Genomic DNA, 56,269 nt, shown 5'->3' on the forward strand with positions numbered 1-56,269 from the left:
TGACAGGTATATGAATCACTTCATAAACCTGACTTACTTTAGTGTGAGACTCTTGATACTTTCGCTATCTGATCCGAGGATCAGCTCGCGGCCATCAAGCGCCCACACTTATCGGCTGTTAATTTTTAAAGAGCATTTCTGCGAGAAACTTCGTGTTTCTCAGCAGCGCCGCGTTTTCAGCAGCAGAGAAGCGAGATTATGAACCGTGTTTCTCAGTTCGTCAACAACTTTTTTAACTGCTTCGTTGCGACGGCTGGGTTCAACTCCGTGTGCGCCGGGGCTCTACAACCCGCCCTCAACCGCACCGCTTCCCTTCTTCTCCCGCGCTGCGTTTCCGTTAGCGCGAAAGAGGCGTGATTCTAAGCACCCCACCCCGTCTCCGCAACCCCCTTTGTGAAAATATTTTGAAAAAGCCCCCGTGCGCTGCCGCGCACGGGGGCTTGGAGCTCGATGGACTACGCGCCGCCGGCGATCCTGAAGCAGCCGGCGGGCCGTCGCGCTATATATATGGCGATGTCACTTGCTACCGACCATGGCCTGCAGCCGCTCCACCGGCACCGCCTCGGCCATCGCCGTGTAGCCGGCGTCGCTCGGGTGAATGCCGTCGCCGCTGTCGTACCGGCGCTGCAGCACACTCGGGCGCGCGGGATCGCGCAGCACCGCGTCGAAGTCGACCACGCCGTCGAACCCGCCGCCGCTCCGGATCCACCGGTTCACCTCGAGCCGGATCGACTCGCGCCCGGCCGGCAACGCCGCCGGCGTGAGCGTCGCACCGAAGACCTTCACCCCTTGGCGGTGCGCCGCCTCGATCAATCGCCGATAGCCGTCGATCAACGATGCGGCCGTGACCTGCGTATGCGGGCTGTCGCAGTCGAGCCCCGCACGCGGCGGCATCGCGGCAAAGTTGATGTCGTTGATGCCGATCAGCACGATCGCCGCCTTCACCCCCGAGCGCGACAGCGCATCGCGCTCGAACCGCGACGCCAGCGACGTGCCGTAGCACGCCGAATCGCTGAGCAGCCGGTTGCCGCTGATCCCGAGATTCACCACGCCGACCGAATCCGAACCTGTCGCGCTCAGCCGGCGCGCGAGCGCATCCGGCCAGCGATGGTTGCGATTCAGGCTGGAGCGCAGCCCGTCGGTGATCGAATCGCCGATCGCCGCGACACTCGCCCGCGCGACACCGGTCTCGATGGCCAATTCGGTCACCCACGCATACTGGGTAAAGCGCGTGCGGAACGCATCTGCGCCCGGGTCGTTCACGTGATCACCCGGCGCCGACACGTAATTGAGCTGGTTCGACACACGGTGCCACACCGTCATTCGCTGGTTCGCGCCCATCCTCAGGCTGACCGCATACGGCCGCCCGGCCGTCACGTCGATCGCCACCGGGTCGCTTTCGAGCTCCTGACCCGGCGCGAGCGTCACCGACGCCTTGCCGCCGAAACGCACGGCAGCGCTCGTCCCGCCGGCAAGCGCCGCGCCGTCGCCCGCGCGCGCCAAGCCGGCCGCCTCGATCACCAGCGGCGCGCGACCGTATGCATTGCTGACACGAATCCGCGCGGCATGTCCCGATACTGTCGGGTAGACGATCTGCCGGACGGTCCGTCCGGCCACGTCGGGCGCGCGATAGAGCGGCGGCGGCGCAGCCAGATCGGGAATCGGCTGCAACGCCGTCGCCCATGCGGCGACCCACCCGGCCGGCGAGGCCGAGGCCGCGACCGCGACCGCGACCGGCGACAGGAACACGGACGCGCCCAGCACGGTCGCGACGAAACTGCTTCGAAATGACATCGGCGAAATCCTCATCGGAAAGCGGGCATTGTGCCGTAGAAGGCGCTCCTCTCACGCGCCGGACCGCATTCCGCCCCGGGCGATCGCACCCCGACGCCCCTCGTTTACCCGAGTCTCGCTGCAAATCCGCAAGAAATTTATTAACCGACCGGTCGGTTGGTTTATACTTCGCACACATTCAACCGGACGAGAACCTCCGCCATGTACACGCAATCCCTCGACATCCCCGGCAACGTCGCGCCGCTCGACGCCGCAGCCGAGTCGCCCGAGCAAGCGCGGTTCGACGCGGTCATGGCCGCGGACGGCAAGATCGAACCGCAGGACTGGATGCCCGACGCCTATCGCAAGACGCTGGTCCGCCAGATCTCGCAGCACGCGCACTCGGAAGTCGTCGGCATGCTGCCGGAAGGCAACTGGATCTCGCGCGCGCCGAGCCTGAAGCGCAAGGCGATCCTGCTCGCGAAGGTCCAGGACGAAGCCGGCCACGGCCTCTATCTATATAGCGCAGCCGAAACGCTCGGCGTCTCGCGCGATTCGCTGATCGACGCCCTGCACGCCGGCAAGGCGAAATACTCGAGCATCTTCAATTACCCGACGCCGACCTGGGCCGACGTCGGTGTGATCGGCTGGCTCGTCGACGGCGCCGCGATCATGAACCAGATCCCGCTGTGCCGCTGCACGTACGGGCCGTATGCGCGCGCGATGATCCGCGTGTGCAAGGAAGAGTCGTTCCACCAGCGCCAGGGTTTCGACGCGCTGCTGTCGATGATGAAGGGCACCGACGCGCAACGCGCGATGGTCCAGCAGGCGGTGAACCGCTGGTGGTGGCCGGTGCTGATGATGTTCGGCCCGAGCGACGCCGATTCGGTCCACAGCAGCCAGTCCGCGAAATGGGGCATCAAGCGGATCTCGAACGACGACCTGCGGCAGAAATTCGTCGATGCGACGGTCGACCAGGCGAAGGTGCTCGGCGTGACGCTGCCCGACCCGGACCTGAAATGGAACGAAGCACGCGGCCACCACGACTACGGCACGATCGACTGGGATGAATTCTGGCGCGTTGTCAACGGCGACGGCCCGTGCAACAAGGAACGCCTCGCGACCCGCGTGAAGGCCCACGACGACGGCGCATGGGTACGCGAGGCTGCACTCGCACACGAAGCGAAGCGCCGCGCCCGTGCCGAACAGCACGCCGCCTGAGCGGCAACCATCGAATACAGGATTCAGGAGAGAGTGATGAACAAGGAATGGCCGATCTGGGAAGTGTTCGTGCGCAGCAAGCAGGGCCTCGACCACAAGCATTGCGGCAGCCTGCACGCGGCCGACTCGTCGATGGCGCTGCGCATGGCGCGCGACGTCTATACGCGCCGCCAGGAAGGCGTGAGCATCTGGGTGGTGCCGTCGTCGGCGATCACCGCGTCGGATCCGGCCGAAAAGGCCGAGCTGTTCGAACCGGCGGGCGACAAGATCTACCGTCACCCGACGTTCTATACGCTGCCCGACGAAGTCAACCACATGTAACGCCGCGCCATGACGATCACGCCCGAACACCTCTCCTACGTGCTGCGCCTTGCGGACAACGCGCTGATCCTCGGTCAGCGCAACGCCGAATGGTGCGGCCACGGCCCCGTCCTCGAGGAAGACATCGCGCTCACCAACATGAGCCTCGACCTCATCGGCCAGGCACGCATGCTGTACACGCACGCAGCCGAACTCGAGCGCCAGCTCAACGGCGCGACGAAGACGGAAGACGATTACGCCTACTTCCGCACCGAGCGCGAGTTCGCGAACTTCACGCTCGCCGAGCTGCCGCACTACGGCCCGATCGCCGGCACCGCACACGCCGACAAGGACTACGCGGTGACGATCGTGCGCAACTTCCTCTACGCGACGCTGATGCTGCACGTGTGGACCGCGCTCGAAACGTCGACGGACGCACAACTCGCAGCGATCGCCGCGAAATCGGTGAAGGAAACCCGCTATCACGTGCAACATGCGCGCGAATGGCTGGTGCGCCTCGGCGACGGCACCGACGAATCGCACCGCCGCGCGCAGGCCGCGCTCGACTACCTGATTCCGTACACGCGCGAATTCTTCGCGGCCGACACGATCGACGACGCGGTCGCCGCACCGGGCATCGGCCCGGCACCGGCCGCGCTCGAAGCCGCATGGCGCGCGGACGTGGACGATGCGCTCGCGGAGGCGACGCTCACCCTGCCGGCACCCGTTCAGCACATAACGACCGGCAAGCAGGGCGAGCACTCGGAGCACATGGGCTACCTGCTCGCGGAAATGCAGAGCCTCGCGCGCCAGCATCCCGGCGCAACCTGGTAACCGGCCGACCCAACGGAGCCCGACGATGTCCGTCCCGACCGCCGCCCCCGCCGATGCCGCGCCCGCCGCGCACCGCAACGATCCGTTGCTTGCGCGCGCGTGGGACGTTCTCGAAGCGGTACCCGATCCAGAAATCCCGGTCGTGTCGATCCGCGAGCTCGGCATCCTGCGCGACGTGCGTCGCGCGGACGACGGCCTGCTCGAAGTCGTGATCACGCCGACCTACTCCGGCTGCCCGGCCATGTCGCAGATCGCCGAGGACATCGCCGCAGCGATGCAGGCCGCCGACCTGCCGCCGCACCGGATCGAGACGGTGCTCGCCCCCGCGTGGACGACCGACTGGATCACACAGGAAGCGCGCGACAAGCTGCGTGCGTACGGCATCGCGCCGCCCGTCGGCCAGTGCGGCAGCGCCGCGCCACGGGAAAACGTCGTGCGCTTCGTGCCGCGGCCCGTCGCGGCGCCCGTTTGCCCGCGCTGCGGCTCGGCCCGCACCGAGCGTCTCGCGCAATTCGCATCCACGGCCTGCAAGGCGCTGTATCGCTGCGTCGACTGCCGCGAACCCTTCGACTACTTCAAACCCTACTGAATATGGCGACCCCGCAATTTCATCCGCTGCGTATCCGCGACGTGCGGCCCGAGACCGTCGACGCCGTTACCGTCTCCTTCGACGTGCCACCCGAGCTGCGCGACGCGTACCGCTTCACGCAGGGCCAGTTCGTCACGCTGAAGACCCATATCGACGGCGAGGAAACGCGCCGGTCGTACTCGATCTGCGTCGGCACGACCGACTACGACCGCGACGGCGAGCTGCGCATCGGCATCAAGCGCGTGCGCGGCGGCCGCTTCTCGAATTTCGCGTTCGACACGCTGAAGCCCGGCCACACGATCGACGTGATGACGCCGGACGGTCGTTTCTTCACACACCTGAACGCCGATCACGGCAAGCAGTACGTCGCGTTTTCCGGCGGGTCGGGCATCACGCCGGTGCTCGCGATCGTGAAGACGACCCTCGAACTCGAACCGCGCAGCACGTTCACGCTGATCTACGGCAACCGCAGCGTCGACGCGATCATGTTCGCCGAAGAACTCGAGGACCTGAAGAACCGCTACATGAACCGCTTCGTCCTGTATCACGTGCTGTCGGACGACCAGCAGGACGTCGAGCTGTTCAACGGGGTGCTCGACCAGGCGAAATGCGCGGAATTCCTCGCCACGCTGACGCCGGCCGACGCAATCGACGAAGCGTTCATCTGCGGCCCGGCGCCGATGATGGATGCGGCCGAAGCCGCGCTGAAGGCCGCCGGCGTGCCGCCGGCGAAGGTGCACGTCGAGCGCTTCGGCACGCCGCTGCCGCAGGCCGGCGCACCGGTCGTCGAGATTACCGAGCAGACGCCGGCCGCCGACCTCGAAATCGTGCTGGACGGCAAGAAGCGCAAGCTGCGCCTGCCGTACGAAGGCGTGAGCCTGCTCGACGTCGGCCTGCGCGCGGGCCTCGCGCTGCCGTACGCGTGCAAGGGCGGCGTGTGCTGCACGTGTCGCGCAAAGGTGATCGAGGGCGAAGTCCGGATGGAGAAGAACTACACACTCGAGGAACAGGAAGTAAAGGACGGCTTCGTGCTCACGTGCCAGTGCCACCCGATCAGCGACAAGGTCGTCGTGAGCTTCGACGAGCGTTGAGCGGCGTCGGATCGGCACGCCGGTCCGGTTTCTCGTCGTCACACATCTCGCTTACACTAGGGGCCGCCGGCCGGCTGGACGTCGCAACGTCCGCCCGTCGGCGGTTTTCTTTTGTTGATGACAGGCCGATGAGTACCATTCACGTGATTCAGGGCGGCACCGCCGCCGCGTCGCTGCGCGAGGCGCTCGCGCAAGCCGGACGCGACGAACGCGTCGTCGGATTGCTCGACGATCTCGCAGTCGGGCCGCTGAAAGACGCCGACGAGACGCCCGACACGCGCGCCGCCTTCTGGCAGCGCGTGCTCGGCGATCAGATTCCCGACTGGAACGCGGAAATCGAGGGCGAGTTCGCACGGCTCGACCAGCTCGCGATGGACACCGGCCAGGTGGTCGTCTGGCATGCGCCGAGCGTCGGCGACAAGCTGCTGCTGCGTCGCGTCGCCTATCATCTGCGCAACGTGCCGCAGCGCCTGAACGAGGTGCGGCTGTCGGCCGCCGACCTCGACGCGCCGCAGCGCGCGGCGCTGACCCGCACCGACCAGGCATGTTCGACCGGGATGTTCTCGCCGGCGGCGCTCGCCCGCAAACGGCCGGTGGCCGCGCCGATCTCGGTGCTGCGCATCGGCCGCCTCGCACTCGAATGGCAGGAAGCGAAACACCTGAATGCCGAGTTGCGCTACTGGGTCAGCAATACGATCAAGAGCGGCCAGTACGCGGACCTCGACGCGCTGATCGTCGCGCGCGCCGAAACCAGCTGGCTGCCCGCGCGACGCGTCGTCGGCGGCATCATGGCCGGCGCCGACCGCGGCGGGCTGTTCGTCAGCGACTCGATCGCCTGGTGGCGCTGCCGCGAACTCGCGGCATCCGGCCGGCTCGAGCTGCAGGACGACACGCCGGCCGCCCTCTCTTCCACGCAGATGCGCGCAGCTGCCGCGCCTCACTAACGCCACCTCTTTCGCATTCGACCATGGCCCGTACCCGAGCGCCCGACCACGAATCCCAGCGCGAGCAGATCCTCGATCTCGCCGCCGAAAAGTTCGCGCAGACGAGCTACCCGAGCACGTCGATGTCCGATCTCGCGACCGCGAGCGGCACGTCGAAGGCACGTCTCTATCACTATTACGAAAGCAAGGAAGCGATCCTGTTCGACCTGCTCGACCGCTACACGAAGCGGTTGATGCTGATCATCGCCGAGGTCGAAGGCGCGAGCCAGCGGCGCGGTCTCGGCGAGCGCGACGCGTTCGCCGAACTGGTGCGTGCGTTCCTCGCCGAGTACGAGACGTCGCACAGCCGCCACGTCGCGCTGCTCAACGACGTGAAGTATCTCGAGGATGCGCAGCGCGAAATCGTGCTCGACCGCCAGCGCGACATCGTCGCGGCATTCGCGCGCCAGCTCGCACGCGCGTATCCCGACCAGATCTCGAAGGAAAACCAGACATCGGTCACGATGATGGTGTTCGGGATGATCAACTGGACGTTCACGTGGCTCAAGCCGGGCGGCCGCCTCGGCTACCGCGACTTCGCCGAACAGGTGATCGACCTGATGGAGCACGGGCTGTCGCCCCGCGCGTGATTGCCGCGAAGCAGCATGCGTTGCGCGGCGGGCACACTGCGACAGGCCGTCGCGCATTTCATGTGATGAATTTTAAATCAGTTATAAATCAAATAGATAGAGAATTAACTAAGCGGATTTAGAATTCATCCTCGGCACAAAGAACGTCAAATACGGGTTTTCCCCAATCCTCTCAGGTAAAATGCTGCTGCATCGCACAAGTCGCTTGTGCAGCTACACACTGAGGAACCCACGATGACCACGCAATTCAACCGCCGTGCCGAGGCTGTCGGCGACGCCGGTACTGCGCCGGTTCTCGTCAGGGAACTGGCTTCCAAAGACCGTGAGCGAATGCTCACTCACTTTCTCTCGCTCGACGAAGAGGACCGCCTGCTGCGCTTCGGCCAGATGGTGCCCGACCACGTGATCGAGAACTATGTCCGTACGATCGACTTCGGCCGCGACACCGTGTTCGGCGTGTTCGACCATACGCTCGAACTGATTGGCGTTGGCCACCTGGCGTACCTGCCCGCCGACGGCGACAAGCGTACGGCCGAGTTTGGCGTATCGGTGCTCGAAAGCGCCCGCGGCCGCGGTGTCGGCTCGAAGCTGTTCGAGCGCGCGGCGATCCGCAGCCGCAACACCCGCGTGACGATGCTGTACATGCATTGCCTGTCGCGCAACGCGACGATGATGCATATCGCGAAGAAGTCCGGGATGCGGATCGAGTACGCATACGGCGAAGCCGATGCGTACCTGTCGCTGCCGCCGGCCGACCACTCGACGATCCTCGCCGAGATGCTGCAGGAACAGGCCGCGGTGTTCGACTATGCGTTGAAGCGCCAGGCGCACCGCACGTCGAAGTTCATCGAATCGCTGATGCCCGCCGCGCTGACAGCGTAACGTCGGCCGACCGGGCCGCCCCGCGGGCGTCCGGCCCTCCTTCTCCTTTCCGGCGCAGCGCGCTAGCGCACCGATCTGATCGGCAACGCCGTCGTCTCCTTGAAGCATTCGAGCGAGAAGCTCGTCTTCACGTCGATCACCGACGGATGGTGCAGCAAGTGCTCCTGCACGAAGCGGGAGAAATGTGCCATGTCCTCGACCTGCACGCGCAGCAGATAATCCATGTCGCCCGTCATCGCATGGCATGCGACCACTTCCGGCCAAGCCTGCACGGCCGCGCGGAACAATTCCGCATGGGTCGCGCCCGCGCGCGCGGACGTCTCGTCGGCACGGACCGGCGCGAGGCCGCCGCGCTTCTCGAGCCGCACGCTCACATAGGCGAGCAGATCGAGCCCGAGCTTCTGCGGATCGAGCAGCGCGACGTAGCCGGTGATCACGCCAATCTCCTCGAGCCGCCGGATCCGCCGCAGGCACGGGCTCGGCGACAGGTTCACGCGCTCGGCGATCTCCTGGTTCGACAGGCGGCCGTTCTCCTGAAGAATCGCGAGAATTCGCCGGTCGATGGCATCCAATTCGGCTTGCGCCATTTTCTGCCCTCCAATGATTACTTTGAGACTGGAAATTGCGTCATCGTAGGCACGGACAATCAAGTTCGCAAGTTTACGCTCCCCCCTGCCCGCTACACTCTGTCGCATGGACCGATGCGTTGCACGCACCGCGGCACGCGTCACCTTCGACTTGAAACCGGCCGGCCCCCACCTCGTTTCGGCCGATCGCACAGCACACAGGAGACATGGCATGCAGATCCCCAACTGGGACAATCCCGTCGGCACCGACGGTTTCGAATTCATCGAATACACGGCCCCGGATCCGAAAGCGCTCGGACAACTGTTCGAACGGATGGGTTTCACCGCGATCGCACGCCATCGCCACAAGGACGTGACGGTCTACCGTCAGGGCGATATCAACTTCATCATCAACGCCGAACCCGATTCGTTCGCACAACGCTTCGCGCGCCTGCACGGCCCGTCGATCTGCGCGATCGCGTTCCGCGTGCAGGATGCGGCGAAGGCCTACAAGCACGCGCTCGAACTCGGCGCGTGGGGCTTCGACAACAAGACGGGGCCGATGGAGCTGAACATCCCGGCGATCAAGGGCATCGGCGATTCGCTGATCTATTTCGTCGACCGCTGGCGCGGCAAGAATGGCGCGCAGCCGGGTGCGATCGGCGACATCAGCATTTATGACGTGGACTTCGAGCCGATTCCCGGCGCGAACCCGAACCCGGTGGGCCACGGCCTCACCTACATCGACCACCTGACGCACAACGTGCATCGTGGCCGCATGCAGGAATGGGCCGAGTTCTACGAACGCCTGTTCAACTTCCGCGAAGTGCGCTACTTCGACATCGAAGGCAAGGTGACGGGCGTGAAGTCGAAGGCGATGACGTCGCCGTGCGGCAAGATCCGAATCCCGATCAACGAGGAAGGCTCGGACACGGCCGGCCAGATCCAGGAATACCTCGACGCGTATCACGGCGAAGGCATCCAGCACATCGCGCTCGGCACGAACGACATCTACGGTGCGGTCGACGGGCTGCGCGGCAAGGAAGTGAAGCTGCTCGACACGATCGACACGTATTACGAGCTGGTCGACCGCCGCGTGCCGAACCACGGCGAATCGCTCGACGAACTGAAGAAGCGCAAGATCCTGATCGACGGCGCCCGCGACGACCTGCTGCTGCAGATCTTCACCGAGAACCAGATCGGCCCGATCTTCTTCGAGATCATCCAGCGCAAGGGCAACCAGGGCTTCGGCGAAGGCAACTTCAAGGCGCTGTTCGAATCGATCGAGCTCGACCAGATCCGCCGCGGCGTGGTCCAGGACAAGGCCTGACGCAGACGGCCGCGTGGCGCCCAGCAGCCCGGGCGACCGCGAACATCGGCGGCACAACGAAAAAGGGCGGGAATCTTGCGATTCCCGCCCTTTTGTCGTTTCGCTCGTTCCGGCGCGGCCCGGCGGCCGCGCGAGCGGATCAACGCACGTTCGCCTTCAGCGCGACGGCACGCTCGGCCGCCGGCTGTGCATCGGCGTCCTGCGCCGGCGCGATCTGACGCATCTGCGCGCCGGCTGCCGCCAGTGCGCTCGCGCCTCGCGCGTGCACCGGGCCGGTCATCGCGAAAAACGCCGCGGACACGATCAGGAAACTCTGGATATGACGTGTGTTCATTGCACCTCCTTTAAGACTGCCGGCGCCTCCCCGGTTGCGTCGAAACGGGCCGACGCGGCCGGGCACCTCCGGCAGGCCGACAAGATTAACGGCATTTGTACGAAGATGGGACCGGCTTTACAGGCTTTTACATGATGTAACTCAGCGTCCAGCGCGATTTCAGTGATGCGCCGCGGCGCGCCGGCCGGTGAGCGACGGGTTTATCCCAGTGCTACCATCGCTTAAAACCGGCCAATATGCCGGCCACTGCCGACACGTCCACAAGACGTCGAAGCAACTGAAGCTTTGGTGATCCCAAACTGGGTGGAGGAGACAGTTCAATGAATGCCCCGCTAGACGCAGGCCAACGCGCGTCGCTTGAAGCCGCGCTGAAGTCCGTCACGCTTGACGACAAATACACGCTCGAACGCGGCCGCGCGTACATGAGCGGCATCCAGGCGCTCGTCCGCCTGCCGATGCTCCAGCAGGAACGCGACCGCGCCGCCGGCCTCAACACGGCCGGCTTCATCTCCGGTTATCGCGGCTCGCCGCTCGGCGGCCTCGACCTCTCGCTGTGGAAAGCCAAGCAGCACCTCGCGGCCCACCAGATCGTCTTCCAGCCCGGTCTCAACGAAGATCTCGCCGCCACCGCCGTGTGGGGCTCGCAGCAGGTGAACCTGTACCCCGGCGCGAAGCACGACGGCGTGTTCGGCATGTGGTACGGCAAGGGCCCGGGCGTCGACCGTACCGGCGACGTCTTCAAGCACGCGAACTCGGCCGGCTCGTCGCCGCACGGCGGCGTGCTCGTGCTCGCCGGCGACGACCACGCGGCGAAATCGTCGACGCTCGCGCACCAGTCCGAACACATCTTCAAGGCGTGCGGGCTGCCGGTGCTGTTCCCGTCCAACGTGCAGGAATATCTCGACTTCGGCCTGCACGGCTGGGCGATGAGCCGCTATTCGGGCCTGTGGGTCGCGCTCAAGTGCGTGACGGACGTGGTCGAATCGTCTGCGTCGGTCGACATCGACCCGCATCGCACCGAGATCGTGCTGCCGACGGACTTCATTCTGCCGGAAGGCGGCCTGAACATCCGCTGGCCCGACCCGCCGCTCGTGCAGGAAGCACGGCTGCTCGACTACAAGTGGTACGCGGCGCTCGCCTACGTGCGCGCGAACAAGCTCGACCGGATCGAGATCGACTCGCCGAATGCGCGCTTCGGGATCATGACGGGAGGCAAGGCGTACCTCGACGTGCGCCAGGCGCTGACCGACCTCGGCCTCGACGACGAAACCTGCGCGCGGATCGGCATCCGCCTGTACAAGGTCGGCTGCGTGTGGCCGCTCGAAGCGCAGGGCGCGCAGGCGTTCGCGCGCGGCCTCGACGAAATCCTCGTCGTCGAGGAAAAGCGCCAGATCCTCGAATACGCGATCAAGGAAGAGCTGTACAACTGGCCCGATGCGCAGCGCCCGCGCGTATTCGGCAAGTTCGACGAGAAGGACGGTGCAGGCGGCGAATGGTCGGTGCCGATGGGCAACTGGCTGCTGCCCGCGCACTATGAACTGTCGCCCGCGATCATCGCGAAGGCGATCGCGACGCGCCTCGAAAAGTTCGAGCTGCCGTCGGACGTGCGCGCGCGCATCGCCGCGCGACTCGCGGTGATCAACGCGAAGGAAATGGCGCTCGCGAAGCCGCATGTGCAGACCGAGCGCAAGCCGTGGTTCTGCTCGGGCTGCCCGCACAACACGTCGACCACCGTGCCGGAAGGCTCGCGCGCGATCGCCGGGATCGGCTGCCACTACATGACGGTATGGATGGACCGCAGCACGAGCACCTTCAGCCAGATGGGCGGCGAAGGCGTGCCGTGGATCGGCCAGGCGCCGTTCACGGACGAGAAGCACGTGTTCGCGAACCTCGGCGACGGCACCTATTTCCACTCGGGCCTGCTGGCGGTGCGCGCGGCGATTTCGTCGAAGGCGAACATCACCTACAAGATCCTCTACAACGACGCCGTCGCGATGACGGGCGGCCAGCCGGTCGACGGCGTGCTGACGGTGCCGCAGATCACACACCAGCTCGCGTCCGAAGGTGCGAAGAAGATCGTGATCGTCACCGACGAGCCCGAAAAGTACGACAGCCAGAAGGCACTGCTTGCGCCGGGCGTGACGATCCATCACCGCGACCAGCTCGACGACGTGCAGCGCGAGCTGCGCGAGATCGCCGGCACGACGATTCTGATCTACGACCAGACCTGCGCGACCGAGAAGCGTCGTCGCCGCAAACGCGGCACGTATCCGGATCCGGCCAAACGCGTCGTGATCAACGACGCGGTGTGCGAGGGTTGCGGCGACTGCTCGGTGAAATCGAACTGCCTGTCGGTCGAGCCGCTCGAAACCGAATTCGGCACGAAGCGCCAGATCAACCAGTCGAGCTGCAACAAGGACTTCTCGTGCGTGAAGGGCTTCTGCCCGAGCTTCGTGACGGTCGAAGGCGGCCAGTTGAAGAAGCCGAAGGCCGTGTCGGTCGACGGCGGTGCGCTGCCGCCGATTCCCGAGCCGACGCTGCCGGAAATCGACCGCGCATACGGCGTGCTCGTCACGGGCGTCGGCGGCACGGGCGTCGTCACGATCGGCGCGCTGCTCGGCATGGCCGCGCACCTGGAGAACAAGGGCGTGACCGTGCTCGACGTCACGGGCCTCGCGCAGAAGGGCGGCGCCGTGATGAGCCACGTGCAGATCTCGCACACGCCGACCGACATCCATGCGACGCGGATCGCGATGGGCGAAGCCGACCTCGTGATCGGCTGCGACGCGATCGTCACGGCCGGCGACGAATGCACGTCGCGGATGCGGCACGACACGACGCGCGTGGTCGTCAACAGCGCGCAGACGCCCACGGCCGAGTTCATCAAGAACCCGAACTGGGCGTTCCCGGGCCTGTCCGCCGAGAATGACATCCGCGCGGCGGCAGGCGTTGCCGTCGACTTCATCGATGCAAACCGCTTCGCGGTCGCACTGCTCGGCGATGCGATCTACACGAATCCGTTCGTGCTCGGCTACGCGTGGCAGAAGGGCTGGCTGCCGCTTACGCTCGCGTCGCTCGAACGCGCGATCGAGCTGAACGCGGTGTCGGTCGAGAAGAACCGCGCGGCGTTCGACTGGGGCCGGCGCGCCGCACACGACCTCGCCAGCGTGCAGCAGGCAGCGGCGGGCGACGCACGCCCCGCGCAGGGTGCGACGGTAATCGCGCTGCACACGAAGAAGGCGGTGGATGCCCTGATCGCGAAGCGTGTGGATTTCCTCACCGCGTATCAGAACGCCGCGTACGCAGCGCGCTATGCGGCCTTCGTCGACAAGGTGCGAGCGGCCGAACGCGCAATGGCGGACGGCGACGCCGTGCAGGAACCGCTGACCGAAGCGGTCGCGCGCAACCTGTTCAAGCTGATGGCGTACAAGGACGAATACGAGGTCGCGCGGCTGCAGTCCGATCCCGCATTCCTCGCGCGTCTGTCGTCGCAATTCGAAGGCGACTGGAAGCTGAAATTCCACCTCGCGCCGCCGCTGTTCGCAAAGAAGGACGCACACGGCCATCTCGTGAAGAAGGCGTACGGCCCGTGGATGCTATCGGCGTTCCGGTTGCTCGCGAAGGCGAAGTTCCTGCGCGGCACGGGGCTCGATCCGTTCGGCCGCACCGAGGAGCGCCGCACCGAGCGCGCGCTGATCGACGAGTACGAAGCGCTGATCGGCGAAGTGTCGGCCAAGCTGAACGCGGCCAACCGCCCGCTCGCGCTCGAGCTCGCGGCGCTGCCGGACGGCATTCGCGGCTACGGCCATGTGAAGGAGAACAACCTGCGCGCGGTGCGCCAGAAGTGGAGCACGCTGCTCGCGCAGTGGCGTTCGCCGACGGGCGGCCAGTCGCACCAGCAGGTCGCGTAACGGCGCGCGGCGGGCGTTCGCGGTCCGGACGCCCGCCCCCGCTCTGCCGGCGGTTCAAAAAAAACGCCACGGAACGCAGGTTCCGTGGCGTTTTTCATTGCGCCGCGCATGAAGCGCGGCACACGCGGGCGCGAACTTACTTCGTGTTCGCGTTCGCGGCGGCGACTGCCGTCATGTTGATGATCCGGCGCACGGTCGCGGCGGGCGTCAGGATGTGGACCGGCTTCGCCGCGCCGAGCAGGAACGGGCCGACCGTCACGCCTTCGCCGCCGACCATCTTCAGCAGGTTGTACGCGATGTTCGCCGCTTCGACGTTCGGCATGATCAGCAGGTTCGCTTCGCCCGACAGCGTCGTGCCCGGGAACGCGGCCTTGCGGACCGCTTCCGACAGCGCTGCGTCGCCGTGCATTTCGCCATCGACCTCGAGGTTCGGCGCACGCTCGCTGATCAGCTTGCGGGCTTCGGCCATGCGGCGCGACGACGCCGACGGCGCGCTGCCGAAGTTCGAGTTCGACAGCAGCGCGGCCTTCGGCGCGATGCCGAAGCGCTCGATCTCGGCGGCCGCCTGGATCGTCATGTCGGCGAGCTGTTCCGCGCTCGGCAGTTCGTTCACGTACGTGTCGCACAGGAACAGGTTGCGGCCCGGCAGCATCAGCAGGTTCATCGCCGCGTAGTGCTCGGCGCCCTTCGCACGGCCCAGCACCTGCTCGATGAACTTCAGGTGCGTGTGGTACGTGTCGATCATCCCGCAGATCATGCCGTCGGCATCGCCCAGGTGCACGAGCATCGCGCCGATCAGCGTGTTGAACTTGCGCAGCGCGGCCTTCGCGACTTCCGGCGTGACGCCGTCACGCGCGCCGATCTCGTGGTACGCCTGCCAGTAGCGGTGGTAGCGCGTGTCGTCTTCCGGATTCACGATCTCGAAATCGACGCCGGCCTTCAGCTTCGAGCCGATTTTCACGAGGCGCATCTCGACGACCGACGGGCGGCCGACGATGATCGGCTTCGCGATCTTTTCCTGCAGCACGAACTGCGCGGCGCGCAGCACGCGCTCGTCCTCGCCCTCGGCGAACACGATGCGCGCCTGCTTCTTCTTCGCGGTCGCGAACACCGGACGCATCACCATGCCGGTGCGGTAGACGGTCGCGCCGAGCTGCTCGCGGTAGGCGTCCATGTCCTGGATCGGACGCGTGGCGACGCCCGAATCCATCGCGGCTTGCGCGACGGCCGGTGCGATCTTGATGATCAGGCGCGGGTCGAATGGCTTCGGGATCAGGTATTCCGGCCCGAACTCGAGCGAATGGCCTTCATACGCCTTCGCGACTTCCTCGCTCTGGTCGGTTTCCTCGGCCAGCTCGGCGATCGCGCGCACGCACGCGAGCTTCATTTCTTCCGTGATCGTCGTCGCGCCGACGTCGAGCGCGCCGCGGAAGATGAACGGGAAGCACAGCACGTTGTTGACCTGGTTCGGGTAGTCCGAACGGCCGGTCGCGACGATCGCGTCCGGCCGCACGGCCTTCGCGTCTTCCGGGCGGATTTCCGGTTCCGGGTTCGCGAGCGCCAGGATCAGCGGGCGCTCGCCCATCGTCTTGACCATGTCCTGCTTCAGCACGCCCGCGCTCGAGCAGCCGAGGAACACGTCCGCGCCGACGATCGCGTCGGCGAGCGTGCGCGCGTCGGTGGTCGCCGCATAGCGCTGCTTCGACGGATCGAGGTTGCCGCGCCCTTCGTAGATCACGCCCTTCGAATCGGCGACGAGGATGTTCGACTTCGTCAGGCCGAGGTTCACCAGCAGGTCCAGGCACGCGATCGCTGCCGCGCCGGCGCCCGAGCACACGAGCTTCACTTCCGACAGCTTCTTGCCGACGACCTTCAGGCCGTTCAGGATCGCGGCCGACGCGATGATCGCGGTGCCGTGCTGGTCATCGTGGAAAACGGGGATCTTCATGCGCTCGCGCAGCTTCTGCTCGATGTAGAAGCATTCCGGCGCCTTGATGTCCTCGAGGTTGATGCCGCCGAGCGTCGGCTCGAGCATCGCGATCGCCTCGACGAGCTTGTCGGGGTCGGACTCCGACAGTTCGATGTCGAACACGTCGATGCCCGCGAATTTCTTGAACAGGCAGCCCTTGCCTTCCATCACCGGCTTCGCGGCGAGCGGGCCGATGTTGCCGAGGCCGAGCACAGCCGTGCCGTTCGTGATCACGCCGACGAGGTTGCCGCGCGACGTGTACTTCTGTGCGTCGAGCGGATCGGCGTGGATCGCCTCGCACGCAGCCGCGACGCCCGGCGAATACGCGAGCGACAGATCGAGCTGGTTCGACAGCGGCTTGGTCGGGGTGACCGAAATCTTGCCGGGTTTCGGGTTCAGGTGATAAGCGAGAGCGGCCTGCTTCAGTTGTTCGTCCATGATTGACCTGCGAGAGACATGCGAAATTTTGACGGTTCAGTACACAGCACCTTCAGCCGTGTCTGCTTGAATCGAGGGGATGGTCGACTGCGAGACGGCACGCGACGCGCCGGGTCGGCACGCCATCGAACCTTGGCGGGTAGTGGCAAGAAGAAAGTACAAAGTCCTGAACGATTTCTAAGGGTCGCCTAGTGTACACCCCCTAAATGACGTCCGTTGGTGCGGCGCCGCATCCTCGGTATCAACATCGAGCCGTTCGCGCCCCGTTTGTTTCGCCGGTGGCGAGCCGCGCGCCGAACCTGCGCGAATTCCGCCGAAAACCGGCCTGAATCGGGTAAAATAGCCGGCTACGCGCGCAGCGATGCGATTGGCCCGCCGATCGCACCCCGGCCCCTCGGGCAGGTTCCCCTTGCTGCGCCACCGGGCCCGCGCCCGCTCTTCGCTCATCACCCAAGGAATGCCCATGACAGGCTACGATCGTCAGTCGATCTCGGATACGACCGCCAAAATCCTGCTCGAAGTGCAGGCGGTGCACTTCAACGCCGAAAAACCGTTCATCTTCACGTCCGGCTGGGCAAGCCCCGTCTACATCGACTGCCGCAAGCTGATCTCGTATCCGCGCGTGCGCCGTGCGCTGATGGAAATGGCGGAAACGACGATCATGCGCGACGTCGGCTTCGAGCAGATCGACTCGGTGGCGGGCGGCGAGACGGCCGGCATCCCGTTCGCGGCATGGCTCGCGGACCGCATGATGGTGCCGATGCAGTACGTGCGCAAAAAGCCGAAGGGTTTCGGCCGCAACGCGCAGATCGAGGGTCATCTGGAAGAAGGCTCGCGCGTGCTGCTGGTGGAAGACCTGACGACCGACAGCCGCAGCAAGATCAACTTCGTCAACGCGCTGCGCACCGCGGGCGCGACGGTGAACCACTGCTTCGTGCTGTTCCACTACAACATCTTCAAGGAAAGCGTGTCGGTCCTGAAGGACATCGACGTCGACCTGCACGCGCTGGCGACGTGGTGGGACGTGCTGCGCGTCGCGAAGGCGTCGGGCTACTTCGAGACCAAGACGCTCGACGAAGTCGAGAAGTTCCTGCACGCGCCGGCCGAGTGGTCGGCCGCGCACGGCGGTGCAACGGCCCCGAAGGAATGACGCCGCGCCGGCACGCAGGCCGGCACCCTGGCTGAAAGAGCCGCTCGCCCGATCGCGAGCGGCTTTTTTTCGTCGGTCGATCCGCATCAGGGTCGGTCCGAATCGCGGGCCACGGCATGCATCGCTCATCGAACCCTAATGCTAGACTTGATCCATCGCCGCCATCAGCTGCACGGCCAACGCACAACGCCAACAACGCCGGGAGCATCGGCCCGGCCCACGTGACGGGAGAAGCGCCATATGCGTGTGGATCGCCGGATCACTTCGCCTGCGTCCCCGGGTCGTCCGTCTCCGTTCATCGCCGCCCTTCTCGGCGCCGCCGCTTGCGCGGCGTTCGCCGCCCTGCCCGCGCGGGCTGAAGGCCCGTTCACCGTGTCGAGCAACGAGCTGACGCCCGGCGGGCGCGTCGGCGCCGCGAACGTGTTCGACCGCGGCGACTGCAAGGGCGAAAACCGGTCGCCGCAGCTGAGCTGGCGCAATCCACCGCCCGGCACGCGCAGCTACGCGATCACGATCTTCGATCCCGATGCACCGGGGCACGGCTGGTGGCACTGGGCCGTCGCCGGCATCCCGGCGAGCGTCACGAGCCTGCCGGCCGATGCGAGCGCGTCGGGCTTCCTGCGGCGCATCGGCGCGAGCGAGGCACGCAACGACTTCGGGATCGACGGCTACGGCGGACCCTGCCCGCCGCCCGGCAAGCCGCACCGCTACGTGATCACCGTCTATGCGCTGAAAGGTACGGACCTGCGCGTCGCGCAAGGGCGCCCCGCCCCGATGTTCGAGCACGAGATCGGCACGCTGACGATCGGCACCGCGCAACTCACGGTCAACTACGGGCAGTAACGAGCGTCGGGCGCCGGGCATCGCGCGCCGCCGCACGGCGGTTGCCTGCCGCGAAATGACGTACTCCGCGCCCGCGCGCTTTCCCGTCATTTCGGCTTGCTAGACTCGTCGTCACCGGTCGCGGCGCCACGCCGCATCCGTCGCGTCGCCCGCCGGCGACGCGTGACGCGGCGCGCCGCTGCGGCCGCCGTTTCCGTTCCTTTCCGGAGAACGCTTCATGTCGAACATCGTCATCGTCTATCACAGCGGCTATGGTCACACGCAGAAACTGGCCGAGGCCGTGCACGCGGGCGCGCAGGACGCCGGCGCGACCGTACGCCTGCTCGCCGTCGGCGACGTCGACGACGCGGGCTGGGCCGCGCTCGACGCCGCGGACGCGATCGTCTTCGGCGCGCCGACCTACATGGGCGGACCATCGGCGCAGTTCAAGCAATTCGCCGATGCAACGTCGAAAGCGTGGTTCACGCAGAAATGGAAGGACAAGATCGCCGCAGGCTTCACGAACTCCGCGACGATGAACGGCGACAAGTTCTCGACAATTCAATATTTCGTCACGCTGTCGATGCAGCATGGGATGGTGTGGGTCGGCACGAGCCTGATGCCGGCCAACTCGAAGGCGGCCACGCGCAACGACATCAACTACCTGGGTGGCTCGACGGGCCTGCTCGCGCAGTCGCCGGCGGATGCGACGCCCGACGAAGGCCCGCTGCCGGGCGACCTCGAGACCGGAAAGGCATTCGGCCGGCGCGTTGCCGAAGCGACCGCCCGTTGGGTCGCCGGCCGCGGCTGAACACGCCCGAACGCCCGCGCCAGCGAGCGCCAAAGGGACATAAGACGGCCCGCGGGCCGTTTTTTTCGCCCCGTGCGGTGCAGGCCCGCCGGATGACGTCTTAAAATGGCGGTTTCAGGGCGCCGCGGCTCCCGTTTCATTCAGTGAGAGCGAAATGAGCACCAAAGTTTTTGTCGACGGCCAGGAAGGTACGACCGGCCTCAAGATCTTCGAATACCTGTCGGCGCGCAACGACATCGAGATCCTGCGCATCGATGAAGCGAAGCGCAAGGATGTCGATGAGCGCCGCCGCCTGATCAACGCGTCGGACGTCACGTTCCTGTGCCTGCCGGACGTCGCGTCGCGCGAATCGGCATCGCTGGTCGAGAACCCGAACACGACGCTGATCGATGCGAGCACCGCGTTCCGCACGAACGACGACTGGGCGTACGGCCTGCCGGAACTGACCCGCGCACAGCGCGAGAAGATTCGCACGTCGAAGCGCATCGCCGTGCCGGGCTGCCACGCATCGGCCTTCGTGCTCGCGATGCGTCCGCTCGTCGACGCGGGCATCGTCGCGCCGACCTTCGCCGCGCACAGCTACTCGATCACCGGCTACAGCGGCGGCGGCAAGTCGATGATCGCCGAATACGAAAACGCGGCGCCGGGCGGCAAGCTCGCGAGCCCGCGTCCGTATGCGCTCGCACTCGCACACAAGCACCTGCCGGAAATGGCCGCACACACGGGCCTCGCGCACGCGCCGATCTTCACGCCGATCGTCGGGCCGTTCCTGAAGGGCCTCGCCGTGACGACCTACTTCTCGCCTGAACAGCTCGCGAAACGCGCGACGCCGCAGGACGTGCAGCGCGTGTTCGCCGAATACTACGCGGACGAACCGTTCGTGCGTGTCGCGCCGTTCAACGCGGATGCGAATCTCGACAGCGGCTTCTTCGACGTGCAGGCGAACAACGACACGAACCGTGTCGACCTGTTCGTGTTCGGCAACGAAGAGCGGTTCGTCACGGTCGCGCGCCTCGATAACCTGGGCAAGGGTGCATCGGGCGCCGCGATCCAGTGCATGAACCTCAACATCGGTGCCGCCGAGGATACGGGCCTCAAGCGCTGATCCCGCTTGCACGCGATGCAAAGCCGGCCGCTGGCCGGCTTTTTATTTATCCGCATCAGGCAATATATAAAATCCGGATAACGCATTTACAAATATTTACAAGCTTTCCGTTGCGCGATTAGCCGTTAATTAATTTCGCCCTTTTTTCTCCAGTCAATCCCGAATAGGGATAAACCGGATACCGCCGCTTTAAACACTACCGTTATACGCGGGAGGGCCGCGAGAGCCGAACGCGCGTGGCATCCGCCCCACTTCAGCAGCACTCTACCACCCTCCGTCCGTTTTAATTCTTACTGAAAGCCCCAATCCGCAAGGATTCATGACTCGCCTTTTGTTTCAATCGCCTTTTTTAGACGAGTTCATCAATTGACAGCAAAAATCCGGGCAGCGACATTAGCTCGCACAATTAAACGACTGGAGACAGCGGCATGTCGCACGCCTTATCGAAGGGGGTGGCAACGGCCTTTGCCATCGCACCTTTCCTGATTGCCTGTGGTGGTGGAGACGGCGGCTCGCCCGCGCCGATCGACGCCCCCCAATGTTCCGGATCGAGCTGCGGCACGCAAGGGCCGCCGCCGTCGCAGCCCGTCAACGGCGCGCTGTGCCCGGCCGATGCCGACATCGTGAAGAGCACGTACCTCGGCGGCGCCGGTAGCGGCGAGATCGTCAGCGTCAACATCGACGCGGTCGCGATGACGTACACGCTCAAGTGGCTCGAATCGCCGATTCCGCTCGTGACCGGCACGGTCACGCCGAGCCGCGCTGGCACCACGATCACCGGCAAGGTCGCCCACCCGCCGACCGGCACGCTGCCGACCGCGGAACAGACGCGCTGCGCCTTCGTCCTCACGCCGGGTTCGGGCACGGCACCGAACGGCTCGACCTATTCGACGGCCGCCGACTTCAACCAGGCGAACCCGCCGATGCTGCTGGTCGGCATGGGTGTCGCGGGCGGCGGCATCCCCGGCGCGACGGTGCAGTACGACGGGCTGACGATCGTCCCGGGCGTGATCCAGAACGTCGGCCAGGTGCCGAACCGCCACTTCGACTTCTATCCGTTCCTCGGCTTTGCGAACACGACGACCGATCTCTCGAAGCTGCCGGGCACCTACAACGCGCTGATCTACCACCTCGTGCCGTCGGGCAATTACGCGACCAAGGGCACGAATTCGAGCGAGACGTTCGATGCGAACGGCGCATGCACGTCGACGAATGCCGGCGGCTGCCAGACGACCGGCAATCCGTGGACGGTGAACGCGGCGGGCGGCTACCTCGACAGCACGAAGGCACCGCAGATCCTGCCGCAGACGTCGCTGCCGATCGTCGGCGCGACCGGCAAGTCGGCGACCGCGCACATGGTGATCGGCCAGTTGAACGGCGCGACCGTTCCGGTGGTCGTGCGCACGGGCAATGTGAATCTCGGCACGCCGCCGCTGCATACCGACGCGCAGGTCGACGATGAATCGGGCATCGCGGTGCTCGGCGTGGCGAGCGCAATCCAGTCGGGCGCGATCGACGGCGGCTACGCGGGCGCGGATTCGAACTTCAAGTACACGGCAGCACTGATCCGCGGCAGCAACGCGTCGTTCATCAACCCGACCACGCAAGCCGAGGAAGACGCCTTCACGCTCGACTACGGCCAGGGAACACCGGGCCTGCTGAACACGACGACAACGCCGGCGAGCGGTGCGACCTACTCGTCCGCATCGGGCGTGGTGATCGCGACGGGCGGCCTGTATGCGGCGCTGATCCAGGGCACGGTGAACGGCGGCGTCACGTCGACGTCGGCGAACTCGAGCACGTCGTCGGCACCGTACTTCGGCGTGGGCGCGCAGATCAGCAAGTAACGAGCGGGGACGCGGCGGCGAGCGGTTCGCCGCCGCGGGATGCAGGGAAGGCACGAAACGACGGCGTCCGGCACGACGCGGGCAGCACGGCACGAACAACAGAAGCGGTCGACAGGGAGCCGGCCGCCTGACAAGACAAATCCGGAGGAGCAACATGAAGCGCAACCTCATTCTGGCGGCGGCCCTTGCCGCCCCCCTTCTTTCCGCATGCGGCGGTGGCGGCGACAATCCGCCTCCGCTCGTCGAAGACCGGCTGTGCCCGGCATCGCTCGACTACAGCACCGTGTTTACGGGCGGTGCGGGCAGCGGCGAACTGGCCAAGGTCCAGCTCGACACGACCAAGATGACCTGGCAGGTCACCTATGTCGAATCGCCGGTGCCGCAAACGACCGGCACCGTCACACCGACGCGCGCAGGCACCGTGGACAGCGGCACGCTCACGCAGGAAACGCTGCTGCCGACCAACAAACTCAACCAGTGCGCGTTCCGCCTGAACGGCGCAAGCCTCGATGCGTCGCGTCCGGCGCGCATCTTCGTCGGCTTCGGCGTCGCGGGCGGCACGATCCCCGGCAAGGAGATCCAGTTCGGCGGCGTGCTCGGCCAGGCTGCCGTGCCCGACACGAAATTCCCGTACTACCCGTTCATCGGCTTCTCGTCGATCGAAACCGACATCACGAAGGTCGCGGGCACGTACAGCCACGTCGGCTTCGGCGAAGTGCCGTCGCAGAACTTCGCGCCGGCGTCGATCGACGCGAAGGTGACGATCAACGCGGACGGCACCTGGACCAAGTGCGACTCGACCGGCCAGTTCGCCGGCGGCGCGTGCACGCAGCAGGGCACGAACTTCGTGCAGTCGGCCGACGGCAGCGGTGCGTTCCAGTCGAACAACTATGCGAGCCAGCTGAAGCCGACGCTGTCGGCGACGCCGCAGGGCAAGGGCTTCATGATCGTCGGCAAGCTGCGCAACCAGCTGGTGCCGATCCTCGTGCGCACGGGTGTCGCGAACCCGAACCCGACGCCGGACAGCAACGGCGTGCCGGGCCTGACCGCCGACGACGAATCGAGTATCTCGATCCTCGCACCGCAGACCGCCATCGCGGCCGGCTCGCAGAACGGCGAGTACATCGGCGTCGACAGCCAGTTCGACTACCGGACCACCGCGCTGATCAACAACCAGGCGACGCTGCTCGATCCGTTCCAGCCGTCGCAGGCCTCGCTCGCGACCGCGCTCGACCTGGACTACACGCAGAAGGTGCCGGGCACGGTCACGACGATCCATACGGGTTCGGGCAGCACGTCGCCGACCGGCAAGTTCATCTTCACGGGTGGCGTGTTCGGTTTCCTCGACAACGCGGGTTCGACGCCGTATTTCACGATCGGCGCGTTCGTCCAGTAAGCGGAGACAAGCCGTGATGAAGAAGACCCTTCTCTGCGCGGCGGCCGGCGCCGCCACCCTGGCGCCGCTCGCGGCGCACGCGCAGAGCGCCGGCAGCAACGTCGTCACGCTCGGCTGGTTCCACGTGATGCCGCAGCAGAGCAGCACGCCGATGACGACCAACGTCGCGCCGACGCCGATCAACACGCCGCTGCGGCTGCCGCCGTCGTTCACGTCGCCGGGCACGGGGCTGCGTACGAGCGGCGCGGATACGGTCGGCCTGACGGTCAGCCACTTCCTGACCGACCACATCGCGGTCACGTCGGTGGCCGGCGTGCCACCGGTGTTCAAGGTGTCGGGCCAGGGCACGATCAAGCCACCGGGACCTGCCGGCGCGCTCGGCACGCAGAACATCGGGCTCGCATCGGTGAACCCGATCGTGAAGAGCGTGCGGCAGTGGAGCCCGGCGGTGCTGCTGCAGTACTACTTCGGGCAGGCGACCGCGAAATTCCGGCCGTTCCTCGGCCTCGGCGTGTCGTACAACTGGTTCAGCGACCTGCAGCTCAACACGAACTTCATCAAGCAGACGCAGGACAACCTCGGCGCGATTCTCGCGGCGGGCGCGGGCAAGCCGGGTACGACATCGGTGGAAGCGAAGGCGTCGTCGTCATGGCAGCCGGTGTTCAACGCGGGCCTGCAGTACAACATGACCGAGCATTTCGGGCTGATCGCGTCGGTGACCTACATCCCGCTGAAGACGACGTCGACGGTGACGATCAAGGCGGCCGACGGCACGGTGCTCTCCGAGTCGAAATCGGACCTGAAGGCCGATCCGATCATCAGCTATGTCGGAATGACCTACAAGTTCTGACGTCGGGGAAGGGAACGGGACGAAGGACGAATGGATGGCCCGCGGCAAAATCGCGGGCAAAAAAAAGCCCGCCTAAGAGGCGGGCTGAATCCATATCAGAGGAGACATGGAGGAGACAGGTGTAACTATAGCGAATCAGTTTCCGCATTGCAACATTTCCGTAGAGAAAATAAGGATTTTCCCTTGAACGAGCACTCTAGATTACTAGATGGAATCTGACCCCCTGTTGTTCTCACGGTTGAACACATCTCCCAGTGCGTCGCGCAGCAGCGCTGCCGTGCACGATCCACACGTTGATCCGGGTTTCCAACCCCCACCCTTCCCCCGCAATGCATCGCGATGCGCGCTGCGCGCCAGCGCGTTCGCCGGTGCGATGCCGATGCCGGCGCGGCATTGCTCGACGCGGGCGTGATCGTCGACCAGACGATCGGCCGTCGCGGAATCAACCTGCTGAACTCGGCCGCGCGCGTGACGCGGGCCCGGATAGGAGAACGCCCCGCCCTCTGACGAGGTGCGGGGCGTCCGGCAGGCAACGCGGACCGAAATCAGTGACGGACCAGCGCCATCATCGCGCCGAAGCCGACGAAAATACCGCCCGTCAGCCGGTTGAAGACCTTCGCGACGCTCTGGCTCTTCAGCGTCGCGCCGATGCGCGTGCCGAACGACGCGTAGACGAGATACCAGCTCACCTCGATCACCGCGAACGTGACGACGAGGATGCCGAACTGCGGCAGCGTCGGCTCGGACGCGTTGATGAACTGCGGCAGCAGCGCGGCCGCGAACAGGATCGCCTTCGGGTTGCTGCCCGCGACGAGGAAGCCATTGCGGAACAGCGCCCCGCGCGATGCCGAGGCGCCCTGCAGCATTGCATCGACGTCGGCGGCCGGCGCGTCGTCGACGCGCGCGCGCCACGCCTTCACGCCGAGATAGATCAGGTAGGCGGCACCCGCAAAGCGCAACGCATCGAACATCGCCGGCCAGGCCTCGAGGACCGCCCCGAGCCCCGCTGCGGACACCGCCAGCATCAGCACCAGCGCACTCAGGCAGCCGGCCATCGTCGCCGACGAGCGGCGCAGCCCGTGCCGCGCGCCGTGCGTCATCACGAGCAGCATGTTCGGACCCGGAATCGCCGACACGACGAACACCGTCGCCACGAAAAGCCACCACGTATGCAGGTTCATGACCGCCCCGACCGAAAGAGAAACGAAATGTCGATTATGCCGCGTGCGCGGCGTGTCTGTCCCGCGCCGGCTCAGCGGCCCGCGCGGCGCAGCGCGACTTCGCCGAGCACCGCGAAGTCCTGTTCGCCGCCGCCGTGCGCGAGCGCATCGAGCAGGCTGTCGCGCACGACGCTCGCCACCGGCAGCGGCACCGACACCGCATCGCCGGCCTGCAGCGCGAGCCGCACGTCTTTCAGCCCGAGTCGCGCCTTGAAACGCGCGGGTTCGTAGCTGCGCTCGGCGATCATCCCGCCGTAGCCTTCGTAGACCGGCCCCGGAAACACGCTGTTCGTGATCACGTCGAGGAAATCGCGCATCGCGACGCCGTGCGCGCCGAGCAGCGCGGACGCCTCGCCGAGCGTCTCGATCGCCGACGCGAGCGTGAAATTCGCCGCGATCTTCGCGACGTTCGCGTGCTGCGGCAGCGAGCCGAACCGCCAGGTCTTCTGGCCGATCGCGTCGAACAGCGGCTGCACGCGGTCGATCGCCTCGGCCGGGCCGCCGGCCATGATCGTCAGGCGCGCGGCGGCCGCGACGTCCGGGCGTCCCATCACGGGCGCGGCGACATACTGAAGGCCGCGCGACGCGTGTGCGTGCGCGAGCGATTCGGCAAGCGCGACCGACACCGTCGCCATGTTCACGTGGATCAGGCCGCGCGGCGCCTGAGCAAGCAGCGCGTCGTCGAATACTTCGCGCGCGGCCGCATCGTCGGCAAGCATCGAGAACACGGCATCGCCGCGAAACGCATCGGCCGGTGTATCGACGATCTGCGCGCCCAACGCGGCGAGCGGCTCGGCGCGCTCGCGCGACCGGTTCCAGACCCGCACGGCATGCCCCGCCTTCAGCAGGTTCGTCGCGATCGCCTGCCCCATTTCGCCCAGCCCGATAAATCCGAGATCCATTTCCCGCTCCTTCGACCCGTGAAGCGGGGAGTTAAACACAGATGGCGGCGGCCTGCAGCCTCCGCGACCGGCCGCGCGCGGTGCGATACTGCGCGGATGGCGACCGCGACCTTCCGTTTCCACGGCGAACTGAATGCGTTTCTCGCACGCGCGCAGCGCGAGTGCGCGTTCGCGCACGTGTTTGCGCGCGATGCGACGGTCAAGCACGCGGTCGAGGCGCTCGGGGTTCCGCATACGGAAATCGGCCGGCTCTACGTGAACGGCGAGCCGGCCACCCTCGACCGGCCGCTCGGCGACGGCGACCGCGTCGACATCCATCCGCAACGCCCGCAGCGGGCAGCCGCATCGCCGCTGCCGCAACCGGACCGCTGGCGCTTCGTGGCCGACGCGCACCTCGGCGGCCTCGCGCAATTGCTGCGCCTCGCCGGCTTCGACACCTGCTACGACAACCACTATCGCGACGATGAACTCGTCGCGCTCGCCGCGCGCGAAGGCCGGATCGTGCTGACCCGCGACCGCGAGCTGTTGAAACGCCGCGCGGTCGTGCGCGGCTGTTACCTGCACGCACAGCAGCCGGACGCGCAGCTGCGCGAGCTGTTCGCACGGCTCGACCTCGCACCGCACATGCGGCCGTTCCGGCTGTGCCTGCGCTGTAACGCACCGCTGCACGCACTCGATGCGGCGGACGCCGCGCCGCGCGTGCCGGCCGGCGTCCGCCAGCGGCACCGGCGTTTCGCCGCGTGCGACGTGTGCCGGCGCGTGTTCTGGGAAGGGTCGCACTGGCGGCGCATGCGCGCGGTGGTCGACGCGATGCGCGCGCCGCCGCCCGGTGCGCCGGACGCGGCGGACACCTGAAAAAACAAAACCCCGCAGGCCGAAGCGTGCGGGGTTTCGTGACGGACGGCCGGCCATGCCGGCCCCGGCGAAGCGGGCTTAGTTTGCTGCGCCCGAGTCGTTCGTGCCGGCTGCCGAAGCGGCTGCGGCCTTCGCCTTGCCCTTTACCGAACCGTGGTGCTTCAGCTGGTGCTTCGGCTTGCTGTGATCCTTCTTGGCCGGTGCCGGTGCCGCGGCCGACGTGTCGGCTGCCGGCGCGGACGCCTGTGCGAATGCCGAAACCGATGCGAGAGCGAATGCTGCGGTCATGATCGAAGCGAGCGTCTTCTTCATTGTTCTTCCTTTAGCGGAGAAAAAGTCAAACGTACCGGTAAAAGATGCGAGGCATCCGCATCGGAACATCAGTCGCGCCGGGTTGCCGGTCGCCGCCGGGCGGGTCGGCTCTCGCCTTTTCCGCCTCGGCAAATACTGATGCACTGGCTCCATAACGCATCGCACGCGCGTCAAGTTGACACGTTGCCTGCATCCTCGGGTTTCCCCGGGGGCGCGGGCTTCCGGCCCGCTCGACGCGCCGCCGGGACCTGCGTCAATCGTCCGACAAACCCGCTCTCGCGCCCGCCGCGGCAACGCTATACTGGCCTCCTTCCGTTCCAACCGGATCGCGGCCGGTCACAAGACCGCCGCCGTCGCGAGGCGCCCAAATTGCCCGACCACAATCTGGACAAACTGAAAATCGACCGGCGTCCGATCGCGCCCGCGCCACGCCGACGCCGGTGGGTCCGCTATGCGGCCGCCGCCGTACTCGTGATCCTCGCGCTCGTCGCCGCGTTCGCGCTCACCCGCCGGCCGACGGTCGACACGACTTCCGTCACGTCCGCCTACCCGTACCAGAACGACACCCAGCTCAACGCGACCGGCTACGTCGTGCCGCAGCGCAAGGCCGCGGTCGCGTCGAAGGGCCAGGGTCGCGTCGAATGGCTCGGCGTACTCGAAGGCACGCGCGTGAAGAAGGACGAGATCATCGCGCGGCTCGAAAGCCGCGACGTGGAAGCGTCGCTCGCGCAGGCCCGCGCACAGGTGCAGGTCTCCCGCGCCAACCTGGGCGTCGCGCAGGCGGAACTGAAGGACGCGGAGATCGCGCTGCGCCGCACCGCCGTGCTCGCGCCGAAGGGCGCGGTGCCGGCCGCGCAACTCGACACCGACACCGCCCGCGTGAACAAGGCGCGTGCGACGGTCGGCAGCGACCAGGCCGCAATCACGTCCGCCGAAGCGAATGCGCAAGCCGCGCAGGTCGCGGTCGACCAGACGGTGATTCGCGCACCGTTCGACGGGATCGTGCTCGCGAAGCACGCGAACGTCGGCGACAACATCACGCCGTTCTCATCCGCGTCGGACAGCAAGGGCGCGGTCGTGACGATCGCCGACATGGACACGCTCGAGGTCGAGGCCGACGTCGCGGAATCGAACATCGCGAAGATCCGCGCGGACGAGCCGTGCGAGGTCCAGCTCGACGCACTGCCCGACATGCGCTTCGCGGGCCGTGTGTCGCGCATCGTGCCGACCGTCGACCGCTCGAAGGCGACGGTGCTCGTGAAGGTGCGCTTCGTCGAGCGCGACGAGCGCGTGCTGCCCGACATGAGCGCGAAGATCGCATTCCTGTCGAAACCCGCGTCGCCGCAGGACCGGCAGCCGGTGACGGCCGTACAGGCAAGCGCCGTGGTCGAGCGCGACGGCCGGCCGGTCGTGTTCGTCGTGAAGGACGACACCGTGCATGCGGCGGCGGTGACCCAAGGCGCGCGGATCGGCGAACTCGTCGCGATCCGCGGCGTGAAGCCCGGCGATACGGTCGTGCTCGCGCCGGGCGCGAAGCTGAAGGACGGCGCGAAAGTGACCGTCGCGAAGAAGTAGCGTGGCGCGCATGAACGACGCCTCGCCGCCCCTCGTCGAGATCAGTCACGTCGCGAAGTCGTACCGGCGCGGCAACCAGGTCGTGCCGGTGCTGACCGACATCACGCTCGACATCGGCGAAGGCGACTTCGTCGCGCTGATGGGGCCGTCGGGTTCCGGCAAGAGCACGCTGCTCAATCTCGTCGCCGGTATCGACCGGCCCGACAGCGGCGAGCTGCGCGTGGGCGGCCTCGACATCACGCGGCTCGAGGAGGCGCAGCTGGCCGAATGGCGCGCGGCGAACGTCGGCTTCATCTTCCAGTTCTACAACCTGATGCCGGTGCTGACCGCGTTCGAGAACGTCGAGCTGCCGCTGATGCTCACGCACCTGTCGCGCCGCGAACGGCGCGAGCGCGTCGAGCTGGTGCTCGACATGGTGAACCTCGGCGACCGGATGAGTCATTACCCGTCCGAGCTGTCGGGCGGCCAGCAGCAGCGCGTCGCGATCGCGCGCGCGTTGATCACCGATCCGGTGCTGATCGTCGCCGACGAGCCGACCGGCGACCTCGACCGCGCGTCGGCCACCGACGTGCTCGCGATGCTGCAGCGGATGAATACCGAGCTCGGCAAGACGATCATCATGGTGACCCACGATGCGCACGCGGCCGGCGCCGCGCAGTCGCTCGTGCATCTGGAAAAAGGGGAGCTGATCGATGGGCACGCCGTCTGACGGACGGGAGCGCGCGCAATGTACGTGCTGAAGCTGATCGCGCGCAATGCACTGCGGCACCGGCTGCGCACGCTGCTGACCGTGCTCGGGCTGACCATCGCGGTGCTGGCGTTCGGGCTGCTGCATACCGTCGTCGACGCGTGGTACGCGGGCGCGGCCGCCGCGTCGAGCGGCCGGCTCGTCACGCGCAACGCGATCTCGCTCGTGTTCCCGCTGCCGGTCAGCTACGAGAACCGGATCCGCGGCGTCGACGGCGTGACGGCCGTAGTCCGCTCGAACTGGTTCGGCGGCGTGTACCGCGATCCGAAGAACTTCTTCGCGAGCTTCGCGGTGTCGGAGAACTACCTCGACCTGTATCCCGAATTCATCCTCCCCGCGCAGCAGCGTGCCGACTACGATCGCGACCGCCGCGGCTGCCTCGTCGGGCGCCAGCTCGCGACGCAGTTCGGCTTCAAGATCGGCGACGTGATCCCGCTGAAAGGCACGATCTATCCGGGCACGTGGGATTTCGTCGTGCGCGGCATTCTCGACGGCCGCGACGACTCGACGATCACGCGCCAGCTGGTATTTCACTGGGACTACCTGAACGAGACGGTGCGCAAGCGCACGCCGAAGCAGGCCGACCAGGTCGGCGTGTTCGTGCTCGGCGTCGCGAATCCGGACGACGGCGCCGCGATCGCGCGCAACGTCGACGCGGTGTTCAAGAACTCGCTCGCCGAAACGCTGACCGAGACCGAGCAGGCGTTCCAGCTCGGCTTCGTCGCGATGTCGAACCAGATCATCGCGGCAATCCGTGTCGTGTCGTACGTGGTGATCCTGATCATCATGGCCGTGATGGCGAACGCGATGGCGATGAGCGCGCGCGAGCGGACCGCCGAATATGCGACGCTGAAGGCACTCGGCTTCGGCCCCGGCTTTCTCGCGCTGATCGTGTTCGGCGAATCGGTCGTGATCGCGGTGGTCGGCGGCGGGCTCGCAATGCTCGCGACGCCGCCGGCCGCGATCCTCTTCAAGCAGGCTGCCGGCGGCATCTTCCCGGTGTTCAAGGTGTCGGCCGAGACGATGGCGCTGCAGGCCGCGTGCTCGGTCGCGGTCGGCCTCGCGGCCGCGCTCGTGCCGGCATGGCAGGCCGCGCGCGTTCGCGTGGTCGAAGGCCTGCGGGCGATCGGGTAGGCGCATGGCGATTCCTCTCACTTACATCGCACGCAACCTGTGGACCCGCCGGCTCACCACCGCGCTCACCGCGGGCGGGATGGCGCTCGTGATCTTCGTGTTCGCGACGGTGCAGATGCTCGATGCGGGACTCACGCAGACGCTCGTGTCGACCGGCGAACCCGACAACGCCGTGGTGATCCGCAAAGGCGCCGAAACCGAGATCCAGAGTTCGATCGACCACCAGCAGGCCAATGCGCTCGAGATGCATCCGGCCGTCGCGCTCGGCCCCGACGGCCGGCCGCTGGTGTCGAAGGAAGCCGTCGTGCTGATCTCGCTCGTGAAGACGTCGACCGGCAAGCCGTCGAACGTCGTGATCCGCGGCGTGTCGCCAGCCGGCCTCGCGCTGCGGCCGCGCGTGAAGCTCGTGGCCGGCCGCACGTTCGCGCCGGGTTCGTCGGAGATCATCGTCGGCAGCGCGATCGCGAAAGGCTTCAGCGGCACGCAGCTCGGCGACAGCCTGCATTTCGCGCAGCGCGACTGGACCGTCGTCGGCGTGTTCGACGCCGGCGGCAGCGGCTTCGATTCGGAGATCTGGGGCGACGTCGACCAGCTGATGCAGTCGTTCCGGCGCACCAGCTACTCGTCGATGGTGCTGCGCATCCCGAGCGCCGACGGCTTCGCGCGCTTCAAGGCCGACATCGACGTCGACCCGCGCCTGACGGATGAAGCGAAACGGGAGCAGACGTTTTACGGCGACCAGTCGAAGGCCCTGTCGACCTTCATCAACATCCTCGGCATCACGCTGTCGACGATCTTCTCGATCGCCGCGATGATCGGCGCGATGATCACGATGTATGCGTCGGTCTCGAACCGCACCGCCGAGATCGGCACGCTGCGCGCGCTCGGCTTCAAGCGCATGAACGTGCTCGCCGCGTTCCTGCTGGAAGCACTGCTGCTCGGCTTCGTCGGCGGCGTCGCGGGGCTCGCATGCGCGTCGCTGATGGCGTTCGCGTCGTTCTCGACGACCAACTTCCAGACCTTCTCCGACCTGTCGTTCCGTTTCGTGCTGACGCCCGCGATCGTCGTGAAGACGCTGCTGTTCTCGCTCGTGATGGGGCTCGTCGGCGGGTTCCTGCCGGCGATGCGCGCCGCGCGCCTGAACATCGTCGACGCGCTGCGCGCGCAGTGACGCGCGCGGCTGCTCACTGTCAGCGCTCGCGCGGCACCCACGCGCCGTGAAACCCGGCCGGCACGCGACGCGGCAGGTGTACCGTCGCGACGGGCACCGCATCGATCGCGCGCGCATCGAGGATCACGACGTCGCTCGTATCCGTCGCCGCGCGGTAGACCACCACCAGCAGCCAGCCGTCGTCCTCGTCGGTGCCGCCCGGGCGCGGCACGAACACCGGCTCGCCGTTCTGGTCGCCGGCCGGCACCGCATAACGGGTCGTCGTGCCGTGCACGTGGTCGAAGCGCGTCACGCCGCGCATGTCGGCTGGGTTCGGCTGCTCGACCGCATACAGGTACCGGTAGCGGCGCCCCGTGCGGCTTTCGTTGACGCGCGGCAGCTCGATACCGCCGTCGGCGAGCGGCCCTTCGTCGACCAGACCGTTCGCGGTATCGATCACGTAGCGCCACAGCTCGCCGACCGGGTTGTCGGCAAAGCGGCCAGTGCGCGCATCGAGCCGCAAGAACCACGGATAGCGGACCGCATCGAGCACGATGCACGATTCATCGCAGTCGTACGCGTTCACGACGTGCTGGATGAAGCACGGCTCGATGCCGAACCAGCGCACATCGCCGCCGTGGCGCGGCATCACGCCGATCCGCGCGTCGCGGTCGTCGTGCCAGCGCAGCGGCATCCGGTGCCCCTGCTTCAGCATCGCGAAGTCGTAGCCGACGTTCAGGTCGAGCAGCAGGCTGCGGGTTTCGGTGATCGCGAGGTCGTGCATCATCGACGGCGCATGCACGTCGACGACGAGGTCGACGCGCTGCACGCCGTGCGCGTCCGCGACGCCGTAGCGCAGCCAGGGTTCGCGCCAGTCCGCGCGAAACAGGATCAGTTCGCCCGTCACCGGATCGATCTTCGGATGCGCGGTCATCGCACCGCCGAACGCCGCGTGCCGCGCGGGCGCACCGAGCGTGTCGAGCGCCGCCGTGATCGCGAGCGGTGCGCCGCCCTCGGCCAACGCGAGCAATTCGCCCGCGTGCTGCAGCACGTTCACGTTCGGATTCGTGTCGGGCAGGTGCGACACCTGCGCCGGTGCATGCACGGCGGCCCAGCGCTGCGTGCGCGCCCAGCGGTTCCGGTAGCCGGTCGCGCGGCCGTTTTCGAATGCGATCGCGTGCAGCATCGCCGCTTCCGGCCACCACGACAACACGTCATTGCCTTCGAAACGGCCGCCCGGCGGATTCGGGCCGTTGCGCAGCAGCGTGCCGGCGAGTTCGGGCGGGATCGTGCCCGTCACGCGCAGGTCGACGAGATCGACCTCGTCGGCGACCGGCGCGATCGCGCCGCGGTTCAGATCGAATCCGGTCATCGCAGCGGCGCTCCGTCAGCAGTCTTCGGTCGACGGCGGCAGATCGCCGCGTGCCAGCGCGAGCGCATGGTCGCGCACGTCGTCCGGCCAGCCGGCGATCAGTTCGGCCATTCGCTCAAGGTCGTTCGCATACAGCGCACGCGCGGCTTCCTCGAAACCCGGCAGGTCACCCGCGATCGCCGACATGAAGTGATAGGCCCGCGTCTGCGCGTCGCGACGCCGGTCGGCCGCCGCATGCGTGCGCCGCGCGTCCTCGACGAGCTTGCGCAGCGCGACGGACGCGCCACCCGGCTGCGCGGCGAGCCAGTCCCAGTGACGCGGCAGCAACGTGACTTCGCGCGACACGACGCCGAGCTTCGGGCGGCCGCGGCCGCGTTGTTCACCCGCGCCCGCACCGGCCGGCTCGGCGGTGGGCGCCGGCGCATCGGCCGGTGCAGCCGCGTAACGCATGCGGACCTCGTCCGCCGTGCCGCGCAGGTCGAGGTCGATCGCGCGGCCGGTCGCGTCGTCGAAGATCACGATCGTGCCGGACATCGGGTCGCCGGACGCCTGCTGCACCGCTACCGCCACCGTCGCGAGCGGGCCCGACGCGACGCGGCGGTGGCCGTCAAATGCCGTGTAGGAAGGGAAAAGCGTGGAAAGAGTCATCGTGGTTTGCCCGTGGGCATGAATCGCAGCGGCATCATTTTTATCCGGGTATAAATTGATTGTCAATATCACCCGGGTAAAAACATGATGCCTCGGTGCACTCGATCGATTCAAATCCTGAATCGATCAAGTCAGCAATTGGCATGAAAGCGCAAATTTCGACATGACAGAATGATCCGGACGCCCCGTCCCGGGGCATCGGCGTCCGGCCTCCGGCCGGCAACGTCACCACGAAAAAACGCGCGCATATAACGCGCAGCCGCACGACGGCACCTTCCGCCCTTCGGAGGAGACAGTCATGAATCCGCTTCACGCATTGCCGGCGTCCGCGTCGGCAACGGCCCAGCGCACCCGCGTGCGCTGGCTCGTGCTGACCGTGCTGTTCGCGGTCACGACGGTCAACTACGCGGATCGCGCCGCGATCGCGATCGCGGGCCCCGCCCTCGCCCGCGCGATGCACCTGAGCCACGTGCAGATGGGCTTCATCTTCTCGGCGTTCGGCTGGTCGTACGTCGTCGCGCAGCTGCCGGGCGGCTGGCTGCTCGACCGCTTCGGGTCGCGCATCGTCTATGCGTTCAGCATCTTCTTCTGGTCGCTGTTCACGCTGCTGCAGGGCGGCATCGGCTTCTTCAGCGGCGCGGCCGCGTTCGCGCTGCTGTTCGGGCTGCGCTTCCTGGTCGGCGCGGCCGAGGCGCCGTCATTCCCGGCCAACAGCCGGATCGTGTCCACCTGGTTCCCGGCCTCGGAGCGCGGCACCGCGTCGGCGATCTTCAACGCCGCGCAATACGCGGCGACCGTCGTGTTCGCGCCGCTGATGGGCTGGCTCGTGCACGCGTTCGGCTGGCAATCGGTGTTCGCGGTGATGGGTGTGCTCGGCTTCGCGTTCGTGCTGGTGTGGAACCGCACGATGTACGACCCGAAGGTGCACCCGCGCATCAACCGCGCGGAACTCGACTACCTCGCCGAAGGCGGTGCGCTCGTCAACATCGACCAGGCGACCGGCGCGCGCGACGGCGGCCCGTCGATGCATCACGTGAAGGCGCTGCTGAGAAACCGGATGCTCGTCGGCGTGTACGTCGCGCAGTACTGCATCAACGCGCTCACCTACTTCTTCATCACGTGGTTTCCCGTCTATCTCGTGCAGGCGCGCGGGATGTCGATCCTCAACGCGGGGCTCGTCGCGTCGATCCCGGCCGTGTGCGGCTTTCTCGGCGGGATTCTCGGCGGCATCGTGTCCGACGCGCTGCTCAAGCAGGGCCAGTCGCTGTCGGTCGCGCGCAAGGTGCCGATCGTGATCGGCATGTTGCTGTCGATGTCGATGATCGTCTGCAACTACACCGACTCGCACGTGCTCGTCGTGCTGTTCATGGCGCTGTCGTTCTTCGGCAAGGGGCTCGGCGCGCTCGGCTGGGCCGTCAACGCCGACACCGCGCCGCGCCAGATCGCCGGCCTGAGCGGCGCGCTGCTCAACACCTGCGGCAATCTCTCCAGCATCACGACGCCGATCGCGATCGGCTATATCGTCGACCGCAGCGGCTCGTTCAACGGCGCGCTGGTGTACGTCGTCGCGCACGCGCTCGTCGCCGTGATCTGCTATCTGTTCGTCGTCGGCGAAATTCGCCGCGTCGAGCTGAACTGAACAGCGCGGGCCACGCCGGCGTGTCCGGCGGCCTGCGCATCAACGGAACCAGGAGCCCACCGATGTCCGAATCCCGCCGTGCCGGCACGCCGCGCGTCACGCGCATGCAGGTCATCCCCGTCGCCGGCCGCGACAGCATGCTGCTGAACCTGTGTGGCGCGCACGCGCCGTATTTCACGCGCAACCTCGTGATCCTCGACGACAGCAGCGGCCACACGGGCGTCGGCGAAGTGCCCGGCGGCGAAGGCATCCGCCAGGCGCTCGAACGGATGACCGACCTCGTGGTCGGCCAGTCGATCGGGCGTTACCAGGCGACGCTCAACACGGTGCGCGCGGCGCTATCCGGCGCCGGGGCGGGTGCGGGACGCACGATCCGGCACGAGGTGACGTCGGCCGGCGAAGCGGCCGTGCTGCGCCAGCCGCACGAGATCAACCTGCGGCTCGACAACGTGATCACCGCGATCGAGGCCGCGCTGCTCGACCTGCTCGGCCAGCATCTCGACGTGCCGGTCGCGGCGCTGCTCGGCGAAGGCCAGCAGCGCGACGCGGTGCCGATGCTCGCGTACCTGTTCTATATCGGCGAGCGGCGCCGCACCGACCTGCCGTATCGCGACGAGACGCGTGCAACCGATCCGTGGTTCCGGCTGCGCAATGAAGCCGCGCTCACGCCGGCCGCGATCGCGCAGCAGGCGGAGGCTGCGGTCGAGCGCTACGGCTTCGTCGATTTCAAGCTGAAGGGCGGCGTGATGGCCGGTGCGGACGAGATGGAAGCGATCGCGGCGATCAAGGCGCGCTTTCCCGACGCGCGTGCGACGCTGGACCCGAACGGCGCGTGGTCGCTCGACGAAGCGATCGCACTGTGCCGTGGGCAAGGCCACCTGCTCGCGTATGCGGAAGATCCGTGCGGGCCGGAAGGCGGTTATTCGGGACGCGAAGTGATGGCCGAATTCCGCCGCGCGACCGGCATCCCGACGGCGACCAACATGATCGCGACCGACTGGCGGCAGATGGATCATGCGGTGCGGCTGCAGGCCGTCGACATCCCGCTCGCCGATCCGCACTTCTGGACGATGCAGGGCTCGGTGCGGCTCGCGCAGCTGTGCCGCGACTGGGGGCTCACGTGGGGCTCGCACTCGAACAACCATTTCGACGTGTCGCTCGCGATGTTCACGCATGCGGCCGCGGCGGCGCCCGGCACGATCACCGCGATCGACACGCACTGGATCTGGCAGGAAGGTGATGCGCGGCTCACGCGTGAACCGCTCGAGATCGTCGGCGGCCAGGTGGCCGTGCCCGAGCGGCCGGGGCTCGGGATCGAGCTCGACATGGCGCAGGTCGAGGCCGCGCATGCGCTTTATCGGGAGGTTGGTGGTACGGCGCGCGATGACGCGATGGCGATGCGTTATCTGGTGCCGGGGTGGACGTACGATCCGAAGCGGCCGAGTTTCGGGCGGGGGTGATGGCGGGGGCCCCGGCGCAGGCGGGATGGTGGGCTGCATCGGCGCGCAGCGAGGCGGGTGCCAGTGATTGATACCGCGAGCGGCGCGCGGATTGCGACTAGCCGACAAACCGGCAACCCCGCAGAAAACAAAAAGGCTCGGTCTTGCGACCGAGCCCTTCGGATTCTGTTGGGCGGAGGAGGATCGAACTCCCGACCTTCGCATTGCGAATGTGATTTCGATCCACTTAGGCCCACCTGATCAAAGTTCTTGATTCCGAAGAGCTTTTCGCCAACGGATCAAAACCCTTGAAAATCAATTATTTGCCGAATATTTCGCGCCGTACACAAATTTCGGTAGATTCGGGTACACGCCGGGATTTGGTATCGTACCGAAAAAATCCGCAGTCGAGTGGCGCAGATTTGGAGCGCCGGCCTGTGGGTCATCACGGCAGCAAACGCAGTTGCAACTCCGTGAGGGATTCATTGTGCTGCTCGGTGACTCGTGTGCAACGCGTGCGCGTGGACGAGCGTTTCGCCCGCGAGGTGCCTTCTCGATTTCTGTTTTATCCACGTCAACGGAATCGCACCCACGAGGCACTGATCTGGCAAACGTCACAGATCAGTACCTCGGCGTCATCGTCTAGCCTCAGTTCAAGCTGCCCATCCAGTCGAAAATGCCTATGCATCGTAGCCTGTCGGCAATGATTGATGGAACCGCACAAAACCCGACACTACGCTGGCGTTCCCAGTACTTGCATTGCAATGAGGCATCTTTAGTCGTGGCGAAGAGGATGACAGCAAGAACGACGTGGCAACATGAACGGAATACAAGCATTCCTACTCTTTGGCTACCACCGTGTCATACAGGCCATAGTGAATGAGGCCAGGGTGCGATTCGATGCCGGTATAGGCAAGGCCCGCATCCTCATAGCGTCGGAACGCAAATACCGCCTGGTTCATCTGCTCGGTGTTGAACACCTTCAACTGCACCAGCAGGTGAAAGTCTTGCACCGTGAGGCCGGTAACGGCGAGGAACAGATCTGGCTCCAGCTTGGTAATGACGTCCCGTAGTGTGTTTTCACGGAAGTCGGTCAGGTACATGAACGCCGGAATACGCGTGGCGAATTTGATCAGCTTCTCCTGCACCAGCTTGCGCTTGGACTTGTAGTCCTTCTCCTCCTCGGTAAGCTGCTTCTTCTGCTTGGCCGTGAGATCACGCTCCTTCGCCTTGTTCTTGAGGTCCTTGACCTTCTCGCTCTTGTTGATGATGGTCTCGATGACGTTGTCGCCCAGCGCGCGCCAGCCCTCGATACGCCCCACGGCGGCCATCGCTTCCGGGTTGTCCATAATGCGGCGCAGCGTGTCGTTGTCCACGTTGACTAGTAGCGCGCTCTCCCATTTGCGCGCAAGCAGCGTGGCCGAGGTGCCTGCCATCGCAATGTCGAGAATGCCGCCCGCGTCGATCTGCGTCATGTTGGCATTGTCGTAGGCCAGCACTGGCAGGAAGGACACCAGATCCCTGACTGCGTTCTCCGGGTTCGACTCGTTGGGGGAGAGCCCGATGGCATATTCGGAAAGTTGTCGCAGCGCGCGTGTAGGCGCAAAGTCAAAGACAAAGCACACGGGCTTGAGGATTTCTTCCTCGTTCGGGTTGTCGCCGTTCGGGTTCTTGATAGACCACGGGGACTGCACACGAAACGCCGCCTGAAAGTAAGTCTCTGGCGACTTCAGATTGCGCAGCATCAGGATGGACGACCACTGCGGCACAGTCACGCCCGTGGTGAGTTTGCCGCACGACAGCGTGATGGTCTTGGTTTCAAAGCCGCCGGCGATCACCTTCCGAACGGGCGGCAGAGCGTCCAGCCCGATGCCCGCCTGCGCCCCAGCAGCCACAATCACCTTATAGCCGCGCCAGAACGTGTTGTGCTTCTCGGTCAGCAGGTTCGCCATCGCGTGGCACGCGGCGACGTTGGGCAGGAACCAGAACGAATGCTGCAGGTACGGCAGTAGCCGCACGTCCGAATACGGGAAGGGAGGGCGTGTGCCCGTCTTGAGGCTTTCCACGGCCTTGGGCGCATATTGGCCACGGATGATGTCCAACCACTTCTGCACGTCGCTTTTGTATTTGAACTGCGCGCCCTTGTCTGTGCCTGTTGCGGAGAAGAACTCATTAAGGTCGAACTCGTCGAACTCGCCGCCGCTGGCAATGGCTAGCAACTCATCCGGCATCTGGTAGGTGAGAAGGCGCAACTGCGGTAGCGCGCCGTAGGGGTTGCGCGTGCTGGGATTCTGAACGGCGAATTCCTCTTTGGCGCGCTGCTCATCGGTGTAAGTCCAGTTGAAAATTTGTTCTTCGATGAATTCGCCCGTGGCCAGCGCCTTGAACGGCGTGCCAGAGAGGTAGAGGTAGGCCCTCGTTGCGATAGGCAGGAAATCGGTTTCCTTCTACGCCAGCGAGATTTCTTCGTTGCCGACATTCTCGATGTTGCGCCAAAGGATGACATGGCCAGTATGGAACATCCGCTGTTCGCGCTGAAGGCAGGGGATATGCGGGTGCGCACCTACGAGCGCAACGGCACGATCGTCAAGGTAATGCCGGGCACCTACCGGCGCGATCCGTGATGTTCATCGACATATCTCCATTGGTGTGCAATGTATCGGCCGCGAACACGACTCGCGTGTCAGTCGAAAGCCGTCGTATTGATTGGCACTTGTCTGGCAGAAACAACACATTTTCATCCACCGAGTAGTGTGCCGAAAAGAGTTGCTTTGAACTATTCGGAGTCCCTCTTCGCACCCTTCGATTTTGCTTCAAAAAATCGTTCACGCGAGCTACCTTCAAACTTCCACAAACAACAGCGTAACTTCGGTGACAGGGTAGGGTTTGTAATACCGCCAAATTGGCGCCATTCCAACCGGCAGCGCACCAGTCGTTCCACTCCCTATGCGCAGCCTACCGTCCCTGCTCAGGGCATCGCCCCGAGACCCCGACTTCAAGATTGAGGCCGTAACAATGAGTACGAGCGAACAACGAAGGAGGACCGGCATGCTTCCACCAATTCGGTGCTACGAAGACGAGGAAGCTTCGGTCCGGGAGAAGGCGCGCGATTGCGGCATGAGTGTCGGGCAATTCGTGCTCGCGGCGGCGCTTGGCCGTCGCACGCGCACGAAGATCGATAAGCACATCCTGAACGAGCTTCGCCGCCTCGGTGGTTTGCAGAAGCATCTGTTCAATGAAGGCGGCGGAGTGCTGTCGAAAGAATACGCTGCCATCCTCGTCAAAATTCGTGAAGCAATTGCCCGCATCGGTGACTGAAAATGTTGGCCAAAATCCCACCGCGACGAGAAGATCTGAAATCGAGTTTCAAGGACTTGGTGGAATACATCACCAATCGCGATGAAGAGAGGAAAAATCTGGGTGACGAGGTTGATCCCAGCGCCCCACTCGATCGGGAAAAACATCTCAAGACTCTTCAGCGCGCTCGAGCGCATCTACGGGCAGCAGCGAACTACCTTCGACAATCACCGAAAATTGATCGCAATTTCCAGCAGAAGGCACGGGCGCGACGCGCCCTTCTCGGGCTCGGTAGGAAACCGATTCCGACAGTGCATAGCCAGGCGGAAGCGGAGGCCCTTGCAGAACTCTGGTCCGGGCGACTCCTCGGCCAGGCCGAACGTCTCGTAACGCCAACCGGCGTCGCGTGCGAACACAATTGCTTGTCACTGTCGTCTGCTGCGGCTGAAATGGAGGCTGTGGCGATCCAGAATGCCCGGGTTAAGGACGCCGTGTACCACGTCGTTCTGTCATGGCCGGCGAATGAATCACCATCCGATGCACAGGCTTTCGAATGTGGCGCACACGCGCTCGACACCGTCGGCATGGCGGATCACCAATACGTTTTTGCCGTGCATCGCGACACCGACAATACGCACCTGCACATTGCCGTGAATCGCGTGAGTCCCGATACGTTCGCAGCGGTCTATCCCGAGCGCGACTATTTCAAGCTGGATCGCGCGATGCGCGAGCTCGAGCTCCGATACGGCTGGCAGCACGACAATGGCCCCTACGCTGTTTTCCAACGCAACGGTCACGTCATCATCGACTGGGCGAGCAAAGACCCTGCGACGAAAGGCAAGCGACCGACGCCGGCGGCCGACATGGAGCGGCACGCTGATCAGGAAAGCTTGTTTACCTATGCGCGCGGAGAGCCGCGCAAAGCGCTCTTGGCAGCGCTGAAAAATGACCAGCTGACGTGGCGTCAACTGCACAATCTGCTCGCCAAGTACGGGCTCGAGATCCGCGAGAAAGGGCAGGGCTTCGCCATCTATGATCTCGTGGCCGTCGCGACGACGCCGATCAAGGCCAGCGACATGCACGAGGCGTTGGGTAAAGCTCGGCTGGCCAAACGGCTTGGGCCGTTCGAGCCGTCCGCGTCGACGACCGGTGCTGTTCTCACCTACGACAAGGATCGACCGCCGAAACGCGACCCGCAGATGCGGGAGGATCGGCGCCAGGAGCGCGCACAGGCGCGACGCGAGCTGCGCGCCCGGTACGGTGATTACAAGAGTGCGTTTGAATATCGTCGACTCGACCCGGCTACCGTGCGGCAGCGATTCTCGGATATCCGCGAAGCTGCCCGCCAGAAGCGGCTCGAGATCCGAGAGACTGTCCCGTATGCTTCGGCCCGCAAAATGCTGTACAGCGTCGTTGCATTCGAGACGCTGCGGGACCGCGATCGGCTGCGACGCGAGATCCGCAGGGAGCGTGAAGCGCTATGCGCCGACCCAACGAATCGCAGACTGTCGTACCGCGAGTGGGTCGAGCGCCAGGCGGCCGCCGGCGACAGTGCGGCTATCGGCCAGCTACGCGGCTTCGTCTACAGTGAGAAGCGACAGACGCGAGAGCTGGTGCGGGCGCTGGCCAATGATGATGCCGACGGCATCATTCACGTTGGCGATGTCGATCCGGTTGCACGAAGCGTCTCTGATGGACTGTATTTCCGCGTTCGCCGGGACGGAGCCGTTATCTATCGGTTGGACGACGGCCGCGACGCTTTCATCGATCTCGGGCGACGCATTGACGTGCTCGCCAAAGGCAACCGCGATGACGCATCAATCACGACTGCGCTGCGATTGGCAGCGGAAAAGTACGGGGGCGCATTCGAGCTCACGGGCAGCGAAGAATTCAAGCGACGCGCGATCGACATCATCGTCGAACATCGAATTGAGGTCCGGCTCCGAGACGCCGAGCAGGAAGCGCTGCGGCGTGCCAGGGCGGCGGCCGCAGCGCAGCAGTTGCACCGGCAAATGCCCCGCCGCCCCGGCAAGCCATGAATTGGGCAAATCTTGACCGTCCGACACCAGAAGGAAGCGGGGTATTGATCATGACCGATGACGAGGCCAAGGCGCGGATCGACGTGCTCCACGACGAGGCGGCGGCCATTCTGTCCGAGCAAGGGCTGTCGCCCCTCCAGGCTTACTGCTTGATCCTCGAGCGGGTCACGGCTCGACACGAGCCTACGTTGCAGTTGCTTGCCGACGCAGCAGCCTATAACCAGTGGTATTGGGAAGAGGTTAGCAGGGGCCTTGAAGAGGCGGACGATCCGAATACTAAATGGGTATCCAATGAAGAAGCAGAAGCTAGCTTTGCCAAGAAACGAGCCGAGCTACAGGCACGGATCAGGAAAGGCAATGAGTGACGATCACACTCGCTGCGGCACACCGCTGGTCTACGTTGGCCAGCTCGAGCTACAGCCCGATATTCTCGCCGAGCTCGGCGAGCATCAGCCGGACCAGGAGGCCCCACCGTCTACCTGATTCGGATCAGGCGCCCCGCCCGTGTGCTGGAACACGCGGACGGGACTTCCACAACACCACCTAGACTAGAGGTGATGACATGGCAACTGAATATCCTATCAGTCCGGATGCAATCCGGACCGAGATCGCACGCATGCAGTCGGCAAATAACCTCATGCGTGCAGCCAACAAAGCGCTTGCGAAGGGCGACGACGCGGCCGTGGCCGGCATGGGTTTTTCGCCCGAACACGTCGGCGAGCTGCGGAAGAGCGGTGGCTTTCCGTCGACGTCGATTGGCAACAACACGCGGATGATCACCTTTCTGCGATCGATTGGAGAGCCCCGTGCACACTGAGCCCACCCGGCCACTGTCGATCGCGGCCGCCGTGCTGACGCCGGCCACGCTGGCCAGCGTTTGTCGATCGCCCTCGTTCCATCGCCGCGGCTGGCAGATCCTCGACCGCCGGGCGTCCGAGGGCCCGACGCAGCTCCGGGCCTTCGGGCCCGAAGGCGAGGTGATCCTGCTGGGCCGGTTAATCGAGCACCAGCAGCTCGAGCACCAGGCACAGCGATCGACGGCCGCGCTCGAGCTGCGCCGGCGAGGCGCGGCCGAGCATGAGATCCTAGCGTTGCACGAGATCCGCACCACGCTTGCATAGAAAAACCGGGCCATCAGGCCCGGTCTTGTTTTGCTAGAACCCCAACGCCATTCGCAACCGCGACGCCGTGTCATCGACACTTCGACGTGGTACAAGCACCCGTGTCGATGGCAACGCATGATCGTTGAACCACAGCACTAGGTACGTGCTGCTCCGTTCGGCGTCTTCGAACTCCCACCGCGACACCTTGTCGATCGGCATCTGCTTGGCGATGCGTTTCTTCTTGTCAACGACTACCACACTCCCGGTCTCCGTCGAGATTCCGACGTACTGACCTTCGGTCGGGGCGCTGGCCTCGACGGTCGGATGAAAACCCGGAGGGGCGACGCGTTGTACCTGTCGCTGCAGTTTTGCGGTCAGATGGCTTGCAAACAACCGGATCCAAACAATGGCCACGACCAGGCCGGCAACGGACGTTACGATCCACGGCGTGCCGTCGCGCACGCCTACGCCCACGAACAGCCCAAATCCACTGAAGGCGAGGCCGGCGAACGACGCGAGGGCCAGCACGACCGGAACCAACACAATTGATAAGTTAAGCATGACTTATTTCCTCACGAGTGCATTCCATCGGTTTGACCTGGGCGGCTTCCGCCTTTATCAGGGGTGCGCTTGGGGGTGCCCGGCATGATTCGCTCAAGCTTGCTAGAAAACACCGCTAGCGCGCCTCGCACTTCGCCAGTCGTTTCTCGGCCGAGCGTCGCCGTCGCCACGCCACCTACCCAGTTGAGCACCTGGTCGGGCACAACGAAGATTAGGCTAAAGCTCGTGTGAATCAGATTCGCGCCAAGCATGAAATAGATCGCGAGGTACCCGATGACGCTAACAATGCCCGTCAACGAATCGAATTGGGCGTTCGCGACTGCGATTCCAAAAAATTTCGTGAGTACCGTTCCGCCTTCAACCAGAACGGCTCCGCCGGAGAAGAAGCCAACAACCATCAGGATCGGTCGCACCGTCACGTTTAGCAGGAAGATATACCCGTGCGTCGTGCGTTGACCCATGCCATCGCCCTCACCGCCCAGGTGCGTCATTGCCCACAGAGGAGCGGCCACGATGGCTTCGCACACGATCACGAGCCAATTGATGACGGCCCCGAACCAGGTGATGAACGGGATCATGGGCAGGTACAGAGACAAGCCGGCACCAATGAACAGGAGCGGAATGAGCAGCGTGAACAGCATCGGCTCCGTCGCATGCAGTACCGCTCCGGCAGCTGCACCGAGGCCGGCGGCGAAGTTCGCCAGTGTGCCCCAGATGCTCGCATTCGCACCCGCGACAATTACGTTCAGGCCTACCCACGTACCGAAAGCAGCGTCAACGCCCCCCAATACATAGTCCCCCAGGTTTTTCATCTTGATGAGCGGGTTTACGGTGCCACGCTCTGCGTCTCCGCTGCTGGTCATCGCGGCAATGATCTTCTGTCCAAAGCCCGAGAAGATCTGGCTGAGGGCCTTACCACCATCTTTTTCACTGGCATTTCCTGCGTTACCCAACGGCTGGGCTGTCGTCGAGCCGGCTTCTTGGAGCTGGAACGCCCTGTCGACCTGGTCACGCAACTGGGAAACGCCTACGTCCCCTCCCACCTTCTCTTTGTAAACACGAGCGACGGCTGACACCGCATCGGAGAGCTTGCTATTGGCCTGCGCAAACGTCTGATACCACGCGCCGAGCGACCACCAACCCGCCTCCTTGATCGAGCTACTGAGCTGACCGGCCAGGCTGCTGATGTTGCCCGTGCTTGTCGCTGCCTGACTCTGAATCGTGGCCTCATATTGTTGCGCGGCCGACTGGATTGCTACCTCTGCATCCGGAAGGATGGCACTGGCGTTCGTTTGCTGATCGATAACGGCGTTGACGAATGCTTGCGCCGCCGGCGACAGTGCGGTTTCCATGTTTCCGAGGGCCTGCAGGTGAGCTTGGTACAGCGTGGTTGTATCAATGGTGCCGCTGAACCAATTGGTGGATTGGTCTTGCGGAGTCAGCTTCGACGTATCGATATCCGCACCACCGCAGTATTTTGTGCCGATGGGATTACGCAATACGAGGCCTTGGGTGCCTGATGTGATCTGCACGTATTCCTTCTGGTCCGGCGGAAAGCCCCCGTTCGCGGCGACCATGGAGAGGCTTGCGTTGTAAGCGTGCATACACAGGTTCGCCTGATACAGGTCTCGCGCGAGCTGTATCGTGCTGGGCATTGCCGGTTGCACCACCATGCCCTTCCCGTCCGAAAAGGCCTGGATTGCTGCGTCGGTCCCCATGTTGGCGATACCGACACCCATAATCGAAGCGGCCCATAACATCAGCAGTTGCGAGAGTGCCCAGCCGTTCGCCGTCGGCACCAGCGATGCCAATCCCCACACGAGGCGAATCGGCCCCCACATGGTGCCTTTGTTTTCTCCGTAGACCGCTCCGCTATGCGCAGCTTGAGAGAGCTTTTTGAACCACGTATAGCATGCGAAGAAGGCCCCGACGACAAGTAGCCCACCGTTCATCACCTGGAACAGACTCGCGAAGATCGTATCGCCGCCTCCGGCTCCACCTGTTGCGAGCGGGTTGTTCACCACGTTGCCGAAGACGCCGACTAGGGCTTGCCGGCTGAGATCACCTGAGCGTTGCGCAGCCTGCGTGATCTCCCCAAGCGACGTGCTTTGGGCAAATGCGGGCAACGTGACCAAACCGTTCAAGAGCGCGGCAATGAAAAGTGCTGCTTTGCGCTTCATGCTCGCTCTCCTTTCCGTTGTTTCCAGAGCTCCGGATCGATGACGCTGACAAACCAACCGGGCTCTCGCATGAAGTCATTCAGGCCGCCACGCTCAGCTCGCGACAGTCGCCGGTTTTGCAGTTGCCACAGGCGGAATTGCGCGGTCAGACTGGCCATGAACATCACCGGCAGCCCGGCCACTAGCGTGAAGATGCCGAACAAGTTGCCGCGTGAAAGGGCATAGACGGCCATCAGGAGGAAGACCGCGCCGGCTCCAATGGCGAGACGTTTCTGAAAGCGAAACCGTCGCTGCAGGTCTGCAATGCTTGGTGCGCCGACTGACCGGCTGCGCATCATTTCCTCGAACCCCTGCTCTTTAGCGGTATCGCCTTCGCCTTGCTGTTCGGCGCGAGCCTTTCGTTTCGCGCTTGCGTACAGCTCCTTGATGTAAACGATGTTTTCGTCGTGCTGCTGCTTTGCTGCCTTGAACGATTGCACGTTCTTTCGAAACGCGTAGAAGGGAAGAAAGAGGCGTTTTGCGATCTCAACCCCGGCTGATTTCGCGGTTTGCTTCATGTCCATCACTTGTCCTCCCGACTGTTGGAAGTTCGCTTGTTGATCCATGCGGTGAGGGGGTCTTCGTAATCGAATACGTCCCTCCACCTACACGGAGCGCCTCTGACTGCGTTGAGACGCTCATGCGTGCTCAAGGCGATCACCAGGCAGACCGCCGCCGAAGCCAGCCAAATCCAGTTGAAGGGGCGAATGAAAACTACGGCCGTCAGGCACGCCGCAAATGCGATCAGCCATCTGCGTTTTGCCCACAGCAGAACCGAAGTGTTTTCGGTTTCACCTCTCGTGGCACAAGGGGCCGGTTCGTTGGTATCAGCGGGGCGCGTCATTGCTGCCCCCGATGGCTCTGTTCGATCCAGGCGAAGACCTCGTGCTCGTACCAACACAGCCTGCGGCTGTGCGGCATCTTGAAAGGGGGAGGGATGAGGTGCCGATATTGCGCCTTTGAAACAAAGGTGCGAATGGTGGCGGGAGTTTTGCCGATCAGGTCAGCGAGCTGTTCGATGAATATGACGCGCGGGGATCCGCCATCCGTGGCTGGTAGGGAGTTCACGTTTTCCTCTCATACACGAGCAAGAGCGCGTGTGGGGTGTCGTTCCCCACGTGCGAGGACCCTATTCGGGCGACTAGCGGAGTACCGAGGCAGTGATCAGTGCGGCTTTGCGCGTTATCCGCCCTACTCGCTGACTCCCGACGCCTTATGCTGGGTTATCTCTTCGCTGACTTGGCCCAGCGGCTCTAGTGTCATCATGGCGAGCGACGTGAGATCGCCGTCACGAATTGTGTGGAGCAATTTAGAACGAGCCACCAATCTCGTAAATAATCTTTTAAAAACAATGACTTACGTACATATGTACGTACGTAAATACGTGTCACAGTAGTGCCTCGTTACGAAGCCAGAAGAGATTTATGCAGTTTGGGAAACGTCGGCGTTATACGAGTGCCTCGTGCTTCGTAAACGGTACCAACCCGATTGGCGGCCCGATTCATCTGATGTATTCTGAAGTCGCTCCGCATCGCCCTACACAGCCCGAACGGTAACTAGCCCAACGCGGCATGGCCAATTCGCAGTAGGTCTTACGTCGGATTTCAAGCCATGGAAGGAAGAACGATGAACGAACCTACCAAACGCTCCGCATGGGGCTGGCAACTGGTTGGATGCGTGCTGATGTACATCGGATTTACCTTATTCGCAGCGATGCTAGCCGCACCACCGGAAAATCCATCCACGCCACCGTTCGTCTACCGTCTTGGCGGGCTGGCTGGGCGGCTACCCGGAGCAGACGTCTGGCCGCAGCTCGTGGATATTAACGGCACAATGGCAGGCAACGTTCCGGTACCGTTCGTCGGCGGGGCTATGCTTGTCTTACTCGGCGCCGGGGCAATACAAATGGGCCGTAGGATTAACGCCCAACGGAAACGTGAGGCCGCCGTTGCACGCGACGAAGCCATACGTATTGCCGAAAGGGAGCGCCACCAGTCGCGCCCTCGGTAACAAGCCCCACGGGAACCCGCGATGGACGGCTGATTTCTTCTACGCTGCCGAACCACCTGCGTTTGGGACGCTGCGTGGGCATCAGCGTCGGCGTTATACGAGTCCTCTAAGGCCAGATCTCGCTAACGCCGCCGACTAGCACTGACTACCTGCGGTGGACCTAAACGGCAAGATGGTACTGCCCTCTGTTGCCGCTGGCGCTTCGCATGTCCTGTCTGGCGGCCGGCGACACGTTACAAAGCGCAACGCCAAAGCTCAGCGAGCCAGAGTATGTGCGCACTGGTAAACAGTTCCAGATTATCGATTGACCGAGGAAAATGGCCGCCGCAGAGCGCGGTCGCATAGCGACCGCGAACTAAGCCGCATAAAAGCGACGGAACTTATTGAAATTTTCACACTCTCCGCATAAAGTTCTGCAGAAGTTTGCCGATGTCAAGGTGTTCGCGTTGCGCAACGGCTTTTGACGTGTCATTCTTGGGGTGGTACAATCGCGCGTTTTTCCGGAAGCGCTCGGAGAAAAAATGAACGCCTCTTTCCGCAAAGGTGAGTTAGTGTCACTCTACACATTGGTTCCGCAGCAACTGCTCGAGTGGGCAAATTCTGCTGGCGCTAATCAGTCGATTCTGTCGGCTGCGAATGATGCTGCTCGAACGATTGAGTGCCTCAACAGAGAGCGGGAAGTGCGCCGCGAGGAACTGCATCAACCAATCACGCTCTAGGAGCGTGATTTTTGGCGGCATTTGACGTTCTTCCTTACACCATTGACACGCTCATCCAGTGCGTCAATGAGGCATCCCCCCTTACATCTGTAGACGCGTTTCGCGCGAAGCGTCACAGGGGCTACTTCGAAGAATATTTCCAAGCCCTTGGTGCGGCGACCATCGTCGCAGAGCGTAGTTACATTGATCGCGACTACCTCGAGGACTACGCCGCCTACTACGACCGCTGCTTCCAAGATTACCCGCGCCGCACTCAGCGGCTCCATTTTTTTAGTTCAGCATTTGATCGCACCGCGTTCGAGGCTGCACTCATGGACGCGGCAGACGCGAGAAGAGAAAGTCTTCAGCAGTCCTACCTGGGTTTCGTCGTCGTTAAACCTCTGCCCCTAACGGTAGTCGGTCGAACTTGCTTGAAGACCTACCCCGACGACAACGGCCGGCGCCATTTCCCGATTTCGCGCACCTACCCTGTCAACCTGTTCGGTCTCGAGTTGTCCGTCCAGAGCTTGGCTTACCAGGAACAGGACACGGTTGTCGCCGCTTGCGCCACTAGCGCGCTCTGGTCTTGCTTCCAAGGGACGGGTAAGCTGTTCCAACATATGATTCCGCCCCCAGTGGAAATTACGGACTGGGCTGGCGATCATATGCCAGAGGATCTGCTGTCTGCCAGCGCCCGCGCTTTCCCGAACAGCGGCTTGACTTGCACCCAAATGGCGCACGCGGTGCGTCGCGTGGGCCTTGAACCGTTCGTTATCGGAGCGAACTCAAGGTATGGGCTTAGCAGCGTAGCTTACGCCTATCTACGTGGAAAGATTCCGTCGATCCTGGCTGCCCGTCTGTATACGGGCTTGGGAACACCACAAGCCGCGTTGATGGGTGGCCACGCCATCGCATTGACAGGGTACTCGATGGGCAACGCTGCTCCCACTGCATTTGGGAATACCGGCTTTCTGTTGCGCGCGTCGCGCATCGACAAGCTCTACGGGCACGACGACCAGGTGGGACCGTTCGCAAGAATGGAGTGGGACCAAGTCCAACTTCCACCGCACCTGCATCCACCGCACCTCAGGGCCGCGCCGGCGCAAAACATTGATGGATTGAAGACCTCATGGCCGGGGCTGGTCCATGCCTTGGCCGATTTTGTGTTGCTTCCGCTGTATCACAAGATCCGGATCCCGTTTTCTCTCATCCACGATGCGATGCTTTCTATTGATGCGGTCGCTGATAATCTGCGTAATCTAGCGATGCCGCAGGTTCCGCGCGCCGAGTGGGACATCTATCTTACGACTGCCAGCGATTACAAGAGCTCGGTACGAGTTGACTATGCTGGTACGAACATTGACGTGCTACAAGCGCTTACAGTTGATTTGCCGCGCTTCCTATGGCGGGTCACCGTGCGTACGCAGGCTCACCTGGAGTTAGACCTACTGTTCGATGCCACTGGCATCGCTCAGCACGACCTCCTCGTGCATGCAGTGTCGACCGGTGGAGCATACGCACAGATGCTTGCCGCCGTCGCCCTTGCGAGCGCGATAAATCCGCAGCAGTATCCCCTGCAAGCGCAGGCCCTATTGAAGCGGTTTTTGGTGTCTCCCATTCAACAGCCGTGAGCGCTGCTACTCACCACGCACTGCAGCATGCATCACGCCCGCGCTTTCCGCACCTTGCGATCTAGCTTCCTCACCTGTTTCTCTAGTGCCTCAATCTTAACGAGATAGGGCCGCAGCTCATCCATAATACGGTCCTCCCGCTCCTGTAGCTGCCTGACCGCGAACGCGTATTCCCGCTCATACCTGAGTCTGGCGACCCGCGTAGTGGACCATGCACGGTCAAGAGGCGCGCTCTCTTTTCGCAGCTTGCGTAACTCACGTATAGCGGCCTTCAGTTCTGCCTCGTCAGCCAATTCGGCGGCCAGTTCGGGATTCATCATGGACCTTTACGCTCACGGGTCGGTTACATCAACCGCCCCGGAAAACTGCCGAGCTTGGGCAGCACGACAGTCACTTCAGCCGTTTCGCCAGATCTTCAGCTCGAGGATGGTAGTACCGCATGAGCATACGCGGGTCGCGATGTCCAGTAATCTTCGCCAGATCGTGTACTGGGAATATCGACGCCAGGCGAGAAGTTGCCTCATGGCGAAGATCGTGGAACCGGAGATCCTCGAGATAGGATTTGCTGGGCACCGTCCCAGCATCTTTGCATTCGGTTACGTAGATAGACCGCGCACGTTCAACAGCACGTTCGAACGCCCGTGTTACCGCATCACTACGAATTGGAAAGACCCTGTCGTCGCCGCTACGCGTCTTGGCAGCTTTTCGTCGCTCCTTGAGCACTTCGACGGCACGTGTCGACAAGGGAACGTCTCTGGAACTCCCGTTCTTGGTTTCCGGGAGGTGTGCTACCCGTCGGCGTAGGTCAACGTGCTCCCACTGGAGATCGACGATTTCCCCGCGTCGCATCGCCGTTTCGACGGCGAGCCAAATAATGGCAGGTAGCAAGTCCGAACCACTTGCCGCCACGACACGCCCCAACTCCCCGGCTTCCGTTTGACGAGCAGACTCCGTGTCGGTTTCGGGAGCAGCGATCCGGCGGGTGCGTGCATTGTTGGCGGGTGGCTTGCGCACCAGCTCGAGGGGATTGAGCAGACTTTCCATGCCCCATTCCTTCCGGGCAATGCTGAAGACATGGGAGAGGACAGCGAGGCGCCGCACCACGCTGGCTGGCTTCAGTGGAGGATTGGTCTGTTTCAACCAATCGTCCCTTAGTTTGGCAATGTCCGCGCTACGCACCGAAGCCATTGGTCTGGACGCGATGACCGTGCTCTTCCACATGCGCAGCAGAGACGCCTCCTGCACGTAGCCCTTCTTGGAGGCGGCGATTTCGCGATCGTATCGATCGAGCGCTTCCGCGAGCGTGGTCGATTCCGCTTCGGCCCGGCTGACGAAGACACCGCGATCGATCTCCGACTCGATCAGTCGGGCCCAGGCCTCTGCTTCAGCTCGCGTGTTGAACGTCTTGATCTGTACCGGGTAGCCCTTGCGGCGAACGCGAGCCTGCCACTGAAGATCGCCTCGACGGGTGATAGATGCCATTCACTGCTCCTTAAGTGTTGCGTCCAAGGCTTCGACAGCCCAAGTGGCGCAAAATTGGCGCAATAAATCGAATCTACCAAAGAAAAAAGGCCTAGCCATCGGCTAAGCCCTTGATTCTATTGGTGGAGCGGAGGAGGATCGAACTCCCGACCTTCGCATTGCGAACGCGACGCTCTCCCAGCTGAGCTACCGCCCCAACAGACAACCATCATACACATCCATTTCCGCGCTTGGCAATAGGGTTTCAGTCACCCCGACGCGTCACTTCGATGGCGCGCCGGCCAGCACCCATTCGACCACGGAATGCAGATCCGCGTCGCTCATGCGCGGGTGCGCCGGCATCGGAATCGCGCCCCAGACGCCGGATCCGCCGTCCTTCACCTTCTTCGACAGCTTCGCGACGGCCTGCGGATCGGCCTTATAGCGGGCGGCGATATCCTTGAACGACGGGCCGACGAGCTTGCGGTCCACCGCGTGACAGCCCATGCATGCGTTGCTGCGCGCGACCTTCAGGCCGTCGCCGACATCCGCATGCGCCGTGCCGAGCGCACCAGCCGCGAGCGCCGCGGCCGCGGCGCCCCGCGCCATCCATTGCGTGAACTTCATCTGCGTCGACTTCATTGCGGCGTTGCCTTCGGGTTGCCCGGGTGCACGCTCGACGAATTCGAGATCGGCGCGGGCGGTTGCAGCGGCGTGGACTGGACCGACGCATCGGGCACCGCACCGACCGTCGCGGAATCCACGGGCGCGGCGGCGGCCTGCGCGCCGGACGCATCGCTCGGCGACGCAGCCTGCAAGGCCTGCGCGTCCTGCGGCTGGATGTACTGGAACACCTTCACGACCTTCTCGACACCCGGCACCTGGCTTGCCGCATCGGCACCGCGATTGCCTTCGTCGACCGTCACGAGACCCATCAGGTAGATGTTGCCGCGCTCGCTGACGACCTTGTAGTAGTTCGCCGACAGCCCCTTCGTCGCGATGAACTCGGACTTCACGCGTCCTTCGAGGTACGAGTCGTTCGCGCGCGACGACAGCGACGATGCCGGCTCGACCGACAGCTCGTTGACGATCGCGTTCACATTGTTGATGCCGCGCACAATTTCCTCGGCGCGCTGCTTCGATGCATTGTTCGGCACTTCGCCCGTCAGCAGCACGCGGCGGTTGAACACCGTCACGTTCACGTGCGACTGGTCCGGCAGCCCGTTGTTGATCTGCGTGAGCGACTTGACCTGGATCTCGCGATCCTCGGTCTGCGCGCCGAGCGTACGGCGATCGGTCGCGATCAGCGCGCCGCCGCCGGCCGCCGCGCCGAGCACGCCGAGCACGCACCCCTGCAGCGACAACGCGAGGCCCGCCGTCAGCGCGGCGAGCAACGTGGTTCTGACGAGCGTCTGTTTGACGCGGCTTTGATTCATCGACGGCTCTCCTTCGTTCAATCCTCACCCAGCAGCATCGCGTCGATGCCGTCGCACAGGCAGTGGATGGTCAGCAGATGGACTTCGTGGACGCGTGCCGCGCGCGAGGCGGGCACGCTGATCGGAATATCGGTGTCGGACAGCGCGGCCTCGACGGCGTGGCCGTCGCCGCCGGTCAGCGCGACGACGGTCATCTCGCGCTCGTGCGCCTCGTCGATCGCGGCCAGCACGCGCGGCGACGCGCCGCTCGCGTCGAGCACCAGCAGGATGTCGCCGGTCTGCCCGAGCACGCGCACCTGCTGCGCGAACAGCTGGTCCGCAGCGGCGGCCCCCGTGAGGCCACCCTGCGACGCATCGGTGGCCAGCGCGATCGCGGGCAGGCCCGGACGCTCGCGCTCGAAGCCGCCGACAAGCGACACGGCGAGGTAGTGCGCGGCGGCGGCCGACGGGCCGTCCCCGCACGCGACGATCTTGTTGCCGTTCGCCAGCGCGGCGAACATCGCGTCGACCGCGGCTGCGATCGGCAGCGGCAGCGCGTCGGCCGCTTCGGCGTGAAGCGCGGCGCTGTCGCGGAAATGTTGCTGAATACGTTCGACTGACATCGATTCCTGGTGAACTGGGCGCGTGGCACGCCGCGCGCAACGTCATGGGTGCGGCGAGTTTACCGCACTCCGGCACACTCCCCGAGGGTATGGCAAGAACTCTTTACATCTCGTCACAGCTCGCGGCTATGCATCATCGGCACGAAATGCGTCGCGCAGCCATTCGAGCCGGCCGGCCTCGAACGCGACGACGTCGAAACGGCACGCGGCACCCGCACCGTGCCGCACCCAGAAATGGAGCGCGGCCGCGACCAGGCGCCGCCGCTTGCGCCAGCCGACGCTCGCGGCAGCGCCGCCGTGCCGCGTGCTGCGCCGCGCGCGCACCTCGACGAACACGAGCGTGCCGTCGGGTGTGCGCATCACGAGATCGAGCTCGCCGCCGCGCATCGTCACGTTCGCCGCGACGAACGCGAGACCGCGGCGTTCCAGGAACTGCCGCGCGCGCTGCTCGAATGTCGCCCCCACCGATCTGGATCGCGCCGGGCAGGAAAAGTTGCCGCTACCATGCGGCAAACCGCACCCGTCGCCCGGCGCGACCGGCTCCGCGTGGCACAATGCCGTCCTTGTTCCGCTTGCGCCGCGATTGCGCGCATTGCCTGCCATGACTGCCCTCCTCGAACTCGCGCAAACGCAGCATTACCCGGACGCCGCGCTCTACGTGGTCGCGACGCCGATCGGCAACACCGCCGACATCACGCTGCGCGCGCTGCACGTGCTCGGCCTCGCCGACCGCATCGCAGCCGAAGACACCCGCAACACGGGCCAGCTGCTGGCCCGCTACGGCATCTCGAAACCGCTCGTCGCCGTGCACGAGCACAACGAACGCGAAGCGGCGCTGCGCGTGATCGAGCTGCTGCGCGCGGGCGAACGCGTCGCGTACGTGTCGGACGCCGGCACGCCCGGCATCTCGGACCCGGGCGCGCGGCTCGTCGACACCGTGCGCGCGGCCGGCTTCGCGGTGATTCCGCTGCCGGGCGCGAGCGCGGCCGTGACCGCGCTGAGCGTGGCGGGCGACTGGGCCGGTGCGTTCACGTTCGCGGGCTTCCTGCCGCCGAAGGCGAAGCAGCGTGCGAGCGCGCTGCAGGCGCTCGTGCAGCACCCGTACGCGCTGGTGTTCTACGAAGCGCCGCACCGGATCGCCGAGACCGTCGCCGCACTCGCCGACGCGTTCGGCCCCGCGCGCCGGCTGCTGATCGCGCGCGAGCTCACCAAGCTACACGAGCAGCTGTTCCAGGGCACCCTGGCCGAAGGACAGAGCTGGCTCGCCGGCGATGCGAACCGGCAGCGCGGCGAGTTCGTGCTGGTCGTCGAAGGCGCGCCGGCCGACGGCGGCGAAACCGACGACACCGCGCACGACGCGCTGCTCAAGCTGCTGCTGGAAGAAGTGCCGGTGAAGAGCGCGGCGAAGCTCGCGGCCGCGTTGACG

General features: G+C 64.8%; 56 protein-coding genes, 1 tRNA gene and 1 pseudogene (1 of these 58 cut by a window edge). 36 read left to right on the top strand and 22 right to left on the bottom strand.

The window, feature by feature from the left end; genetic code table 11:
- Positions 1–516: 516 nt before the first annotated feature.
- Positions 517–1,794, bottom strand: a complete 1,278-nt coding sequence (locus tag DIE15_RS24635; protein ID WP_124834580.1) for an SGNH/GDSL hydrolase family protein — start codon at positions 1,792–1,794, stop codon at positions 517–519.
- 201 nt (positions 1,795–1,995) lie between these two features.
- On the opposite strand from DIE15_RS24635, the gene paaA reads away from it, so the two are divergent.
- The 8 genes from paaA (at position 1,996) to DIE15_RS24675 (ending at position 8,263) form a co-directional block, all read left to right on the top strand.
- Positions 1,996–2,994, top strand: a complete 999-nt coding sequence (gene paaA, locus DIE15_RS24640) for a 1,2-phenylacetyl-CoA epoxidase subunit PaaA (protein WP_057929978.1) — start codon at positions 1,996–1,998, stop codon at positions 2,992–2,994.
- A 36-nt stretch (positions 2,995–3,030) separates the two neighbouring features.
- Positions 3,031–3,315, top strand: a complete 285-nt coding sequence (gene paaB, locus DIE15_RS24645) for a 1,2-phenylacetyl-CoA epoxidase subunit PaaB (RefSeq protein WP_057929979.1) — start codon at positions 3,031–3,033, stop codon at positions 3,313–3,315.
- A gap of 9 nt (positions 3,316–3,324) precedes the next feature.
- Entirely contained in the window at positions 3,325–4,128 is an 804-nt protein-coding gene (gene paaC / locus DIE15_RS24650) for a 1,2-phenylacetyl-CoA epoxidase subunit PaaC (protein ID WP_057929980.1), read from the top strand.
- Positions 4,129–4,153: 25 nt separating this feature from the next.
- Entirely contained in the window at positions 4,154–4,717 is a 564-nt protein-coding gene (paaD, locus tag DIE15_RS24655; protein ID WP_124834581.1) for a 1,2-phenylacetyl-CoA epoxidase subunit PaaD, read from the top strand.
- 2 nt (positions 4,718–4,719) lie between these two features.
- Entirely contained in the window at positions 4,720–5,808 is a 1,089-nt protein-coding gene (paaE, locus tag DIE15_RS24660) for a 1,2-phenylacetyl-CoA epoxidase subunit PaaE (protein WP_124834582.1), read from the top strand.
- A gap of 128 nt (positions 5,809–5,936) precedes the next feature.
- Positions 5,937–6,752 (top strand): DUF1835 domain-containing protein, encoded by an 816-nt coding sequence (locus tag DIE15_RS24665; protein ID WP_057929983.1) that lies wholly within the window; start codon positions 5,937–5,939, stop codon positions 6,750–6,752.
- A gap of 23 nt (positions 6,753–6,775) precedes the next feature.
- On the top strand, positions 6,776–7,381 hold the full coding sequence (locus DIE15_RS24670; RefSeq protein ID WP_124834583.1) for a TetR/AcrR family transcriptional regulator: 606 nt from the start codon (positions 6,776–6,778) through the stop codon (positions 7,379–7,381).
- A gap of 234 nt (positions 7,382–7,615) precedes the next feature.
- Entirely contained in the window at positions 7,616–8,263 is a 648-nt protein-coding gene (locus tag DIE15_RS24675) for a GNAT family N-acetyltransferase (protein ID WP_057929985.1), read from the top strand.
- A gap of 62 nt (positions 8,264–8,325) precedes the next feature.
- Here the strand turns inward: DIE15_RS24675 and DIE15_RS24680 are convergent, their stop codons facing one another.
- Entirely contained in the window at positions 8,326–8,850 is a 525-nt protein-coding gene (locus DIE15_RS24680; protein WP_089424280.1) for an Lrp/AsnC family transcriptional regulator, read from the bottom strand.
- A gap of 211 nt (positions 8,851–9,061) precedes the next feature.
- Between DIE15_RS24680 and hppD the strand changes: the two genes are divergently transcribed.
- Positions 9,062–10,159 carry a 4-hydroxyphenylpyruvate dioxygenase gene (gene hppD / locus DIE15_RS24685; protein WP_057929987.1) on the top strand — a complete coding sequence of 366 codons (1,098 nt, stop codon included), beginning with the start codon at positions 9,062–9,064 and terminating at the stop codon, positions 10,157–10,159.
- 139 nt (positions 10,160–10,298) lie between these two features.
- On the opposite strand, the gene DIE15_RS24690 is transcribed toward hppD, so the two are convergent.
- Positions 10,299–10,493, bottom strand: a complete 195-nt coding sequence (locus tag DIE15_RS24690; RefSeq protein WP_057929988.1) for a hypothetical protein — start codon at positions 10,491–10,493, stop codon at positions 10,299–10,301.
- A gap of 320 nt (positions 10,494–10,813) precedes the next feature.
- On the opposite strand from DIE15_RS24690, the gene DIE15_RS24695 reads away from it, so the two are divergent.
- Positions 10,814–14,404: an indolepyruvate ferredoxin oxidoreductase family protein gene (locus DIE15_RS24695; protein ID WP_057929989.1), complete on the top strand. Its 3,591-nt coding sequence runs from the start codon at positions 10,814–10,816 to the stop codon at positions 14,402–14,404.
- Between the two features lie 136 nt (positions 14,405–14,540).
- Here the strand turns inward: DIE15_RS24695 and DIE15_RS24700 are convergent, their stop codons facing one another.
- Positions 14,541–16,811, bottom strand: a complete 2,271-nt coding sequence (locus DIE15_RS24700; protein ID WP_057929990.1) for an NADP-dependent malic enzyme — start codon at positions 16,809–16,811, stop codon at positions 14,541–14,543.
- 463 nt (positions 16,812–17,274) lie between these two features.
- Between DIE15_RS24700 and DIE15_RS24705 the strand changes: the two genes are divergently transcribed.
- The 7 genes from DIE15_RS24705 to DIE15_RS24735 all read left to right on the top strand — a co-directional run bounded on the left by DIE15_RS24705 (position 17,275) and on the right by DIE15_RS24735 (position 24,792).
- On the top strand, positions 17,275–17,961 hold the full coding sequence (locus DIE15_RS24705; protein ID WP_006752465.1) for an orotate phosphoribosyltransferase: 687 nt from the start codon (positions 17,275–17,277) through the stop codon (positions 17,959–17,961).
- Between the two features lie 240 nt (positions 17,962–18,201).
- Positions 18,202–18,804 (top strand): YbhB/YbcL family Raf kinase inhibitor-like protein, encoded by a 603-nt coding sequence (locus DIE15_RS24710; protein WP_057929991.1) that lies wholly within the window; start codon positions 18,202–18,204, stop codon positions 18,802–18,804.
- A gap of 217 nt (positions 18,805–19,021) precedes the next feature.
- Positions 19,022–19,594, top strand: coding sequence for a flavodoxin family protein (locus tag DIE15_RS24715; protein ID WP_021158582.1), 573 nt, complete (start codon positions 19,022–19,024; stop codon positions 19,592–19,594).
- 154 nt (positions 19,595–19,748) lie between these two features.
- Positions 19,749–20,699, top strand: coding sequence for an N-acetyl-gamma-glutamyl-phosphate reductase (gene argC, locus DIE15_RS24720; RefSeq protein WP_057929992.1), 951 nt, complete (start codon positions 19,749–19,751; stop codon positions 20,697–20,699).
- A 428-nt stretch (positions 20,700–21,127) separates the two neighbouring features.
- Positions 21,128–22,546, top strand: coding sequence for a DUF2957 domain-containing protein (locus DIE15_RS24725; RefSeq protein WP_124834584.1), 1,419 nt, complete (start codon positions 21,128–21,130; stop codon positions 22,544–22,546).
- Between the two features lie 154 nt (positions 22,547–22,700).
- Positions 22,701–23,942 (top strand): DUF2957 domain-containing protein, encoded by a 1,242-nt coding sequence (locus DIE15_RS24730; RefSeq protein ID WP_124834585.1) that lies wholly within the window; start codon positions 22,701–22,703, stop codon positions 23,940–23,942.
- 16 nt (positions 23,943–23,958) lie between these two features.
- Positions 23,959–24,792, top strand: coding sequence for an OmpW family protein (locus DIE15_RS24735; RefSeq protein ID WP_057929995.1), 834 nt, complete (start codon positions 23,959–23,961; stop codon positions 24,790–24,792).
- Positions 24,793–24,996: 204 nt separating this feature from the next.
- On the opposite strand, the pseudogene DIE15_RS37785 reads toward DIE15_RS24735, so the two are convergent.
- Positions 24,997–25,179, bottom strand: a pseudogene (locus tag DIE15_RS37785) (LysR family transcriptional regulator); the annotation flags it as partial.
- Here DIE15_RS37785 and DIE15_RS37135 point away from each other — a divergent pair.
- On the top strand, positions 25,132–25,299 hold the full coding sequence (locus DIE15_RS37135) for a hypothetical protein (RefSeq protein ID WP_185734545.1): 168 nt from the start codon (positions 25,132–25,134) through the stop codon (positions 25,297–25,299). The pseudogene DIE15_RS37785 and the gene DIE15_RS37135 sit on opposite strands and share 48 nt — an antisense overlap.
- A 38-nt stretch (positions 25,300–25,337) precedes the next feature.
- On the opposite strand, the gene DIE15_RS24745 is transcribed toward DIE15_RS37135, so the two are convergent.
- On the bottom strand, positions 25,338–25,973 hold the full coding sequence (locus DIE15_RS24745; protein ID WP_057929996.1) for a LysE family translocator: 636 nt from the start codon (positions 25,971–25,973) through the stop codon (positions 25,338–25,340).
- Between the two features lie 71 nt (positions 25,974–26,044).
- Complete coding sequence (locus tag DIE15_RS24750) at positions 26,045–27,121, bottom strand: NAD(P)-dependent oxidoreductase (RefSeq protein WP_260428327.1); 1,077 nt, start codon at positions 27,119–27,121, stop codon at positions 26,045–26,047.
- On the opposite strand from DIE15_RS24750, the gene DIE15_RS24755 reads away from it, so the two are divergent.
- On the top strand, positions 27,011–27,769 hold the full coding sequence (locus DIE15_RS24755) for a Mut7-C RNAse domain-containing protein (protein WP_124834586.1): 759 nt from the start codon (positions 27,011–27,013) through the stop codon (positions 27,767–27,769). The two genes, DIE15_RS24750 and DIE15_RS24755, sit on opposite strands and share 111 nt — an antisense overlap.
- A 78-nt stretch (positions 27,770–27,847) precedes the next feature.
- On the opposite strand, the gene DIE15_RS24760 is transcribed toward DIE15_RS24755, so the two are convergent.
- Positions 27,848–28,081 (bottom strand): hypothetical protein, encoded by a 234-nt coding sequence (locus DIE15_RS24760; protein WP_057929999.1) that lies wholly within the window; start codon positions 28,079–28,081, stop codon positions 27,848–27,850.
- A gap of 369 nt (positions 28,082–28,450) precedes the next feature.
- On the opposite strand from DIE15_RS24760, the gene DIE15_RS24765 reads away from it, so the two are divergent.
- The 4 genes from DIE15_RS24765 to DIE15_RS24780 are packed head-to-tail and all read left to right on the top strand — an operon-like array spanning position 28,451 to position 32,709.
- Entirely contained in the window at positions 28,451–29,656 is a 1,206-nt protein-coding gene (locus DIE15_RS24765) for an efflux RND transporter periplasmic adaptor subunit (RefSeq protein ID WP_057930000.1), read from the top strand.
- Between the two features lie 10 nt (positions 29,657–29,666).
- Positions 29,667–30,365 (top strand): ABC transporter ATP-binding protein, encoded by a 699-nt coding sequence (locus DIE15_RS24770; protein WP_057930007.1) that lies wholly within the window; start codon positions 29,667–29,669, stop codon positions 30,363–30,365.
- An 18-nt stretch (positions 30,366–30,383) separates the two neighbouring features.
- A complete protein-coding gene (locus tag DIE15_RS24775) occupies positions 30,384–31,538 on the top strand; it encodes an ABC transporter permease (protein WP_124834587.1) in 1,155 nt (384 codons plus the stop codon).
- A 4-nt stretch (positions 31,539–31,542) separates the two neighbouring features.
- The gene (locus DIE15_RS24780) at positions 31,543–32,709 is read left to right on the top strand and encodes an ABC transporter permease (RefSeq protein ID WP_124834588.1); all 1,167 of its coding nucleotides are present in this window, start codon (positions 31,543–31,545) and stop codon (positions 32,707–32,709) included.
- Positions 32,710–32,728: 19 nt separating this feature from the next.
- Here the strand turns inward: DIE15_RS24780 and DIE15_RS24785 are convergent, their stop codons facing one another.
- The gene (locus DIE15_RS24785; RefSeq protein WP_124834589.1) at positions 32,729–34,060 is read right to left on the bottom strand and encodes a carotenoid oxygenase family protein; all 1,332 of its coding nucleotides are present in this window, start codon (positions 34,058–34,060) and stop codon (positions 32,729–32,731) included.
- Between the two features lie 15 nt (positions 34,061–34,075).
- Positions 34,076–34,708, bottom strand: a complete 633-nt coding sequence (locus tag DIE15_RS24790; protein ID WP_124834590.1) for a DUF2239 family protein — start codon at positions 34,706–34,708, stop codon at positions 34,076–34,078.
- Positions 34,709–35,006: 298 nt separating this feature from the next.
- On the opposite strand from DIE15_RS24790, the gene DIE15_RS24795 reads away from it, so the two are divergent.
- Both DIE15_RS24795 and DIE15_RS24800 read left to right on the top strand, forming a co-directional pair.
- Entirely contained in the window at positions 35,007–36,347 is a 1,341-nt protein-coding gene (locus DIE15_RS24795) for an MFS transporter (RefSeq protein WP_057930005.1), read from the top strand.
- Positions 36,348–36,409: 62 nt separating this feature from the next.
- The gene (locus DIE15_RS24800) at positions 36,410–37,807 is read left to right on the top strand and encodes an enolase C-terminal domain-like protein (protein WP_124834591.1); all 1,398 of its coding nucleotides are present in this window, start codon (positions 36,410–36,412) and stop codon (positions 37,805–37,807) included.
- Between the two features lie 818 nt (positions 37,808–38,625).
- Here DIE15_RS24800 and DIE15_RS24810 read toward each other — a convergent pair.
- On the bottom strand, positions 38,626–40,038 hold the full coding sequence (locus DIE15_RS24810) for a hypothetical protein (RefSeq protein ID WP_260428328.1): 1,413 nt from the start codon (positions 40,036–40,038) through the stop codon (positions 38,626–38,628).
- A 96-nt stretch (positions 40,039–40,134) separates the two neighbouring features.
- Here DIE15_RS24810 and DIE15_RS24815 point away from each other — a divergent pair, with 96 nt between their 5' ends.
- From DIE15_RS24815 to DIE15_RS24840, 7 genes are all read left to right on the top strand, one after another.
- Positions 40,135–40,410, top strand: coding sequence for a replication initiator protein A (locus DIE15_RS24815; protein ID WP_221624179.1), 276 nt, complete (start codon positions 40,135–40,137; stop codon positions 40,408–40,410).
- 424 nt (positions 40,411–40,834) lie between these two features.
- The gene (gene mobA, locus DIE15_RS24820) at positions 40,835–41,104 is read left to right on the top strand and encodes a plasmid mobilization protein MobA (protein WP_221624180.1); all 270 of its coding nucleotides are present in this window, start codon (positions 40,835–40,837) and stop codon (positions 41,102–41,104) included.
- A 2-nt stretch (positions 41,105–41,106) separates the two neighbouring features.
- Positions 41,107–43,122, top strand: coding sequence for a TraI/MobA(P) family conjugative relaxase (gene traI / locus DIE15_RS24825; RefSeq protein WP_260428329.1), 2,016 nt, complete (start codon positions 41,107–41,109; stop codon positions 43,120–43,122).
- 50 nt (positions 43,123–43,172) lie between these two features.
- The gene (locus DIE15_RS24830; protein WP_260428330.1) at positions 43,173–43,487 is read left to right on the top strand and encodes a hypothetical protein; all 315 of its coding nucleotides are present in this window, start codon (positions 43,173–43,175) and stop codon (positions 43,485–43,487) included.
- On the top strand, positions 43,480–43,605 hold the full coding sequence (locus DIE15_RS37790; protein ID WP_260428331.1) for a hypothetical protein: 126 nt from the start codon (positions 43,480–43,482) through the stop codon (positions 43,603–43,605). The genes DIE15_RS24830 and DIE15_RS37790 overlap by 8 nt, the downstream gene beginning before the upstream one ends.
- Before the next feature lie 79 nt (positions 43,606–43,684).
- Positions 43,685–43,939, top strand: a complete 255-nt coding sequence (locus DIE15_RS24835; protein WP_260428332.1) for a hypothetical protein — start codon at positions 43,685–43,687, stop codon at positions 43,937–43,939.
- Positions 43,929–44,243, top strand: a complete 315-nt coding sequence (locus tag DIE15_RS24840; protein ID WP_124834594.1) for a hypothetical protein — start codon at positions 43,929–43,931, stop codon at positions 44,241–44,243. Before DIE15_RS24835 ends, DIE15_RS24840 begins: the two co-directional genes overlap by 11 nt.
- 33 nt (positions 44,244–44,276) lie before the next feature.
- On the opposite strand, the gene DIE15_RS24845 is transcribed toward DIE15_RS24840, so the two are convergent.
- The 4 genes from DIE15_RS24845 to DIE15_RS24860 all read right to left on the bottom strand — a co-directional run bounded on the left by DIE15_RS24845 (position 44,277) and on the right by DIE15_RS24860 (position 48,073).
- Positions 44,277–44,786, bottom strand: coding sequence for a hypothetical protein (locus tag DIE15_RS24845; RefSeq protein WP_124834595.1), 510 nt, complete (start codon positions 44,784–44,786; stop codon positions 44,277–44,279).
- Positions 44,787–44,797: 11 nt separating this feature from the next.
- The gene (locus DIE15_RS24850; protein WP_124834596.1) at positions 44,798–46,966 is read right to left on the bottom strand and encodes a DotA/TraY family protein; all 2,169 of its coding nucleotides are present in this window, start codon (positions 46,964–46,966) and stop codon (positions 44,798–44,800) included.
- A complete protein-coding gene (locus DIE15_RS24855; protein ID WP_260428333.1) occupies positions 46,963–47,529 on the bottom strand; it encodes a hypothetical protein in 567 nt (188 codons plus the stop codon). Before DIE15_RS24855 ends, DIE15_RS24850 begins: the two co-directional genes overlap by 4 nt.
- Before the next feature lie 316 nt (positions 47,530–47,845).
- Complete coding sequence (locus DIE15_RS24860) at positions 47,846–48,073, bottom strand: AlpA family transcriptional regulator (RefSeq protein ID WP_124834598.1); 228 nt, start codon at positions 48,071–48,073, stop codon at positions 47,846–47,848.
- 558 nt (positions 48,074–48,631) lie between these two features.
- Here DIE15_RS24860 and DIE15_RS24865 point away from each other — a divergent pair.
- The 3 genes from DIE15_RS24865 (at position 48,632) to DIE15_RS24875 (ending at position 51,344) form a co-directional block, all read left to right on the top strand.
- Entirely contained in the window at positions 48,632–49,015 is a 384-nt protein-coding gene (locus DIE15_RS24865) for a hypothetical protein (protein ID WP_124834599.1), read from the top strand.
- A 521-nt stretch (positions 49,016–49,536) separates the two neighbouring features.
- On the top strand, positions 49,537–49,734 hold the full coding sequence (locus DIE15_RS24870) for a hypothetical protein (RefSeq protein ID WP_124834600.1): 198 nt from the start codon (positions 49,537–49,539) through the stop codon (positions 49,732–49,734).
- A gap of 11 nt (positions 49,735–49,745) precedes the next feature.
- Positions 49,746–51,344 (top strand): hypothetical protein, encoded by a 1,599-nt coding sequence (locus tag DIE15_RS24875; protein ID WP_124834601.1) that lies wholly within the window; start codon positions 49,746–49,748, stop codon positions 51,342–51,344.
- Positions 51,345–51,376: 32 nt separating this feature from the next.
- Here the strand turns inward: DIE15_RS24875 and DIE15_RS24880 are convergent, their stop codons facing one another.
- The 7 genes from DIE15_RS24880 to DIE15_RS24910 all read right to left on the bottom strand — a co-directional run bounded on the left by DIE15_RS24880 (position 51,377) and on the right by DIE15_RS24910 (position 55,398).
- Positions 51,377–51,664, bottom strand: coding sequence for a hypothetical protein (locus DIE15_RS24880; RefSeq protein WP_260428334.1), 288 nt, complete (start codon positions 51,662–51,664; stop codon positions 51,377–51,379).
- A gap of 70 nt (positions 51,665–51,734) precedes the next feature.
- Positions 51,735–52,826: a site-specific integrase gene (locus DIE15_RS24885; protein WP_124834602.1), complete on the bottom strand. Its 1,092-nt coding sequence runs from the start codon at positions 52,824–52,826 to the stop codon at positions 51,735–51,737.
- Between the two features lie 120 nt (positions 52,827–52,946).
- A tRNA-Ala gene (locus DIE15_RS24890) sits at positions 52,947–53,022 on the bottom strand.
- A 65-nt stretch (positions 53,023–53,087) separates the two neighbouring features.
- Entirely contained in the window at positions 53,088–53,447 is a 360-nt protein-coding gene (locus DIE15_RS24895) for a c-type cytochrome (RefSeq protein WP_124834603.1), read from the bottom strand.
- A complete protein-coding gene (locus DIE15_RS24900; protein ID WP_124834604.1) occupies positions 53,444–54,241 on the bottom strand; it encodes a BON domain-containing protein in 798 nt (265 codons plus the stop codon). Before DIE15_RS24900 ends, DIE15_RS24895 begins: the two co-directional genes overlap by 4 nt.
- A gap of 17 nt (positions 54,242–54,258) precedes the next feature.
- Positions 54,259–54,843, bottom strand: a complete 585-nt coding sequence (locus DIE15_RS24905) for an SIS domain-containing protein (protein ID WP_057930012.1) — start codon at positions 54,841–54,843, stop codon at positions 54,259–54,261.
- 126 nt (positions 54,844–54,969) lie between these two features.
- Entirely contained in the window at positions 54,970–55,398 is a 429-nt protein-coding gene (locus DIE15_RS24910; RefSeq protein ID WP_173938523.1) for a YraN family protein, read from the bottom strand.
- A gap of 46 nt (positions 55,399–55,444) precedes the next feature.
- Between DIE15_RS24910 and rsmI the strand changes: the two genes are divergently transcribed.
- Positions 55,445–56,269, top strand: the 5' portion of a protein-coding gene (rsmI, locus tag DIE15_RS24915; protein ID WP_124834605.1) for a 16S rRNA (cytidine(1402)-2'-O)-methyltransferase. It continues 54 nt past the right edge of the window; the window shows 825 of its 879 coding nt (coding positions 1–825); its start codon is at positions 55,445–55,447; the stop codon falls past the right edge of the window.

The organism is Burkholderia sp. Bp9031 (genome assembly GCF_003857965.1).
GTDB classification, from domain to species: domain Bacteria; phylum Pseudomonadota; class Gammaproteobacteria; order Burkholderiales; family Burkholderiaceae; genus Burkholderia; species Burkholderia ambifaria_A.

Excerpts from the sequence above, each read along its gene's own strand:
- DIE15_RS24780 (WP_124834588.1), top strand. The coding sequence starts at position 31,543 with ATGGCGATTCCTCTCACTTACATCGCACGCAACCTGTGGACCCGCCGG.
- hppD (WP_057929987.1), top strand. The coding sequence starts at position 9,062 with ATGCAGATCCCCAACTGGGACAATCCCGTCGGCACCGACGGTTTCGAA.
- DIE15_RS24745 (WP_057929996.1), bottom strand. The coding sequence starts at position 25,973 with ATGAACCTGCATACGTGGTGGCTTTTCGTGGCGACGGTGTTCGTCGTG.
- DIE15_RS24855 (WP_260428333.1), bottom strand. The coding sequence starts at position 47,529 with ATGGACATGAAGCAAACCGCGAAATCAGCCGGGGTTGAGATCGCAAAA.
- paaC (WP_057929980.1), top strand. The coding sequence starts at position 3,325 with ATGACGATCACGCCCGAACACCTCTCCTACGTGCTGCGCCTTGCGGAC.
- DIE15_RS24665 (WP_057929983.1), top strand. The coding sequence starts at position 5,937 with ATGAGTACCATTCACGTGATTCAGGGCGGCACCGCCGCCGCGTCGCTG.
- DIE15_RS24775 (WP_124834587.1), top strand. The coding sequence starts at position 30,384 with ATGTACGTGCTGAAGCTGATCGCGCGCAATGCACTGCGGCACCGGCTG.
- argC (WP_057929992.1), top strand. The coding sequence starts at position 19,749 with ATGAGCACCAAAGTTTTTGTCGACGGCCAGGAAGGTACGACCGGCCTC.
- DIE15_RS24690 (WP_057929988.1), bottom strand. The coding sequence starts at position 10,493 with ATGAACACACGTCATATCCAGAGTTTCCTGATCGTGTCCGCGGCGTTT.
- DIE15_RS24725 (WP_124834584.1), top strand. The coding sequence starts at position 21,128 with ATGTCGCACGCCTTATCGAAGGGGGTGGCAACGGCCTTTGCCATCGCA.
- DIE15_RS24675 (WP_057929985.1), top strand. The coding sequence starts at position 7,616 with ATGACCACGCAATTCAACCGCCGTGCCGAGGCTGTCGGCGACGCCGGT.
- mobA (WP_221624180.1), top strand. The coding sequence starts at position 40,835 with ATGCTTCCACCAATTCGGTGCTACGAAGACGAGGAAGCTTCGGTCCGG.
- DIE15_RS24695 (WP_057929989.1), top strand. The coding sequence starts at position 10,814 with ATGAATGCCCCGCTAGACGCAGGCCAACGCGCGTCGCTTGAAGCCGCG.
- DIE15_RS24885 (WP_124834602.1), bottom strand. The coding sequence starts at position 52,826 with ATGGCATCTATCACCCGTCGAGGCGATCTTCAGTGGCAGGCTCGCGTT.
- DIE15_RS24795 (WP_057930005.1), top strand. The coding sequence starts at position 35,007 with ATGAATCCGCTTCACGCATTGCCGGCGTCCGCGTCGGCAACGGCCCAG.
- DIE15_RS24705 (WP_006752465.1), top strand. The coding sequence starts at position 17,275 with ATGACAGGCTACGATCGTCAGTCGATCTCGGATACGACCGCCAAAATC.
- DIE15_RS24865 (WP_124834599.1), top strand. The coding sequence starts at position 48,632 with ATGAACGAACCTACCAAACGCTCCGCATGGGGCTGGCAACTGGTTGGA.
- DIE15_RS24715 (WP_021158582.1), top strand. The coding sequence starts at position 19,022 with ATGTCGAACATCGTCATCGTCTATCACAGCGGCTATGGTCACACGCAG.
- DIE15_RS24730 (WP_124834585.1), top strand. The coding sequence starts at position 22,701 with ATGAAGCGCAACCTCATTCTGGCGGCGGCCCTTGCCGCCCCCCTTCTT.
- DIE15_RS24735 (WP_057929995.1), top strand. The coding sequence starts at position 23,959 with ATGAAGAAGACCCTTCTCTGCGCGGCGGCCGGCGCCGCCACCCTGGCG.
- DIE15_RS24835 (WP_260428332.1), top strand. The coding sequence starts at position 43,685 with ATGGCAACTGAATATCCTATCAGTCCGGATGCAATCCGGACCGAGATC.
- DIE15_RS24710 (WP_057929991.1), top strand. The coding sequence starts at position 18,202 with ATGCGTGTGGATCGCCGGATCACTTCGCCTGCGTCCCCGGGTCGTCCG.
- DIE15_RS24900 (WP_124834604.1), bottom strand. The coding sequence starts at position 54,241 with ATGAATCAAAGCCGCGTCAAACAGACGCTCGTCAGAACCACGTTGCTC.
- DIE15_RS24905 (WP_057930012.1), bottom strand. The coding sequence starts at position 54,843 with ATGTCAGTCGAACGTATTCAGCAACATTTCCGCGACAGCGCCGCGCTT.
- DIE15_RS24845 (WP_124834595.1), bottom strand. The coding sequence starts at position 44,786 with ATGCTTAACTTATCAATTGTGTTGGTTCCGGTCGTGCTGGCCCTCGCG.
- traI (WP_260428329.1), top strand. The coding sequence starts at position 41,107 with ATGTTGGCCAAAATCCCACCGCGACGAGAAGATCTGAAATCGAGTTTC.
- DIE15_RS24670 (WP_124834583.1), top strand. The coding sequence starts at position 6,776 with ATGGCCCGTACCCGAGCGCCCGACCACGAATCCCAGCGCGAGCAGATC.
- DIE15_RS24635 (WP_124834580.1), bottom strand. The coding sequence starts at position 1,794 with ATGTCATTTCGAAGCAGTTTCGTCGCGACCGTGCTGGGCGCGTCCGTG.
- DIE15_RS24700 (WP_057929990.1), bottom strand. The coding sequence starts at position 16,811 with ATGGACGAACAACTGAAGCAGGCCGCTCTCGCTTATCACCTGAACCCG.
- paaA (WP_057929978.1), top strand. The coding sequence starts at position 1,996 with ATGTACACGCAATCCCTCGACATCCCCGGCAACGTCGCGCCGCTCGAC.
- DIE15_RS24800 (WP_124834591.1), top strand. The coding sequence starts at position 36,410 with ATGTCCGAATCCCGCCGTGCCGGCACGCCGCGCGTCACGCGCATGCAG.
- DIE15_RS37790 (WP_260428331.1), top strand. The coding sequence starts at position 43,480 with ATGAGTGACGATCACACTCGCTGCGGCACACCGCTGGTCTACGTTGGC.
- DIE15_RS24680 (WP_089424280.1), bottom strand. The coding sequence starts at position 8,850 with ATGGCGCAAGCCGAATTGGATGCCATCGACCGGCGAATTCTCGCGATT.
- DIE15_RS24790 (WP_124834590.1), bottom strand. The coding sequence starts at position 34,708 with ATGACTCTTTCCACGCTTTTCCCTTCCTACACGGCATTTGACGGCCAC.
- DIE15_RS24850 (WP_124834596.1), bottom strand. The coding sequence starts at position 46,966 with ATGAAGCGCAAAGCAGCACTTTTCATTGCCGCGCTCTTGAACGGTTTG.
- DIE15_RS24830 (WP_260428330.1), top strand. The coding sequence starts at position 43,173 with ATGACCGATGACGAGGCCAAGGCGCGGATCGACGTGCTCCACGACGAG.
- DIE15_RS24785 (WP_124834589.1), bottom strand. The coding sequence starts at position 34,060 with ATGACCGGATTCGATCTGAACCGCGGCGCGATCGCGCCGGTCGCCGAC.
- DIE15_RS24880 (WP_260428334.1), bottom strand. The coding sequence starts at position 51,664 with ATGATGAATCCCGAACTGGCCGCCGAATTGGCTGACGAGGCAGAACTG.
- DIE15_RS24870 (WP_124834600.1), top strand. The coding sequence starts at position 49,537 with ATGAACGCCTCTTTCCGCAAAGGTGAGTTAGTGTCACTCTACACATTG.
- paaB (WP_057929979.1), top strand. The coding sequence starts at position 3,031 with ATGAACAAGGAATGGCCGATCTGGGAAGTGTTCGTGCGCAGCAAGCAG.
- DIE15_RS24770 (WP_057930007.1), top strand. The coding sequence starts at position 29,667 with ATGAACGACGCCTCGCCGCCCCTCGTCGAGATCAGTCACGTCGCGAAG.
- DIE15_RS24755 (WP_124834586.1), top strand. The coding sequence starts at position 27,011 with ATGGCGACCGCGACCTTCCGTTTCCACGGCGAACTGAATGCGTTTCTC.
- DIE15_RS24760 (WP_057929999.1), bottom strand. The coding sequence starts at position 28,081 with ATGAAGAAGACGCTCGCTTCGATCATGACCGCAGCATTCGCTCTCGCA.
- paaD (WP_124834581.1), top strand. The coding sequence starts at position 4,154 with ATGTCCGTCCCGACCGCCGCCCCCGCCGATGCCGCGCCCGCCGCGCAC.
- DIE15_RS37135 (WP_185734545.1), top strand. The coding sequence starts at position 25,132 with ATGCGCGCTGCGCGCCAGCGCGTTCGCCGGTGCGATGCCGATGCCGGC.
- paaE (WP_124834582.1), top strand. The coding sequence starts at position 4,720 with ATGGCGACCCCGCAATTTCATCCGCTGCGTATCCGCGACGTGCGGCCC.
- DIE15_RS24895 (WP_124834603.1), bottom strand. The coding sequence starts at position 53,447 with ATGAAGTCGACGCAGATGAAGTTCACGCAATGGATGGCGCGGGGCGCC.